Below are 57671 nucleotides of genomic sequence, written 5' to 3'. Positions count from 1 at the left end.
CAGGCTCGAAAGTTTGAGTTGCCATACGTGGTGCAAGGATTTGAAAGGGCTTTGAGTCGGCAAACCCGCCAGCGAGTGCAGGTGCGAGTAGTGCGGTATCGACGCCTGCTTGATCGGCAAGGGCGACTGCTTCTGCGATCAGGGTGCTATTGGCAGCAACAATCAGCTGATTACAAATTTTAGTCGCTTGCCCAGTACCCGATGTTCCCATACGCGTGACACGCTGCGAGAGCACATTGTAAATAGGCGTGAGCTGTTCGATCGTGTCAGCATCACCTCCTGCGAAAATCACCAGTGTACCTTGCTCTGCACCCATGGTGCCGCCTGATACAGGGGAGTCAATCCAAGTGACCTGCTGCTGTTGGGCAGATTGAGCCAGTTGTTGTGTTGCAGAGACGGACAAGCTAGAGAAATCAACAATGATTTGCTGTGTTTGTAAATATGGTTGAATCTGGGCAAAAACATTTTGCACCGCCTGATCATCCGCCAAACACGTCAAAATAACAGGATAGCTTCCGATGTCTTGTAGCTCTAAATGTATCGCACCTTGTTGCTGCAGAGGTTCACATGCAAGTGGACTACGGTTCCAGACTGCGACAGGATAACCTGCTTGTAAGAGTCGGCTGGCCATACGCGTGCCCATTAAACCCATACCCAAAAAAGCGATTGGTGTTTTTTGATTCGCATGCATGTGAATGTACTCCAGTTAGGATTATTTGTATTGGCGCGGCAGGAATTGAACCTCTGGGTTTTTGTCCTTTTTACGAGCCAAGCTACTGTTTTTACCCAAGAGTAGCTTGAGTTGCCAAAGTTTTTCTAAACGCAATGCTTTTTCGGGTTGGTGTTCCATCGCATCTAAAACACGTTTCGCTGCCATGATGGCATCTGGTGAACGTTGTAAAATTTCTTCAGCAATGCTGTTGGCTTTGCGAAGTGGATCAGCATCCAAGTGGGTGACTAAGCCAATTTCTTTGGCATATTCGGCATCAAAGATACGTGCAGTGAGTGTCAGTTCTTTGGCAAGGTCAACCCCAATCAGCCCTTTAAGTGAACGGGTCAGCCCCATATCAGGCACCAGACCCCAACGACTTTCCATAATCGACATTTGGGTAGTTGGTGTTGCAATGCGAATGTCCGCAGCAAGCGCCAGTTGCATCCCAGCACCAAAGCAATAGCCTTCGATTGCTGCAATCACAGGGATTGGTAAATTTTGCCAAATCAGGAAGGCCTTCTGGAATAGACTTTGTCCGGGTTTAATCAGTTCCCACGCCGCAAAAGCGGTATTTTTAGGATTGTTTAAATCAGAAAGGTCGATGCCTGCACTAAAGACTTGTGCTTCACCAGTCAGGATGACACAGCGGATTGAACGATCTTTTTCAATTTTTTTGGCAGTTGCCACCAGTTCTTTGAGTAAGGCAAAGCTCATTGCATTACGTTTATCTGGACGGTTTAAGGAAACGGTTGCGATTCCATTGTTCTTTTCAACGCGTAAAAGTGCCATCTGCCTTACTCTTATTGTGTTTGATTCGGCAGCATAACATGAGTCCCCGCATCGAAACATGACAGGGCAGTCACGTTAATTATCGTAGCTATGCAAGATTAAATTAGCCGCCTGTCGAACCTGTTCAATGGCTGTGCTGAGCTCATTGAAACGATGGTTGGTCTCACGAATAAACACATCATCAGCCTTGCGCCGTTCTTTACGTAGGGTCGAGACAAATTGTTCAAATTCACCAGAGACTTGCTGCAAGTTGGGTGTGCCGACATAACGGGTTGCCCCATACAGGCGATGCAGGACGTGTTCCAGTTGTGGAAAATCTTCCATTTCAATCAATTGCTGCATTTCTGCCAGCTCAGTATCAAAGCTATCCACCAGCATATTCAATAAATCTTGCGCCAAATCTTCTTTATTGGCTGCAAGCTGCACGCTTTGCTGCCAGTTTAAGATTTGTGGATCAATGGATTCGGTTGGGCGCTTCGGCTCAGTCGTCGCAGGCTGAGTACTGAAGTTGTTTTTGGTCCAATGGGTCAGGATTTGAATAATCTGCTCCATCTGAATCGGCTTGGTCACATAATCATTCATACCGACTTTGAGCAGCTTTTGCTTTTCATCGGCCAGCGCATGGGCGGTAAGTGCAATGATCGGCAATTGCATACCGTTGTCCAAGGTTGACTCGAGAGAGCGAATCGCACGTGTGGTATCAATCCCGGACATGACTGGCATTTGAATGTCCATGAACACGAGATCAAATGGCGGTGATTTTTGTTCGATGCGTTCCTGAATGATATCGATGGCCTTTTGTCCACTCAAAGCTTTGGTGGTGGTGACATTGAGCTCACCGAGCAGGGCTTCAAGCACAATCAAGTTCGGCAAGTGATCATCCACCGCCAAGACATGCAAGCCTTGACCGTTAAAGTCTTCGGATTCTTGTTCAAAAATGGGCTGATTACCCAGTAACTGTACCAATTCACGACGACTCAGCGGTTGATATAATGGCCGTGCACGATATTCATTCAGCATGTTTGGTTCCAGACTCATCTGATAGCCATAAACCGCTAAGTTGCCATGATAGCGTTGACGAATTTCTTTGAGTAAGGCCTCTGTATCACCACTATGATCGACAATCAGCCAAGTATTTTCTTGTTGATTGAGATGATTCAAACGGCTGAATAAGTCCAGAATCGATTGTGTTTCAATATGAGAGACATGGTAGTTCTCTAAATATGAACGCAGTACACTGGCCGTTGCAGGATGGGCGAGATAAGACACCACTTGTAAATGGTCGAAACGAGGATGTTCAACAAACTCATCCTGCTCTTCAACTTTAAATGAAGCGGTGAACCAGAAGGTTGAGCCTTTTTCTGTTGGCGCACGTTCTTGGTTGTCTTCAAAGCCAATCTGACCATGCATCAAATGCACCAACTGTTTGGAAATGGCGAGGCCAAGTCCTGTGCCGCCAAATTGACGCGTCACCGATGCATCGCCCTGAGAGAACGATTCAAACAGCTTTTTACGATCAGTACCGCTCAGACCAATGCCGCTGTCTTGAACACTAAAATGCAGTAAACATTGCCCGATCTCATCATCTTCCATACGGACCCGCACGATGATTTCACCATCAGGCGTGAATTTAATCGCATTGGAAATCAGGTTGGTCAGGATTTGCTTAAAGCGTAGCGCATCACCGACCACATGTTTTGGAATGTTCTCTGCATAGTAAAACGCCATATTGATATGCTTTTGTGCCGCCAAAGGCGAGAGCATATCCATCACATCAAAAATAGCTTCTTCAAGGTCAAAAGGAGCCGTTTCGAGTTCGAGTTTACCGGCATCAATTTTCGAGAAATCCAGTACATCATTAATCAGCGCCAATAAGTGAGCAGAAGATTTGCGAATGGTTTGCAGGTAAAGGTTCTGCTCATTGCTGAGGTTTTGCTGGCGTAGTAATAAGTGAATAAAGCCATCAATACTGTTTAGCGGTGTTCTGAGTTCATGACTGATGTTAGCCAAGAACACCGATTTAGACTGGTTTGATGAAATTGCTTGGTCACGCGCCTGGCGATAGGTAATGTTCTGAACTTCTAAGGTATCCAGTGTTCGGCGTAAATCTTCTTCGGTTTGTTCGGTATGTTCTTTTAATTCTAAAAAACTGAAATGCAGACGTTTCACCACATTGGCAATATCACGCTGGAGTAAACGCAGTTCACCGGTACTGTTCACCACAATATGCTGATCTAGGGTGTCGGCATTGAGACGTTGCATCTGCATGCGGATTTCATAGAGCGGTGCGAGCCAGCGACGTGAGAAAACGTTTAAACAGAACAATAAAATGAGTAAGGTCATCAGTCCGGTCACGACCAGAGATAACAGAATTTTGTAGCGTGCTAATTCGAGTGGTTGGTTATCGAGTTCAATCATCAACCAGACTGAATCTGAATTGCTGCTGTCTAATTTTGAACCATAAATACTGTTGTGGTTATGCGGAATTGGGCCGAAAAAATTACGATTTTCTGGAAAACTGGGCCAAAAACGATTGTTTTGATACCCGACACTGAGATAGGTTTGGCCTTTATTATCAATCAAAACCGCACGTTGTAAGTTCTTCTCATCAAACATTTTTTGCATAATGCTTTGAGCGCGATCATATTGATCTGGTTGCTCTTGTACCAAACGTAATAAATCATTTGCGGTTTGGTGATAGCGTGCCAAAATCGCAGAAGCATCTGAGCGTTGTTGTTGTTTCGCTGAATTGGTTGTTTCTACTAAAACCCAAAGAATCCCTACACTGGTCAAAATTGCAATTGGCACAAGAATCAGTGCAATCAACTGTCCATAAGCATGATTGAGGCGTAAACGTTTCGATATGGTCTTATTGAAATTTGACATAGTGCGGTCAGATTTATCATTCTGCGCAACATCTTAGCACGCTTTGTGAAAATCAAGGACATCTGCTTGCCAATAAAAAGCAGAGTGAAATGGTGCAGTATTGCCGTTTTTTTCATACAATAGTCGCCACCTTAATATCGGTGTCGATCATGACGAATACGCAAACTGATTTTTTAGCAGATGAATTTTTACTGGATGATTATGTCGGTAAAACCCCTTTGGTGCGTTTGCAGCGTTTAGCGTGTCATACCCAAGCCACGGTATTAGCAAAATTAGAAGGTAATAATCCCGCAGGATCGGTGAAAGATCGTCCGGCCTATAACATGATTGTTCAAGCGGAAAAACGGGGCCAGATTCAGCCTGGGGATACCTTGATCGAAGCGACCAGTGGCAACACCGGGATCGCGTTGGCCATGGTTGCAGCTATGCGTGGCTATAAAATGAAGTTGATCATGCCGAACAATATGAGCCAAGAGCGTAAAGATGCGATGCTGGCTTATGGGGCTGAGTTGATTGAAGTCACGCAACAGCAAGGCATGGAAGGAGCACGTGATCTTGCACTGCAAATGCAGGCAGAAGGTCAAGGCTTTGTGCTGAACCAGTTCGGTAACCCTGACAATGTCGAGGCGCATTACCTCACCACAGGTCCTGAAATCTGGAAGCAAACTGCGGGGAAAATTACTCACTTTGTCAGCTCAATGGGGACAACGGGAACCATCATGGGCGTTTCCAAATACCTCAAGCAACAAAATCCTGATATTCAAATTGTGGGCTTACAGCCTTCGGATGGTTCCAGCATTGCGGGGATTCGACGTTGGCCAGAAGAATATTTGCCGACCATTTTTGACCGCAGCCGTGTCGATCGCATTATCGACATTCCGCAGATTGAAGCAGAAAAAACCATGCGTAAGCTGGCACGTACTGAAGGTATCAGTGCGGGGACGTCTTCTGGCGGCGCAGTGTGGGCATCAATTAAAATTGCTGAAGAACAGCCAGATGCGGTGATTGTCTGCATTATCTGTGACCGTGGTGATCGTTATTTATCAACGGGGTTATTCTCAGTACAAGATTAGAATCTCCCCCTTAACCCCCTCTTTTAAAAAGAGGGGGCTCCTCCCTTTATAAAGGGAGGTTGGGAGGGATTTAAGGCGTTTCTAAAATGAATTTACGTTTTCCAATTTTAGTTTTTGATATTGAGACCCTGACCGATTTAAAGGCCGGTGCGCATCTTTATCATCTTGATTTACCAGAAGCTGATGTAGAGCAGGCGCTCACCAAAATTCGTCGCCAAGAGTCGGGGATGGACTTTCAGCGTTTGCCTTTGCATGAAATCGTCTGTATTTCCGGATTATGGATTGATGAAAAAGGCTACCGTCTGTTTTCATTTAGTCAGGAACAGCATAGCGAAGCTGAAATGCTGGCAAAATTCTTATCAATTTTTGACAAGAAGCAGCCCACCTTAGTCAGTTGGAATGGCTCGCAATTTGATTTGCCCGTAATTCTGTTTCGTGCCATGTATCATGGGCTTTCTGCACCGAGCTTGTTTGATCAAGGCGAAATTGATCAGCAAAAGCGTTTTAACAACTATCAGAACCGTTACCACCATCGTCATGTTGACTTGATGGATGTGATGGCGATGTTTAATGGTCGTAACTTCCAGAAACTGGATGATATTGCCTGTTTGCTCGGTTTTCCCGGCAAACGTGGTGAGACGGGCTATCATGTGCCAGAATATGTACGTAACAAACAATGGTTAGAATTGTGCAGTTACTGTGAGGGTGATGTACTGAATACCTGGTTGGTTTATATCCGTTGGCTGTTGTTAAAAGGCCAATTAAATCAGCAGGATCATCAGCATTTAGTTCAATCCACTATTGCTTATTTACAAACGCAAACGCAACAAACAGATTTTTTACAGGTATGGCAGCAAACATCGCAATATACTGTATTCACCGCAGATACTTTTGCGCCAAAAAATTAGGTTCATCTTTTGAAACACAAAGCGAAACAACGTCCAGCACAATATCCAAGCTATACCTTTCAAGTCGAGGCTTTTTCTCATGAGGGGCGTGGCATTGCGCATTATGGAACGCATCCAGATCATCCTAAAGAAAAGCACGGCAAGAAAGTTTTTATTCGTTATGCCCTTGTTGGGGAAACGGTGCAGGCCAAGATTACTAATCAGACTTCACGCTTAGAAGAAGCGGACATGATCAAGCTGGAGAGTGATGCAGCTGGGGGGAGAGTTGATCCCATTTGTCCGCATTTCGGCGTGTGTGGCGGCTGTAGTTTGCAGCACATTCATCCTGATGAGCAAATTTTGTTAAAACAGAATGTTTTAAAATCTCATCTAGAACATTTTGCTGGATTGCAGCCTGAACAATGGCTCGATCCTATTCGTTCAGTCAAAGCCGATTACCGTCGCCGTGCCCGCATCGGGGTGCGTTATATTGCCAAGCAAGACCGTTTGGTGATGGGGTTTCGTGAGCATCACAGTAATCATTTAACCGCGATTCAGCAGTGTAAAGTGCTTGATCAAACCTTATCGGAAAGTTTACCAGAACTAAAAAAACTACTCGAAAGTCTTACAGGCAAAGCCCATATTGGTCATATAGAATTGGCAATGGGAGACAGTGAAGTTGCATTATTAATTCGTCATTTGGATGAATTAAATGTGTCGGATGTCAACCAATTACGTCAATTTTCGTTACTCAAAGGATGGCAGTTGTATTTGCAGCCTAAAGGGGGAGATAGCTTACATCGCGTGGATGATTCACAAGCTGCAATGCGTTTGCATTACAGTTTGGATGATTTTGCCGTCAAATTCGCGTTTTCACCCTTAGACTTTACTCAAGTGAACAGTGGTGTAAATGCGCAGATGATTCACTTGGCATGTGAATTGCTTCAGTTACAGAAAGGGGAAAGAGTACTGGACCTCTTCTGTGGGTTAGGTAATTTTTCTCTCCCGATTGCACGTTGTGTGGGTGAGACAGGTCAAGTGGTCGGCGTTGAGGCGAGTGATGAGATGGTCAAAAGGGCAACTGAAAATGCACAAGCAAATCATTTGTCTCAGGCGATATTCTTTTCACAAGATTTAACAAAAGACTTTTCGCATCATTCTTGGGCGAAACAGGGATTTGATGCATTATTAATTGATCCTCCACGATCAGGTGCGTTTGAAGTCATGCAATATGTACCTAATTTTGGAGCGAAAAGAATCGTTTATGTTTCATGTAACCCATCAACACTGGCAAGGGATGCAGGTGTACTGGCACAATATGGCTATCAATTAAAGAAAGCTGCGGTAATGGATATGTTCACGCATACTGAACATGTGGAATCGATTGCCCTGTTTGAAAAAGTTGAACGGCTTGAAAAAATCGAAGAGATAAACGATTAAAAAATGAGTTACATATCCAGAGGAGAATGGTATGGTCACAGTACGTGAGCAGTTACCTGGACGACTCCAAGAGTTGTCTGAGGAAGCGACTGGAGAACATGCCGCTGAAGCGCAAAGTAGTCTAGTGTCTTGGCTAGACCGAGTGCGTGATATTTTGGATGGGGCAGAGCTGAAACAACTTCAACAAGTTGCGGAGCTGACCTTAGCAAAAGAATTGCAAGCGACGGACAATCATCGTATCAATACCTTTAGTACCGGGATTGGTATGGCGGATATTCTGGCGCATCTGCATGTTGATGAAGACACGCTTTCAGCGGCAGTGTTATATCGTAGCGTGCGTGAAGGACTGATTACTCTAGAAGATATCCAGCAACAGTTTGGCGAGCAAGTTTTGGCTTTGGTTCAAGGCACGCTTGCAATGGGTAAACTGTCTGAGTTAATTGAAAAAAATAAACGCTTAGAAGATCATTTTAATAATAACCAGCGGGAACATTTAAACGGCATTTATAAAATGCTGATTTCAGTGACGGAAGACGTGCGGGTTGTATTAATTAAACTGGCAGAGCGGACCTATGCTTTACGTGAGTTGGCAACCGCAAGCAAAGAGCGTCAGGAACGTGTTGCACGTGAAATTCTTACGATTTATTCACCACTGGCCCATCGCTTGGGGATTGCCCAGCTGAAGTGGGAGCTGGAAGATCTTGCCTTCCGCTATTTGGCGCCTGAACGTTATAAAGAAATTGCCTCTCTACTCAATGAAAAGCGTTTAGAGCGTGAGCAATATATTCAGTTTGTGATTGATAAATTGAAAACGGAATTGGCCAGCTATGATATTCAGGCTGAAATCACGGGGCGGGTGAAGCACATTTATTCGATTTATCGAAAAATGAAAAGCAAAAACCTGAGCTTCGATCAGTTATATGATATTCGTGCTGTGCGTGTGTTGGTCAAGAGTGTTCCAGATTGTTATCACGCCTTAGGCATTGTACATCAGTTATGGCGTCACATTCCGAACCAGTTTGATGACTATGTCACTAATCCGAAAGCCAATGGTTATCGCTCATTACATACCGCAGTGATTGCTGAGAATAAGTCTTTAGAAGTACAAATTCGTACCTTTGAGATGCATAACGAAGCAGAGTTGGGGGTGTGTTCGCACTTTAACTATAAAGAAGGTGCCAAGAATACCGATCATTCCTTCAATGATCGTTTGCATTCCCTCCGTGCAGTGCTTGAGCACTATCAAGAGCGGACGGAAACCACCCCGCATGCTGAAGATGAAGAGTCGAATGGCATTGATCAGATTCAGGATTTTGAGAATTTTGAAAAGATCTATGTGTTTAGCCGTGACGGGGATATTAAAGAATTACCGCGTGGTTCAACCGTTTTAGACTTTGCTTATCATGTACACACCGAAGTGGGGAACAAGTGTTATGCAGCACGTGTGAACCAGCGTTATGTGCCTTTGACCTATATGTTAAAGACGGGTGAGCAGGTTGAGATTTTAACCAAGAAAGATCGTGAACCGAACCGTGACTGGTTGGTGAACTCGCTGGGTTATATCAAGACCGCGCGTGCGCGTGACAAGCTACGTCATTGGTTTAGACAACAAGATCGCAGTAAGAATGTTGAAGTTGGGCGTGAGTTACTCAACAAAGAGTTGGCACGTTTAGCGATTCACCCGAAAAGTATTGATCTAAAAGACTATTCATCGCATTTCAACCTGAAATCTGGTGATGATATTTTAGTGGCTTTGGTCAGTGGTGATATCAGTCTGCATGCGTTGATGAATCAAGTGAATCGTCAGATGCACTTGGATCAGGATGAGCCTGAACTGGTATTAAAACCCGCTTTAAATCCACGTGCCAGCCATACTTTATCGGCACATGGGATTTTGATTGATGGCTTGGATAATGTTGAGTTGCATATTGCACAATGTTGTCAGCCAGTCCATGGCGAATCGATTGGTGGATATATCACCTTGAATCGTGGGGTCAGCATTCATAAGGTCGCGTGTCCAGATTACTTGCGTATGACCACGCAAGAGCCTGAACGTGCAGTTGAAGCTGATTGGGAAATGCAACCGACGCGTGGCCAGAGTGTACAGATCGTGGTGGAAGCCTATGATCGTCGTGGTTTACTCAAAGATCTGACACAGGTGATTTTCTCAGACCAAATCAATATTCGTCAGGTCAATACCATTTCTGAGGCAGATGGTATTGCCAATATGAAGTTATTGATTGAAGTTAAAGGTTTGGCACAACTGTCTCGTTTGCTGGCTCGTTTAGAGCAACAGCCAGGGATTATCAGTGCCAGACGGTTGGTTCAAGGAAGCTAGATCATAAAAATAAAAAAGCTGCATTTCGATGCAGCTTTTTTATTTTTAGCGTTTAGCTAAAAAGAGATTGGTGAGTCGGTTTAAAAACTGTGGGCTCATACTCGATAATTGATACATCAGCTTGGTTTTTATCCCGACAGGGGTATGGGTTGGAAGCAAGGCATGGTCTTTGTGTTGCACCAAATGCAGTACCTGTTTTGCCACATCGGCAGGGGTGAGATCCACACCAATATGTTGAATGCTGCCAGCATCCATATCTTTGACCATATTGGTTTGTACGAAGAGTGGCATCACATCCAAGACGCGAATATTGTATTTTTGCCATTCTACATCTAAGGCTTCAGTTAAACCGCGCACAGCAAATTTGCTAGCAGAATAAGAGGCCAAGTCAGCTTGGCCATAAATCGCAGAGGCTGAAGAAAGGTTAATGATACGAGCAAAGCTAGCTTGTTGCAGATGTGTCAGGGCAGCATGGCAGCCGTTCGCAACGCCTTTCACATTAATATCAAAGGTACGGTGATGCGATTGGATTGGTGTATTTTCAAATGCGCCTGAATACAGAATGCCTGCATTATTGACTAAAACATTGAGTTCACCCGCCCAACTTTTAAATTCTTGCAAGGCAGTTTGCCATTGGTCGTAATGACTGACATCGAGATGACCTGCTTTGGCATGTGCTCCAAGTTCTACAGCTAAAGCCTGTGCCTGTTCTTCATTGATGTCATAGATTCCTACTTTAAAGCCTTTTTGATGAAAAAGACGGGCAATTTCAGCGCCAATTCCTTGTGCGGCGCCACTAATAAAAACACTATATGGCATGACTTTCCCTTGCTTTATATTGATAATTTTTGCGTGCGTGTATATTACGCATATGCAGCTTGGTGCTGCAACAATTTGCTTGTTTGGGTTTGGAGATGATCGTGGAAAAATTATTGGCAATCATGCAGGAATTAAGACAAAAATGCCCGTGGGATCAACAACAAACACCAGAAAGTTTGACACGATATGCCATTGAAGAGGCATATGAGGTTGAGGCTGCAATTCGCTCGGGCGAAGTGGATGAAATCCGCAATGAACTTGGCGACTTACTGTTGCAAGTGGTGTTCCAGTCCCAAATGTTTGATGAAAAAGGATTATTCAACTTTCAGGATGTGGTAGAAGCCATTAGTGAAAAATTAATTCGTCGTCATCCGCATGTATTTCAGGCGGAAAAATATCAAAATTTGGATTCCGAGCAGGTCGGTGAATTATGGAAACAAATCAAACAACAAGAAAAACAGGGTAAGATACGATCAAGGTTAGATGAGATTAAACATGCACCTGCATTGGTACAATCACATGAAATTCAGCACAAAGCAGCTCAGCTCGGTTTTGATTTTGAAACGGTTGAAGATGCTTATGCTAAATTGGATGAAGAATTAGAAGAGTTACAACAGGCGATAAAAAGCCAAAATGCTGATCATATTCAAGAAGAGTTCGGTGATTGTTTATTTTCTTTAATTAATGTGGGGCGAAAGCTGGGCGTGTCAAGTGAGACCGCGCTGCTGGCAACCATCCATAAATTTAGAAGCCGTTTTGCTTTTATTGAGCAGCAGGCACAACGACAACAGAAAGACTTGCAAGACATGAGCTTGGCCGAGATGGATGAGCTTTGGGAGCAGGCAAAACGACAATTAAAAGCTCAGGAGAGCAGTCATGAGATTGCCGCAATCACGCAGCAAACATAAGTTTTTTTTATTGATGATCTTGTGCTTGGGGTGTATATCACATCTCAAGGCACAGCAGTTTGACCAATCTTATCAACAGTGGAAGGCACAGCAGCAAGCACGTGATCAGCAATTGGCAAGACAAGCCGATAATAATTACTATTTATCTCGTCCAACTCAGCAGCTTCCGAAGCAGGCTTCATCATCGGGCAATATTCAGGGTGATAAAATTAGCTTAAATCAAGCCAACTTACAGCAACTACAAATGTTAAATGGGGTGGGCGAGAAAAAAGCACAAGCCATTGTAGAGTATCGTCAAAAAAATGGCGGCTTTAAAAATGTGGATGAGTTGATGAATATCAAAGGCATTGGGCCAAAATTACTTGAGAAAAACAAGTCAAAGCTGATGCTATAAGTTTGAAACGGTAAAAAGGTGATTGATTAGGCAGACTGAACTGTTGAAACTTCCAACAGAATAAATTGCCCTTTGTGTGTGTTAGAGCTATGATTAGCGACAAATTGTTATTTACGTCCTGACGTAGGAGACAGTGTCTTTTGCAAACTTTGCGTGCGTCAAAATGTGGTTTGTCCACAGCTCAACTTCCTTCCTCAATTTTAGATGTCATTGATAGTCTGACTAAAGCAGGCTATGAGGCATATATTGTGGGTGGGGGTGTTCGAGACATGATGTTAGGTCTTAATCCAAAGGATTTTGACGCGGTTACCAATGCTACACCAGCCCAAGTAAAAGAGGTTTTTGGTCGACGTTGCCGAATTATTGGACGACGTTTTGAGTTAGCACATGTATACTCGGGTCGCGAACTGATTGAAGTTGCGACATTCCGTGCCCCACCGAAAAAAGCAGTCACCAGTGCATCTGGAATGATTCTTCGTGATAATAACTGGGGAACGATCGAGCAAGACTTTGCTCGTCGAGATTTTTCGATCAATACTTTGTATTATCAACCACGTAAAGCGGTAGTGCTTGATTTCTGCCATGCAGTGGATGATATCAATAGCCGTACTTTACGTTTCCTCGGGGAACCTGCTCAGCGTTTTGAAGAAGATCCAGTGCGGATGTTGCGTGCTTTACGCTTTGCTGCAAAGCTCAACTTCCAGATTGATCAATCGATTCTTGATGTGTTTGATGCCGAGATGACGCAATTATTGCGTGATGTCTCCCCCCATCGTTTATATGATGAGTCGCAAAAGCTATTCACCATGGGACACCTGACCCGTGTATTACCCATGTTGATTGAGTTTGGTGTCTGGAAACAGTTGTTTGCTGAAATTCCACCGAATTTGACCGCTTTTATTGAGCGTGCGGCGCGCAATACCGATCAACGGATCCAAATTGGTAAAACCATCAATCCTGCATTTTTCTATGCGGTGTTGTTATGGAAACCTTTCTTGGAGCGTTGTGACTTCTATTTAAACAAAGGGGTTGTGCCTGCGGAAGCACGTGCGCAAGCCGGTTTGGATGTGTTGAAGCGTCAAGCGACGCGTACCATTATTCCACGTTTTGCCGAAACTTTTATTCGTGAAGTGTGGGAAATGCAGACTCGTTTGCTTAATCCAAAACCACAGCAGATTGAAGCGTTAGCGGGTCATGCACGTTTTCGTGCAGGCTTTGACTTCTTGTTGTTACGTGAGAAATCAGGTGATAGCAGTACTGAAGGCATGGGCGTTTGGTGGGAAGCCTACCAGGAAATGAGCACGGATCAAAAAGAAGCCGTGATTCGTCAATACAATCGCCAACGCAGTAAAACGCGTCGTAAGGCGGTTGAGGTTGATGAGCCGAAGTCGACTGAGATCGAACCTTTGGTCAATGTGCCTGAGCCAAGAAGCCGCCGTGGCAAGAAAGAGCGTGTCAGAGCTGATGAGTCAAGCAGTCGTTTTATTGAAAAAGCGACAGCGGGTTCTGGTCAAGTCAATGCTGATCACCCAATTCTCAAACGTAAGCGCGTTCAACGTGATCTCAGTCAAGTGGTTTTCGGGCCGACCCAATGAGTATTCGCAGCTATATTGGTTTGGGCAGTAACTTAGGCGATTCGCAACAAATTCTGAGAGAAGCTGTTGCGAAGCTCGCGGCTTTGGGGACTGTACAGGTATCACGGCTTTATCAAACTCCGCCGATGGGGCCACAAGACCAACCCAACTTTTTAAATGCCGTTGTTCAACTGGATACGACACTTGAACCACTTGCCTTGTTAGATCAATTACAACAATTTGAGCAAGAAGCGGGTCGTATTCGTTTGCGACGTTGGGGAGAGCGTACCCTTGATCTGGATTTACTGATCTATGGTCAAGAGCAGATCCAAAATGAACGTTTAACCGTGCCGCATATCGGTATTTTACAACGTGATTTTGTACTGCTTCCCTTATTGGATTTAGATGCTCATTTGCAATTAAATGGTCATTCATTAAAAGATTTAGAACTGGTGCAGCAAGCAAACTTGACTGTAATAGCAGACCAGTCTTGGGCAACCGCTTAAGACTGTTTCGTTCTGGAAACGCCTGTAGAGGACATCATCATGATTAGTCTAAGTGACTTAAGAAAGTTTAAAGCCGAAGGACGCAAGTTCTCATGCCTGACTTGTTACGATGCAAGTATGGCGAAAGCTATGGAATTGGCTGAAATTGATACGATTTTAATCGGTGATTCTCTAGGAATGGCAATTCAGGGAAGAGACTCTACACTTCCTGTCACCGTTGAAGATATGGCTTACCATACCGCAGCTGTACGCCGTGGTAATGCGCATGCCTTAATCATGACTGATTTGCCATTCATGAGCTATGCCACACTTGAAGATGGCTTGAAAAATGCCAAGACGGTGATGCAAGTCGGCGCACAAATGGTCAAAATTGAAGGCGGCGCTTGGCTCAGTGAACTGGTGACCGTGTTAACCCGTAATGGTATTCCAGTCTGTGTTCATTTGGGTTTAACCCCTCAATCTGTGCATGTGTTTGGTGGTTATAAGCTACAAGCAAGAACACGTGAGGCAGCAGATCAATTGATTGCTGATTGCCAAGCGGTGGTCGATGCAGGTGCTGCTGTTTTATTACTTGAATGTGTACCTGCTCAATTGGGCAAAGAAATTGCTGAATTATTTCCGAACACCCCAGTGATTGGGATTGGTGCGGGCAATGAAACCGATGGTCAGGTTCTTGTGGTACAAGACATGCTTGGTTTGACTTTTGGTCGTGTGGCGCGCTTTGTTCGCAACTTTATGAAAGAGCAAGCGGGTGAAACAGCCATTGTGGATGCGTTTAAATCGTACCATGCCGCAGTGCAAGATCAGTCTTTCCCAGCCAAGGAACATACGTTCCAAGTTGAGCTTTAAGTCATGAAAACTGAAACAACAATACAAGGCTTAACCGCATCATTGGCACCAGGGCGTAGCTCAAAAAAACTGATTGGTTTTGTACCGACCATGGGGAATTTGCATGAAGGTCATTTGACTTTGGTGCGTGAAGCAAAAAAACTGTGTGATGTGGTGGTGGTGAGTATTTTCGTCAATCCTATTCAATTTGGTGCAGGCGAAGATTTTGAGAGTTATCCACGTACTTTAGAGCAGGACAGTCGTCTATTGGCGGATGTGGGGTGTGATATTATTTTCGCACCTACTGTTGAGCAAATGTATGGTACTCAACCACGTTTGACCAATATCAGTGTCGGTCAAATTACCGATGATCTTTGTGGTCAGTCACGCCCAGGTCATTTTGATGGTGTTGCGGTTGTTGTGACCAAGTTATTCAATATTGTACAGCCAGATTTTGCCTTCTTTGGTCAAAAAGACTATCAGCAATTGGCGGTGATTCGCCAGTTGGTGCAAGACTTGAATATGCCACTGGAAGTGATTGGTGTGCCGATAGTCCGTGCTGAAGATGGGCTTGCTTTAAGCTCGCGTAATGGTTATCTGACTGAACAGCAACGTGCTGTTGCACCAACGATTTACCAATTGCTTAAACAGGCTGAACAGCAACTGCATGAAGGGCAAGCTTTGTCACAAGTGTTAGAAAATATCTCTACTCAATTGACACAAGCTGGTTTTGTTGTGGATTATGTGGAAGCTCGCCAAACCAACTTGCAACCCATTCAACAGTTTGACCGGAATTTGGTGTTATTTGTTGCAGCCAAACTCGGTTCAACACGTTTGATTGATAACTTACAAATCGACTTTAAAACATAAAAAATGAAGGGCAAAACGCCATGAAGCGTATTCTTATCGTTACAGGTCAATCCGGTTCAGGAAAATCCTCGGCTTTACAAGTGCTTGAAGACTTGGGCTATTATTGTATAGATAACTTACCTTTGGCGTTATTGCCTGAAATTGTAGCCAAACTTGATCATGAAAATAATCTGGAGCAGCTGGCACTTGGGGTGGATATTCGAAGCACTCGTGCCGATATGCAAGAGTTTGATCATGTTTTTCAGCAATTACAACGACATGGTACAGTCGATATTATTTATCTGACTACACAGGATCAGGATTTGATTGCACGTTTTAGTGCATCTCGTCGACCTCATCCTCTGGCAAGTCGCTTCAATAGTCTGTTGCAATGTATTCAGGAAGAGAAGCAGCTTTTAATTCCGATACAATTCCGCTCCACAGTACATATTGATACCACCGATAAAAGTGTTCATGATTTAAAACATATTTTATTGTCCAAGCTTGGACAATCCGATAATTTGATCGTCATTTTGCAGTCCTTTGGTTATAAGCATGGGATTCCACTGGATGCAGATTATGTTTTTGACGTACGACATTTACCAAATCCACATTGGGATTTAGAATTACGCCGTTTTTCAGGTTTAGATGAACCTGTGCGCCGCTTTTTGGAAGGCAGTCAACAAACCAACGAGATGTTTGAAGACATTTATGCTTTTCTAGAGAAGTGGTTACCTGCTTTTGCAGAAGGGCATCGCCATTACATGACCATTTCAGTGGGATGTACCGGTGGACAGCATCGTTCAGTTTATATCGTGGATAGACTCAAACAAGCCCTTGAGGCAAAATGGGCTGTCCAAATCTTACATAGAGAAATGAAGCACTGGTCATGATAGACACAACAATTGATGTAATTAACAAACTCGGCTTACACGCACGTGCATCTGGTAAACTGATTGAAGTGACGACCAAGTTCCGTTCTTCGATTCAAATTGGCAAGGGCGATAAGTTGGTTGATGCAAAAAATATTATGTCATTGTTGATGTTGGGTGCGGGTAAGGGCACTACATTGAGACTGGTGATTGATGGTGCCGATGAAGAGAAGGCACTGGAAGAAATTCAAACGCTGTTCGCAGCAAAATTTTATGAGGCAGAGTAATAGTGGCACGTGGTACCCAACGTTATACCGATGAAGATTTTGAATCATTAGACGGGCGTGCGAGTCGAACTGAGCAAAAAAAGGCAGTCCAGCGCATGGCCGCTTTGGGTGAGCAATTGGCTCAACTGAATCCAAAGCAGATTCAAAAACTTCCAGTCGATGAACGTTTAATTGATGCATTGCTTGAAGTGCAAAAGATCAGTTCATTTGAAGCACGTCGTCGCCAGTTCCAACGTGTTGGTAAGTTGTTGCGCAATGAAGATGAAACTACAATTTTGTCTTATCTCACGCCACAGCAAGGCGCGAAAAAACAAATGCAATTGATGCGTTGGGTGGATCGTATGATTGATCAAGGTGATCCAATCATTAATGAATTTAGCAAAGTCTTTAATGCATCTGAACGTCATACCTTGCGTCAGCATGTCTTGCGTATCCATCGTGATATCAAACAACAAGTCAGTGAAGAAGAGTTAGAGGCTTCAAAACGCAAATTTGTGAACTATGTACAACAGGTCGCATTGTTATCTGAACAGTAATTAGAACGTTAAAAAAGAAGTTTCCTAGGAAACTTCTTTTTTATGGGAGAACTTAATTTCTAAACTCACTTGCCGCCCGTTTCTTTGCCCATTCCCTTAAAATAAATTTCTGCAACTTTCCTGTCGAAGTCTTGGGAATCTCAGTAATCACCACATCTTTGGGAACTTTAAAGCGGGCCAGCTCTTGCTGACAATGCGCAATGATTTCTTCGGCAGAAACAGAAGCTCCTTGCTTCAATTCAATGAAAGCACAAGGTACTTCTTGCCAGTGTGCATCCGGTTTAGCAACGACTGCCGCAGTGAGTACTGCTGGGTGTCGGTAAAGCACGTCTTCGACTTCGAGCGATGAAATATTTTCGCCACCTGAAATAATAATATCCTTGGAGCGGTCGGTAATTTTGGCATAACCATCGGGATGGCTGACCGCCAAGTCTCCTGTATGGAACCAGCCGTCTTTAAATGCTTCCTGAGTCGCTTCGGGATTTTTTAAATACCCTTTCATGACAATGTTGCCGCGGAACATGATTTCGCCCATGGTCTGTCCATCATTGGGGACGGGCTGCATGGTTTCTGGATCAAGTACTCGCATACTATCCTGTAGCGGATAAGGTACCCCTTGGCGAGAGTGGAGCTGAGCTTGCTCCTGAATGGATAAATCACTCCAGCCTGCTTGAGAAGCACATAGTGCGGAAGGGCCATAAGTCTCGGTTAAGCCATAGACATGATTGACGTTAATGCCAATATTGCGCATGCCCTCAATGATCGCTACAGGTGGTGCAGCACCAGCCACCATGACTTCGACGTGATGCTCAAAAGCAGTTCTTTGTTCGTTTGGCGTGTTGATCAGCATGGACAGCACAATCGGCGCCCCACAGAAATAATCGACTTTATGCGCTGCAATATATTCAAAGATCAGTACTGGATCGACGCGACGCAAACATATATTGGTACCACCACTGGCGGCAATTGACCAGGCAAAGCACCAACCATTGCAATGAAACAGTGGTAAGGTCCAAAGGTATGTAGCACGAGGTTTCATGCCACAAGCCAAGATATTGCTGGCTGCATTCAGATAAGCGCCACGATGATGATAGACCACACCTTTAGGATTGCCTGTGGTACCAGAGGTATAGTTGAGACTAATCGCATCCCATTCATCTTGCGGCAGTAGCCATTCAAATTCAGGGTCGCCTTGAGCGAGCCATGACTCATATTCATACTGTCCAAGCGCAGTCTGTTCCCCGTCAAACTCAGTATCAAAGACATCAATCACGATGATGTCTTGTGGGACCAGCATGAGTGCTTCTGCTGCAACTTGGCGAAACTCGGGATCAACCAGCAGGACTTTGGCTTCTGCATGTTCGAGCATAAAAGCAATGGTTTTTGCATCGAGTCGGGTATTCAAGGTGTTGAGTACTGCGCCAGCCATGGGCACAGCAAAATGTGCTTCAATCATGGCAGGGATGTTGGGTAAGAGCACTGAAACAGTATCGTTCTTTTGAATGCCCAAATCTCTTAATTGGTGTGCAAATTGACGACAACGCTGATACGTCTGTTGCCAAGTAATGTGACGATCAGCATGAATAATCGCCGCTTGCTGCGGATAAATATAGGCCGCACGTTCTAGATAACGTAGCGGAGACAAGGCCACAAAATTGGCTGGGGTTTTCGGTAATTCATCATATGCACTGACCATGTGTCTTGCTTCCTTTCTGTTCTTTTCATTAATTACGATTAAGCTAGTCTGTCATTGAGTCTAAAGCATTTAGGCTTTAGTCGGAGATGAATCGCGACTGATCTTGGGTTTTTCTGGTTCAGAGGTTTCATCCACAGCTAAACCCGTGTAAAATCTTGGGTACTTTTTTATCCGCCGTTTTTTATCTTTTGAGGCTACGCCTCAATACATAATCTCGCGGTGATATGCTCCTTCGTATAGGGCATCACTCCTTAAGGATTTTATTATGCCAATCATTACTTTACCAAATGGTGATCAGAAACAGTTTGATCATCCGATTTCCGTGATGGAACTTGCTCAAAGCATTGGTCCGGGTCTTGCAAAAAATACAGTTGCTGGCCGTATCAATGATCGCTTGGTGGATGCTTGTGATTTAATCACAGAAGATGCAACAGTTCAGATTATTACCCCTAAAGATGAAGAAGGTTTAGAAATCATTCGTCACTCTTGTGCGCACTTGGTTGGACATGCGGTTAAGCAATTGTTCCCAGAAGCGAAAATGGTGATTGGTCCGGTGATCGAAGAAGGTTTCTACTACGACATCTGGATGCCACGTCCATTTACTCTGGATGATATGGCTGCAATCGAAGAGCGCATGAAAAAGCTCATCGACCAAGATTATGACGTCATCAAAAAGATGACTCCACGTGATGAAGTGATTGCAGAATTCACAGCACGTGGCGAAGAATACAAATTACGCTTGATTGCAGACATGCCGAACGAAACACAAATGGGCTTGTACTACCATCAAGATTATTTGGATATGTGCCGTGGTCCGCACGTACCAAACACTAAATTCTTAAAATCATTCAAACTCACTAAAATCTCTGGTGCTTACTGGCGTGGTGATGCGAAGAATGAACAGCTACAGCGTATTTATGGTACTGCTTGGGCGGACAAAAAGCAGTTAGCTGCTTATATCAAACGTATTGAAGAAGCTGAAAAGCGTGACCACCGTAAAATTGGTAAAGCTTTAGACCTGTTCCATATGCAAGAAGAAGCACCGGGTATGGTGTTCTGGCATCCGAATGGCTGGACCATTTACCAAGTGCTTGAACAATATATGCGTAAAGTTCAGCAAGACAATGGTTATCAAGAAATCCGTACACCACAAATCGTTGATTTGGTGCTATGGGAGAAATCAGGGCATGCGGCTAACTATGCAGAGAATATGTTTACAACTCATTCAGAGAATAGACATTATGCTGTAAAACCAATGAATTGCCCATGTCATGTGCAAGTGTTTAACCAAGGTTTAAAATCTTATCGTGAGCTACCACTTCGCCTAGCAGAGTTTGGTTCTTGTCATCGTAATGAACCGTCGGGTTCTTTACATGGCATTATGCGTGTTCGTGGTTTTACTCAAGATGATGCGCATATCTTCTGTACCAAAGACCAAATTGCACAAGAAGTTTCTGATTTTATCAAGTTAACACTTGCTGTTTACAAAGATTTTGGTTTTGAAGAAATTCAAATGAAATTATCTACTCGTCCTGAAAAACGTGTAGGTAGTGAGGAAATGTGGGATACCGCTGAAAAAGCATTGGCAGATGCATTAGATGCCGCTGGTTTACCTTGGGAATTACAACCAGGTGAAGGCGCATTCTATGGTCCAAAAATTGAATTCTCATTGAAAGACTGCTTAGGCCGTGTATGGCAGTGCGGTACTATTCAGTGTGATCCAAATATGCCAGAGCGTTTGGATGCTACTTTTGTGACAGAAGACAATGATCGTGATCACCCAGTCATGTTGCATCGTGCAATTCTTGGCAGTTTCGAGCGTTTTATTGGTATACTAATTGAACACTATGCGGGTTTCATGCCACCTTGGCTTGCACCAATCCAAGCTTGTGTGATGAATATTACCGATTCACAAGCGGAAGCAAGTGAACAAGTGGTCGCAAAACTCAAAGAAAATGGTCTTCGTGCCATTTCTGACTTGAGAAATGAAAAGATCGGATTTAAGATTCGTGAGCGTACCCTAGAGCGTATTCCTTACCTTCTGGTTCTCGGTGATCGAGAAGTTGAAGAAGGTACAGTTAATGTGCGTACTCGCTCAGGAAAAAATTTAGGTACTATGTCAGTAGATGCATTTATTGACTTAGTGAAATCTGCCGTTGCCGAACGTGGCCGGTACATCGTGGAGTAATAAAGATTAAACAGCCTGACCGTAACCAACAACAAGGTGCTAAAAGTAACCGTCCTGCAATTAACGATGAGATCCGTGCGAAAGAAGTACGCCTCGTCGCTGCAGATGGGGAACAAAAAGGTGTTGTTTCATTAAATGAAGCATTGCGTGCTGCAGAAGAAGCTAATCTTGACCTTGTTGAGATTGTGGCGAATGCAGAACCTCCTGTTTGTAAGATCATGGACTACAACAAGCACTTATTTGACTTGAAACAGAAGCAAAAAGATGCGAAGAAAAAACAGCATCAAGTGCAAGTGAAAGAAATCAAGTTACGTCCAGCGACGGACGTAGGTGATTACCAAGTAAAATTGCGTGCAATTTTACGTTTCCTTGAAGAAGGAAATAAGGTGAAAATCACTTTGCGTTTCCGTGGTCGTGAGATGGCACACCAACAGCTTGGTTTAGCTCAATTACAAAAAATTGAAGCTGACGTTGCTGAGTTTGGTGTTGTTGAACAAGCTCCGAAGATGGAAGGCCGTCAGATGGGCATGTTGCTTGGTCCGAAAAAGAAAAAGTAATTTTTTCTTAGAAAAAGCACCGCAATAGGCGGTGCTTTTTTATGTCTAAAATCATAGGTTGTTTTATTAAAAAAACGTTAAGCATCATTCGGTATAATGAAAACAGACAAGGCTTGCTTGCCGGATAATTACACTATTCCAAAATAGGAAAAAATACATGTCTATAATCATAGGTACAGAACAACTCTCTGAAATTAATCAAAAAGTAGTACAAGACGGTGAGGTTCTGCCTCAGGTTAAACTCAAAGATGGCAGTCGTGTCCAAACAGGAACAGTTGCCACCATGTTGCACAATATTAATCTCTATAATGCAGGCGTTCGTGGCACTGTAGAAGACGAGTTAACTTTGGCTGTACCCACCTTATTCAAAGTCGGTATGTTTGATTTATTTTCTGTTGATGAATGGATCAATGGCAGCAATGCAGGTCGTAAATTTGTCGGTGAAAAGGCCAGAGAATTCTTGCAAAGCCAAGTTTAAGTTTCCAAACATTGTCTTTGAAAACACGGCTTTATTGTTTCTTTTCGTGCTTATTTGCTGATCAGTAAGTAGAAAGTGTGCTATAACGCAAAAAACAGTCAAGATAATGATGAACAGGACAATATAAATGATTGACTTATATTATTGGGGGACACCCAATGGGCATAAAATAACAATTGCCTTAGAGGAAATGGGACTCGACTATCAGATTTTCCCAATTAATATTTTAGAAAACGATCAGTTTCAACCTGATTTTCTAAGAATTTCTCCCAATAATAAAATTCCAGCAATTGTTGATCAAAATGGCCCACGAGGTGAACCGATTTCAGTGTTTGAGTCAGGTGCGATCTTGCAATATTTAGGTCGAAAAACTGGACTGTTTTATCCAACAGATGAACAAGAGCGTGTTGAGGTGGAACAGTGGTTGATGTGGCAAATGGGCGGTTTTGGTCCAATGCTGGGACAAAATCATCATTTCAATAAATTTGCACCCGAACGAATTCCTTATGCCATTGAACGTTATATCAATGAAACCAAAAGACTTTATACTGTTTTAAATAAGCAATTGATTGGGCAAAAGTTTGTGGCAGGTGAATACTCGATTGCCGATATGGCAATCTTGCCTTGGGCATTACGTTACGAGTGGCAAGGTATTCAACTTGAGGACTATCCTTATGTGAAAGACTACATTGAACGTCTTACAGCTCGTCCTGCGATACAAAAAGCCTTATCGATCAAAGTGGGATGAGCCCGAATCAAAAGGCTGGATGGCGTTGCTATTTCAAACATTGGGTGATTGCGATGGGATTGTTGTTGATAACGGCAATTTCATGCAGCCTCATGCAGTATTTTCTTGGAATTGATATTTTCTGGTTTATTGTTTTCGCCTTTATCGGAAGTCTCAGTTTAATTTTTTCATCTTTATTTGCTTGGTTGCAGCTTGAAACAGGAAATTCATATTTCAGTACAGTGGTGTTTGTTGGATTTTTAAATGTATATCTAGTGTTATACATTTATCTTGATCTTACCGTGCCTATTGACTGGGCAGCAGTCTCTGCGGGTGAAATACAGCTGACCTGGTACCAAAAAATGGTCAGGTCTGATCTGACCTTTTGGATCGGATTTCTTTTTCCATTCATTTTTTCAGTCGTACATTTTTCTGTCCGATCAAGAACAGCCAAAAGCAAAAACTAATTTCTGGTAAAACCATACTTTTATTTCTCTTAGCATGGTTGTTTTATAATTGTGTAATTTTTCATCTGGTCTGCGCATGTTCAAGCTACGATGCTTTAAGTTCAAAAAAGATAACGTATCATGCAAACTCAAATATCCGCCCTTTATTTAAAAAAGCTTGGTTTTGAAGGCGAATTTTTACCGACCTTGGATCATCTTAAGACCTTACTAAACCTGCATGTGCAAACCATTCCTTTTGGCAATTTTTCTTCTTTTCTTGGAGAGGAGGTCTCTTTAGAACCCTATCAACTTGCTCAGAAATTATTGTTTGATGGACGCGAAGGCTATTGCCTTGAGCAGAGTACCTTGACCAGAATTGCACTGACTGAATTGGGCTATGAAGCCTATAACGTGTTGGGTCGGGTCTATTATCAGAGTACGCCGATCACTACACCTGTGCGTACACATTTGGTCACAGTGGTTCGTATCAATCAGCAATTGTTCTTATATGATCCAGGATTTGGCGGGATGACACCAACTACGACCTTGTCTCTTGATCAAATTGGTGAAACACAGCAAACACCATTAGAACCCTTTAGATGGGTAGATGTCGAGCAGAGTGGTTTGGATCATTCGGTATTAACCGAGATGAAATATATGCTGCAAGTTTACCTTCAGGATCAGTGGGTGAATGTCTATGCGATTAACCCCCAACAGCATATTGCAGATGCGGATGCCTTGGTTGCCAATTGGTATATTTCGACCTCGCCTGAATCCTTGTTTACCCAGCATTTAATGTTGTTTACAGCCAACACCATTGCACGTACGACGCTCAAAGATGGTGTACTTCGAATTCATGGCAAAGGACAATCTGATAAAAAAGAGTTATCCACTTTTGAAGCGTTTGAGGATGTGATTAAAACCGTATTTCGAATGAATATTTCGCAACAGCAGCTTAAAGCAGCTTGGGCAAAATTAGCCTTGAATCCATAGTGTTCACGTTATAAGGTCTGCTCTTGATGATGTGCTGATCCTAGTTTGAGTGAATCCTGTTTTGATGTCCTATTTTTTATTATTTCTCTCAGCCTTTGGCGCTGCGACCTTATTACCGTTACAGTCTGAAGCGGTATTAATGACATTATTGGTACAAGGACTTTCAAATCCTTTTTATCTAATTTTAGTTGCGACCATTGGTAATGTCTTGGGTTCCTGTGTGAATTGGTGGCTTGGACTGAAAATTGAACATTTTAAAGATAAGAAATGGTTTCCTGTTTCAGAGCAACGGTTGCTACAAGCACAACAGATTTATCATAAATATGGTTTTTATTCATTGCTACTGAGTTGGACGCCCGTGATTGGTGATCCCATTACCTTGATTGCTGGGTTGATGAAAGAAAACTTTTGGCGATTCTTGTTGATTGTCACAATCGCCAAAGGTGGGCGATATCTCACCTTATACGCACTCTATTTAGGAATCTTTTAAAAAAGGGAAAGATATGATGCTTTCCCTTTCAGTTTATTGATTATTGCCTTTAGTGATATCAACTTTGAATAAGTCACTGGTTTTAAACCAGCAGTAACTCACCACCGCCAGTGTCATACAACCGCCAAGAATGGTTGCGGTGATGGTGCCAAGATATTTAGCTGCGAGACCTGATTCAAAAGCACCTAGTTCATTGCTTGAAGATACAAACATGCCGTTTACTGCTGCGACACGGCCTCGCATATTTTCGGGTGGGAAAATTTGCAATACAGTTTGACGAACTACAACGGAAACACTGTCACAAGCCCCTGTCATGGCTAGGGCAAATAGGGACAACCACATATTGTTTGAGAAGGCGAACAAAATGGTAAAAATACCAAAGCCCGCGACGGCCAACAGCATATTACGCCACGCATGATGCATAGGAGGGAACTTGGTTAGTACAATCATGGTGATTAGTGCACCAATCGATGGCGCAGCACGTAAATAGCCAAGACCTTCAGGCCCCACCTTTAAAATTTCTTCAGCAAAAATCGGCAAAAGGGCAATCACGCCACCAAATAGAACGGAAACGAGATCCAGTGAAATAGCCCACAGAACAATCTTGGTTTTCCAGATAAAGCGGAAACCATCGGTCAGGCTTTGCAGGACATTCTCAGTTTCCATTTTTGGGAAAGTACGGTTCTGTAAGCAATTAATCAAAATAAAACAGACCGCCAATAAGATCGATACGGCAAAGAGACTGTTTTCTCGGCCAAGAAAGGCCAGCATAAAACCACCCAGCATTGGCCCAATGATCACACCACTTTGCCAGCCAATAGTGGTCCAAGTGGCACCATTGGCATACAGTTCACGTGGAATCAAAAAAGGTTTCAGTGAGGTCGCAGATGGATTGTAAAAACCCCGAATGGTGCCTAAGGCAAAGATGACGGCATAGATACCCCAAGACAGCGTGCTAATGCCAATTTTTTCTAAGCCATGTAAATGGAATAAGCTCCAAAGCACCAAAGGCAAAGGAATGGAAAAGAATAAACAGACTTTCATAATACTTTGCTTATTCAGCTTATCCGCAAAATATCCCCCCCATAAGGACAGGGTGATGAAGGGAATCGCTTCGGCCAGACCAATGAAACCCAGCGTAAGTGGGTCACGTGTGATTTGATAGAGTGAATACGCCACGATAATTTCCTGAATCAAGATCGCCAGCGTTAAGCAAAATTGATTGAGGGTGACGATAGAGAAATCCCGATAGCGCAAGGCGGCGAAAGCGTCATTCTGTATATTCATATGGATAGAGATTTAAGAATTTGTATTTATTATATGCGCTGATTTTGTGCATGTTTCTCATCGTTTGAGAATTAATTATGGGAAATAACGTTTGCTGAAAACAGCGCTATTTCTGTCAAAAAATGAGCATTCTGCTTTTGTTTTGGGTAGAGATACTATATGATACTGCCTTCCTTACCTGCAGGTTGATTTGCAATAGTGCAAACGTGCCGAACAGGTGCCCAAAAGAGGTTACTATGGCTAAGTTAAAAACTCGCCGTGGTGCAGCTAAACGCTTTAAAGCGACTGCAAACGGTTTCAAGCGCAAACAAGCATTCAAGCGCCACATTTTGACCAAAAAATCTGCTAAGCGTATCCGTCAATTGCGCGGTTGTGTAATGGTTCACGTAAGTGACGTTGCATCAGTTCGTGCTATGTGCCCATACATCTAAGGAGATTATAAATGGCTCGTGTAAAACGTGGTGTAGTGGCTCATCGCCGTCACAAAAAAATTCTTGCTCGCGCTAAAGGTTACTATGGTGCTCGTTCACGCGTTTATCGCGTAGCGTTCCAAGCGGTAATCAAAGCTGGTCAATACGCTTACCGTGACCGCCGTCAAAAGAAACGTCAATTCCGTGCTTTATGGATTGCGCGTATCAATGCTGGTGCTCGTCAAAACGGTTTGTCATACAGCCGTATGATCGATGGCTTGAAAAAAGCTCAAGTGATCATCGACCGTCGCGTATTAGCTGACATCGCTATGCATGATGCAATCGCATTTGCTGCTTTAGCTGAAAAAGCTAAAGGCGCATTAGCTGCATAAGCTTAGAGATTCAAAGAAGGCCGCTTTTTAGCGGTCTTTTTTATTTTTAGGGTATTGGATTTTCAACAATAGATAATAATCAGAGATAGATGATGCAAGACGAACAATTTTTAAATGATTTAATTCAACAAGTCCAACAAGGGCGTCAATTTAAATATTTATATTTCTGGGGACATACCCCAAAGCAAAACAATCATGTGGATAAAAGTTGTTTTAGCCAGTGGTTTCCATCGCCATTTAAACAGGATGGCGTTGAATATCTCACGGCTGAACATTATATGATGGCACAAAAAGCCAAACTCTTTAATGATGATGAGGTATTTGATCAGATTTTGAAGGTCACACATCCAAATGAAGCAAAACAGCTCGGTCGTAAAGTACAGCACTATGATGAACAGCTCTGGCAGCAAAAACGTTTTGAAATCGTGGTACAGGCAAATTTGGCCAAATTCTCACAATATCCAGAATTAAGCGATTTCTTACTTGCCACACATGATCGTATTTTGGTTGAAGCATCGCCTGTTGATAAGGTTTGGGGAATTGGTCTGGCACAAGATCACCAGCAGATCCAAGATCCGAGCCAATGGCAGGGGCTAAACTTACTTGGTTTTGCACTCATGCAGGTTCGTATCCAGCTTTCAACTTTGTAGTATTTAGCTGATCTAGGAGTAATTATGCGCAGACAATATCACTTTAGAGCAGTGGGTAAGGATACTTATATCTGGGATGTACATCATTTGCTTAAGTTAACCCAAAACTTGATGCCTAAGAAGGTTTTATTGGCTGATATTCAAGAGTTAAACGAAGCCTATTGGTTTCCAGATCAATATCCAACAACCCAACAAATCATTGAGCACTTTCAATTGATTCAAGACGCTGATCTAAGTTATCCAATTATCTTGTGTGCGCAAGGGAGAGTCATGGATGGAATGCATCGTGTCGCTAAAGCCAGTTTACTTCAACAAAAAGATATTCTCGCCGTACAATTTGAACAAACGCCTGAACCAGACTTTATCAATGTGGATGAAGATGACTTGGATTATGAGGATTAAATCAATCTCTTGATTGACTTGAAGATTACATAACCCAAACAGGTTCGATTAGACTTTTGCACTGGAATCTTTTTACAGTAGAGAAAACAACATCAGGGTAAAAACATGTTAGTGAGTGTAGAAGGGTTACAGCAAGGCGCATTTGAAACTGAACTGAGTATCGTGCCAAGAAAGGGTGAAACCATCCGAATTTTTTATGGGCCAGATGCTGAAGTTGAGGGTGAAATTGCAAATGTGCATCACATTGTCAATCAGCATGATGGTGGGCATAAAGTCATTATAACAATTCGACCGACATTCTAATTCGATAAAAGAAAAAACCTAGAGGATGTGATCTAGGTTTTTTTATTTGCAGGGTGATTACAGGCCAAAATAATAAGCAAGCAGACAGATAATCACAGTCAAGATAATCAGTTTAATCACACCTGATGCACCCACTTTATGATGCTGGGCTTTATCAGGTTGATGCGGGATTTCCATGGTTCGATCAATGATTTCAGGTTCTTCCGCTGTCAATTGAGCCGTCTGGTAATGATTTGCTGTTTTCACAATCAGCTTGGCAAATAAATCATCGGTCTTCTGTGAAAAATTACGTAAATTGATTTGTTCTTCAGGGCTAAGCAATTGGCCTGTCGTTGTATAGGGATGTTGTCTTTGTTGTTGCAAATAATCAGCCAAAGCTTGAGTCCGATGTAAGAGACGATGTGCAACATCTGCAGGATAATCGGTTGGAATTAAGGCGAGTTGCGGGTTTGGTGGACTGATCGGGTCGAGTTCATAGCCATAGAAAGGCAAATCTTGTTGTTCTGGTTCTGAGAAATGTTCTGCGTATTTGCTGTCAAACAGTTCTTTCTCCAAGAAAATGGCCGCCTGATTCCAATTGACCTTCTGTAAGTCGGTATCAATTTTTTTAGCGAATTTATCATTCAACTCATAACGCCACAATACTTCTTGGCGGAGGGTGATTTGTTGTGATGAAGGAGCATCAAAGGCTTGATCACTGTTATCCCATTCAGCCAGTTCTTGCCCACAAATCCACGCGGTTTTTTTATTGCCTTGGTGGCTCACAATAAAATGTGCAAAGGGAAGTAGCTCGACATTGGCATTGGGGTTTTGCTCATCATTCAGTACGCTGGATAAATGTAGGCTGAGTTTTTTAACCCCTTGTTTTTTCAAGCCTTCAAGCCAAATCTGGAAGTGTTGTGCCAACAGGTGCTGGGAGAGTAAATCTCTAAAGACCAGTCGATTTTGATTGAGAATCGGATGTTCAATCCAGCGGCTAAAATTGAGTTCACCTGCAAGAAACTCATTGCCATAAGTCACAAGTGTAAGCTGTTGTTTCCAGATTTGATCAAGCGCCATCGTTATTCTTTCTCATTGACGGATATCGTTATCTTATACATTTTATTCAATTATTGAGCATTTTTTTACGAAAATTTAAAGGATTAATTGGGTGATCTGGCGATTTTATCTTCAGATTTATGATCGAAAAAGGATGCTATTTAAACAGTGGTTTATCTTCATAAAATAGGTAAAAAGCTGATAAACTATAGCGTTTTATTATATTTCTATATTTTGTTGCTTTGAGAGTTACTATGTCACTGGAAGCCCTGACCACTGAAGCGCTTGCTGCCATTGCAGCGGCTCAAGACCTTGCTGCACTCGATCAAGTTCGTGTGCAATTTACAGGGAAGAAAAGCCAGCTTGCAGAGCAGTCGAAAGCGCTTGGCAAAATGGATCCTGAAGAGCGAAAAGTACAAGGTGCTGCGATTCATGCTGTGCGTGAAGCAATCAATACAGCTTTGACTGAGCGTCAACAGACATTACAACAAGCTGAACTTGCAAAAAAACTGGCAAGTGAAACCATTGATATTACTTTACCAGGTCGCGGTCAGCGCATGGGGAGTATTCATCCTGTTACTCAGGTACAAGAGCGTATTTGCCAATTCTTTACCAAAGCAGGTTTCCAAGTAGCACACGGTCCAGAAGTTGAAGATGACTATCACAACTTTGAAGCCCTAAATATTCCTGGGCATCACCCAGCCCGTGCCATGCACGACACCTTTTACTTTGACGCAACTCATCTGCTACGTACCCATACTTCGGGTGTGCAAATCCGAACCATGGAAACCAGCCAGCCGCCGATCCGTATCGTGTGTCCGGGGCGTGTTTATCGTTGTGACTCGGATCAAACCCATTCGCCAATGTTCCATCAGATCGAAGGGTTGTACGTTGCTGAAAATACCAGTTTTGCTGAGTTAAAGGGTTTGTTGATTAACTTGCTCAATGAATTCTTTGAAAAAGATTTAAAAGTACGTTTCCGTCCATCTTACTTCCCATTCACTGAGCCAAGCGCTGAAGTGGATATCATGGATGAACGTGGTCGTTGGTTAGAAGTTTTAGGCTGTGGCATGGTACATCCAAATGTACTGCGTGCTGCAGGAATTGATCCTGATAAATACAAGGGCTTTGCCTTTGGTCTAGGGGTAGAGCGTTTTGCAATGTTGCGTTATGGCATCAATGATTTACGTATGTTCTACCAAAATGATGTGCGTTTCTTACGCCAGTTTGCCTAAACAGTTTTTCAGGATTAAAGAAGGTTTATACACATGAAAATTAGTGAAAATTGGTTGCGCAGCTGGGTAAACCCAGCCATTGATAGCGATACATTGTCTGATCAATTGACCATGTTGGGTTTGGAAGTTGATGAGTTAGCACCTGTTGCAAAACCATTTACGGGTGTAGTTGTCGGTGAAGTGCTCACAGTTGAACAACACCCAGATGCAGATCGTTTACGTGTGACTACGATTAATATCGGTTCAGGTGAACCCTTACAGATCGTATGTGGTGCGCCAAATGTTCGCGTGGGCATGAAAGCCCCTGTTGCGACGATTGGTGCAGTACTGCCAGGTGATTTTAAAATTAAAAAAGGCAAGTTACGTGGTGTTGAGTCTCAAGGCATGCTTTGCGGTGCTTCTGAAATTGATTTAGAAGACAAAATTGATGGTTTGTTAGAATTGCCTGCTGATGCGCCAGTGGGAATGAATATTCGTGAATATTTAAAACTTGATGACAATGTGATTGACATCAGTATTACGCCAAACCGTGGTGATTGTTTCAGTATTCGTGGTATTGCCCGTGAAATCGCAGTCATTAACCAGCTTGAACTGAATGAACCGAAGATTCAAGCCATTCCAGCGACCATCGCGGATGAGAAAACGGTTAACATCAGCACAGAGGGTACGCCTCGTTATTTAGGTCGTATCGTTAAGAATGTGAATGTGAAAGCGCCGACACCTGAATGGATGGAACAAGCATTGTCACGTTCAGGCATTCGCACGCATAGTATTTTGGTCGATATTACCAACTATGTATTGCTTGAACTTGGTCAACCGATGCATGCCTTTGACTTGGCCAAAATCGACGGTTCAATTCAAGTGCGCCAAGCACAACCTCAAGAAAAATTGACCTTGCTTAATGATCAAGAAGTTGAATTGCAAGATGACATGATGGTCATTGCAGATGACCAGAAGTTATTGGCGATTGCAGGGATCATGGGTGGGCTGGATTCATCGGTAATCGATGAGACTCAAGATATCTTCCTTGAAAGCGCATTCTTTGCACCTTTAGCCATTGCAGGTCGTGCACGTCGTTTCGGTTTGCATACTGATTCATCTCAGCGCTATGAGCGTGGTGTGGACTTTGAGTTGCCAATGATCGCAATGCATCGTGCTTCTGAGTTGATTCAAGCCTTTGCAGGCGGTGAGTTTGGTCCAATTACAGTTGCTGAGCAAGTTGCTTTATTGCCAAAGCGTGAAGCGATTGCATTAAAACAAGCACAAGTAGACCAGTTGTTGGGTTATCAAGTGGCGGGCGATTTTATTGCTGATGCGTTAACACGTTTGGGCTGTGTGGTTGAAAGTAAAGCACAAGGTGAATGGAGCGTCGTTCCGCCATCACATCGTTATGATATGGCAATTTATCAAGATCTGATTGAAGAAGTGGCGCGTATTCACGGCTATGACAATATTCAAATCAGTTTGCCAAAAATTGATGTGAAACTGGAAAAGTATCAAGACCGTTTTGAAATTGCACAATTGCGTCAAACTGCGGTGACATTAGGTTACCAAGAAGCCATTAGCTTTAGTTTTGCTGATGCCAAGCTTGAAAAGCAATTGAATCCAAATGTACATCCGTTAATGCTGGCTAATCCAATTTCAAGTGATTTGGCCGCAATGCGCAGTACCTTGTTATCAAGTCTGATCCCATGTGTACAGTACAATTTAAACCGTCAGCAACAGCGTGTACGTTTCTTTGAGCTTGGTCTGCGTTTTGATTATCAAAATGCACAAAGCATCCATGACCTAAAACAGATTCCAACCTTGGCATTAATCGCTGTTGGCTCACGTACCCCAGAGTCTTGGCATGCGAAGCCGCAGGCAATGGATTTCTTTGATTTCAAAGGTGAGGTTGAAGAGATTTTGGCTGCGGGGCGTATCGGTGCTGAGTTTGTTCGTACGGAACGTGCTTGGTTACATCCGGGTCAGTCAGCTGAGATTTTGGTGAATGGACAGTCGATTGGTTATCTCGGTCGCTTACATCCATCGTTGGAAAGTGAACTGGATTTGGGTACAACTTGGGTTGCTGAGCTGGATCAACAGGCTGTTTTGCAATCTTATGTATCTAATTTTACAGAATTATCACGTTTTCCATCGGTTAGACGTGATATTGCGCTTTTAATCTCTGATAATATTGAGGTAAGAGATATTCAGCGGTTAATTGAGCAAACTGGTGGCGAGTTACTTGACTCAACATGGTTGTTCGATGTGTATACGGGCCAAGGGGTTGAACAAGGCAAACGCTCTCTAGCTTTTGCAGTGCTCTGGCAACATCCAACTCGTACGCTTGAAGATGCTGAAATTAAATCTGGTATGGATAACATTATTCAAGTGTTGGAAGACACTTACCAAGCGACATTGAGGGCCTCATGACAGCATTAACAAAAGCAGATATGGCGGACCATTTAAGTGAGCTTACTAGCTTAAATCGCCGCGAAGCAAAACAAATGGTCGAGCTATTCTTTGACGAAATCAGTCAGGCATTAATTGCTGGCGAACAAGTCAAACTTTCTGGCTTCGGTAATTTCGAATTACGTGACAAACGTGAACGTCCAGGACGTAATCCAAAGACGGGTGAGGAGATTCCGATCTCTGCCCGTCGTGTGGTCACCTTCCGAGCGGGTCAGAAATTTAGACAGCGTGTTGGAAATGAGCAGATCGATTGATCTGCTTTTTTATACTTATATTTTAAGTTTTATTTTTGGACCAAAAAATTAGACATAAAAAAGAGAACCGTTAGGTTCTCTTTTTTATAATCTAAAATTAGATTATTGAGCAGCAGAAGCTTCAGCAGGAGCAGCTTCAGCAGCAACGTCAGAAGCAGCAGCTTCAGTAGTTGCAGCAACGTCAGAAGCAGCAGCAGCAACGTCAGAAGCAGCAGCGTCAACAGCTTCTACAGCGTCAGAAGCAGCAGCTACAGCTTCAGAAGCAGCAGCAGTAGCGTCAGTAGCTGGAGCTTCTTCTTTCTTAGAGCAACCAACGAAAGCTAAAGTAGTAGCAATAGCAGCAACAACAGCGAATTTTTTGAATAACATGGCATCACTCTCATAAATTTGTGAGATTAAAAAAAACCTGAGTTAGTCTGTTTGTGCTTTTATTATTCCTAAACGCTTTAGGTAACAACGCAGGGAGCAGTCTAACTGGTCTGTCGCTATCCTATCAAAGCCATTCATGAATTACTACTGTTCTGTCCAACAAAACGACAAAAATGGGCAGAATTTGGCTATTTTTTGATAGAAAATAACTATGGATAATAAAATTTAAATCGGTAAATTATGTGTTCTAGATAAGGTTTTTAAAATATTTTTAATTAAATCAATTTGATATAAAAATTGAAGAATTTTCATTATTCATGTAAAAATTCTGTAAGCGTGTCAACCAAATAAAAAAAGCTACCATTAAGGTAGCTTTTTTAGACTGAAACTTAAGTCGATGCTTTCCGTTTCATTTGATCAAAGAAGTCATCATTGGTTTTGGTTTCTTTCATTCGATCTAACAGGAATTCCATCGCAGCAAGTTCATCCATTGGATGCAGTAATTTACGTAAAATCCAAACTTTACGTAGATTTTCTTCACCCATTAAGCGTTCTTCGCGACGAGTACCTGATTTCTTGATGTTCATTGCAGGGAACACGCGTTTCTCAGCAATACGACGGTCAAGGGTAATCTCTTGGTTACCTGTACCTTTAAACTCTTCGTAGATGACATCATCCATCTTACTGCCCGTTTCAATCAACGCAGTCGAGATAATAGTCAGTGAACCGCCTTCTTCGATATTACGTGCAGCACCAAAGAAACGTTTTGGACGTTCGAGGGCGTGTGCATCGACACCACCCGTCAATACCTTACCTGATGAAGGAATCACGGTATTGTAAGCACGGGCAAGACGGGTAATCGAATCCAGTAAGATGACAACATCTTTTTTGTGTTCAACCAGACGTTTCGCTTTCTCAATCACCATTTCGGCAACTTGAACGTGGCGGGCAGGCGCTTCATCAAATGTTGATGCGACGACTTCACCACGGACGGTACGTTCCATTTCCGTGACTTCTTCAGGGCGTTCGTCAATTAAAAGCACAATTAAGAATACTTCAGGGTTATTACGAACAATGGATTGCGCAATAGTTTGCAATAACATTGTTTTACCCGCTTTCGGTGGCGCAACAATAATCGAGCGTTGACCTTTACCGATCGGGGCAATCAAATCGACAACACGAGAAGTCAAGTCTTCAGTTGTACCATTACCGAGTTCCATGACCAATTGTTCAGTTGGAAATAGCGGTGTAAGGTTTTCAAATAAAATCTTATTACGTGAATTTTCAGGTGTATCGTAGTTAATTTGGTTTACTTTCAATAAAGCAAAATAACGCTCACCTTCTTTAGGTGGACGAATCGTACCCGTAATGGTATCACCTGTACGCAGGTTAAAACGGCGAATCTGTGATGGGCTGACGTAAATGTCATCTGGTCCCGCTAAATATGAACCAGCCGCAGAGCGTAAAAAGCCAAAACCATCAGAAAGAATTTCGAGAACACCATCACCAAAGATTTCTTCGCCATTCATGGCATGGCGTTTTAGAATGGCAAAAATAATATCTTGTTTACGGTTACGTGCCATGCCTTCAAGGCCCATAAACTCCGCAATTTTGATGAGTTCGCCAATGGGTTTTTTCTTGAGTTCAGTTAAGTTCATAAGTGGTCAGACAGAATGGAATAAGTGGAGGACTACGTTAGGGAAAGAATAAAAAATCGACCGCATACATACATGCTGAGGTAATTGTATTTACACAACCACGATTCAGTAGTCTGGTTCATTGTTTCAGAGAGAAATGTGAAAACAATTGTTATTGCCGAGCGGCGATCTTATGTTTTGTGTCTTGTAAGAAGCGCAATGAAGTAGATTCCATTCAAAGCTTCTTGATCCAGAAATATAGAGGAAATCAAGCAAATTGTCAATTTTTACGAAGAAATACGCCATTTAAAAAAATAGCGTATTTCATCTATTGACCATGTAACAATCGAATTAGATGTTTTGGTCAATGAAAGCTGCAAGCTTTGAACGTGGTGCTGCGCCAACTTGTTGAGCAACAACTTCACCATTTTTAAACATCAATAATGCTGGAATATTACGGATATTGTATTTTACAGCAGTATCTTCACATGCAGTCACGTCAACTTTAACGATTTTTACTTTACCTGCATATTCATTGGATAAATCTTCAAGTACAGGTGCAATGGCTTTACATGGCGCACACCAGCCAGCCCAGAAATCAACAAGTACAGGAGTTTCAGCATCTAAAACATCTGCTTGGAAGTTTGCATCAGTTGTATTAACAATAGTCGCAGACATGAGGTTGCTCCAAATTTAAGGAATAAAGTGCGAATTTGATCATCATCACGATGAATATTACATTGCTACTTTACTGAATGTAAGGGTTTGTTCCGATTATTCAAGTTTGAAAATGAAAAGTCTAATGGATGCTCACGATGTTGATCATCGACTTCTACAATCATTTATGCACGAAAAGCGAAAATACGTGGCTTTTATTGCTTAAAATGACTTTAAAATTGTAAGCATGTGAATTACTCTAATGCGTGAATTGAGCATGGGTTTATATGAATAATGTCTGATTTTCTGATTGATGAAGAATTACTTGCTGCGATTGATATGGGATCGAACAGTTTCCATCTGGCAATTGCTCGTGTTGATCACGGTGAAGTTAAGAAAGTTGCTTCAATGTCAGAAAAAGTACAGTTGGCTGCTGGGCTTGATGAAAATAAGAATTTAACAGAAGCTGCACAGCAACGAGGACTGGCCTGTTTAGCACGTTTTGTTGGGCGTTTGAGTTCAGTACAACCCAACCGTTTACGTATCGTGGCAACCAATGCATTAAGACAAGCAAAAAATGGGCACGAATTTATTCAGAAAGCGGCTGAAATTTTACCTAAACCAATAGAAATTATTGCAGGACGGGAAGAAGCACGTCTGATCTATCTTGGCGTTTCTCACACCATGGCCAATGGCGGGCGTCGCTTGGTGGTGGATATTGGGGGGGGCTCAACCGAGTTTATCATTGGTGAAGAATTTGAGCCGTTACATACCGAATCATTACAGATGGGCTGTGTTGCTTATAGCAAAACCTATTTCCCTGACGGTGAAATTTCACTGAAAGCCTTTGATAAGGCAGTGGTTGCTGCTCGTAAAGAAATGTCTGCTATTGCCAATACCTATAAATCTGTGGGTTGGGATACCGTCGTAGGTTCGAGTGGAACGATTAAGGCCTGCCGTCAGATTGCCGTAAATCTTGGCTTAAGTGATGAGCAGGAAAATCTGACCCGTGACGGTTTATATAAATTAAAAGACCGATTGCTTAAATTTAAACATATTACTGAAATTGATTTTGAAGGTCTGCGAGAAGACCGCCGAGCAGTTTTGCCAGCTGGACTTGCAATTTTGTTTGCCATTTTCGAAGTTCTCGATATTGATAAATTGGCATATTCGGATGGTGCATTACGTGAAGGCGTGATGTATGACCTGTTGGGCCGTTTCAAGCATGAAGATATTCGTGATCGTAGTGTGCAAGCGTTAATGGGGCGCTACAATGCCGATCCAAAACAAGCAGAACGCGTAGTCAATACGGCACAGGAATTATTTGATGGTGTGGCAGATTCTTTAAAATTAACGACTGAAGACAGTGACTTACTGCGTCGCGCTGCCTATTTGCATGAAATTGGATTGGCGATCAGTCATGGTGGCTATCATCGCCATGGCGCCTATTTATTGCAACATTCCGATATTCCAGGTTTCTCACAAATTGATCAAAATCACCTTTCACACTTGGTTTCTCATCACCGTCGTAAGCTACGTGCAGATGTAAAAAATGATGTTTTAAAGGTAGGTGGCAGCCATTTACTTTATCTTTGTTTATTACTTCGTTTGGCCGTTTTGCTGAACCATAGTCGCAGTGATCAGATGCTTCCTGCCATTGAATTGAGTGTTGTAAATGATCAACAATGGCAACTCAGTGTTTCTGGTGATGCTAAACAATGGCCTTTATTGGTTGCAGACTTGCATGATGAGCAGGTGCAATTTAAACATTGGGACATTGAGCTAAATATCCAGTCAGACAAATTTGTTGATTAACAATACATCCTCGTTAGGGATTATCTACGACTTATGAAAAATAAAGCGACTCAGTCCAAGGCTTGGGCTACGGTTCAAATTGCGCGACATCCTGAACGCCCGCAATTTCTAGATTATGTCAGTGAAATCTTTACTGAATTTGATGCACTGCACGGTGACCGCCTATTTGGTGATGATGGTGCCATGATTGGTGGATTGGCACGTTTTGATGGACAGTCGGTGATGGTGGTTGGTCAGCATCGTGGCCGTAGTACTCGTGAGAAGTTACAACATAACTTTGGCATGTGTAATCCGGAAGGCTATCGTAAATCACAACGTTTGCTTGATATGGCTGAGCGTTTTAATTTACCTGTATTTACGTTTGTCGATACCATGGGTGCATATCCTGGTGTAGGTGCAGAAGAACGTGGTCAGGCTGAAGCGATTGCCACCAGTTTGGCGCAACTTTCAAGCTTGAAAGTGCCAGTGATTGCCACGGTTCTTGGTGAAGGCGGTTCTGGTGGTGCGTTGGGTATTGGTATTGCCGATCGTGTGATTATGCTGTCACATAGTATTTACTCGGTAATCTCACCTGAAGGCTGTGCATCTATTTTATGGAAAACAGCAGATAAAGCAGCTCAAGCGAGTGAGGCATTGGCCTTAACAGCAGACAAGCTGAAAACTTTGGGTATTGTTGAATATGTTGTGGATGAAGGTGAAGGCGCACATTTGCAGCCTGAAAAAGTCATGCATGATTTAAAAGATGTGCTTAAACAAGCCTTAGATGAATTGCAACCGATGGATGCTCAAGAACGATGCGACGCACGTTATCAACGTTTAATGAAGTTTGGCAGCAGCAATTTAGGCATCGCGTCTTAGCACAAACTCAGCATTTTTCTGAACAACCTCAATTCCTGATTGGGTGTAGCGGCGGCATGGATTCCATGCTGTTGCTGTATCTGATGTCTGAACTTTTCCCGACCCAAAGCCGTGTCATTTATATTGATCATCAGCTGCAAAGCAGGAGTGCTGAGTGGGGTACGCTTGTACAGCAACATGCTGAAGCACTGAATATTCCTTTTATTCTTGAAAAAGTTTCTGTTGCAGCGGGTAATTTAGAACAACAAGCACGCAATGCGCGTTATCAAGCTTATCAACAGCATTTAAAATCCGATGAGATTTTAGTTTTGGCACATCATCAGCAGGATCAGGCTGAAACATTGTTATTGCGTTTATTTTCTGGTGCAGGTGTACATGGTTTGGCGGCGATGCAGCAGCTTGATGTACGTTCAGATCTGACCATTTGGCGCCCGTTTCTTCAACTCAGTCGTCAACAAATTGCGCAATGGTCAGCACAACTCGGTTTTGATTATGTGACTGATCCAAGCAATCACGATACGCATTATGATCGGGCATGGTGCCGGGAAGTGCTGTGGCCAGTTTTACAACAACGTTTTCCCAAAATGCAGGCGGCTGTCACGCGCAGTAGTGATTTAATGCAGGATGCGGCTGAAATACTGGATCAAGTGTTGCAAGCAGATTGGCAACATTGTGCAACAGATCGTGAACTTGATCTGATTAAACTGAGTCAACTTTCAACGGCACGACAACGACAGTTATTGTCTGCTTGGGTGAAAGGAAATGATCAATATCGGCCAAGCTTCGATATGGTGCAACGGTTACAGCAAGAAGTGATTCTGGCAAAACCTGATGCGCAGGCAAGCTTACATATCAATCAGCATTATTTTGTACGTTATCAGAAAAAAATATATCGCTTAACACAGGCTGAGCGTGATGCAGAAAAAACTTCTTCATTTCCAGATGTTTTATTGCAGCATTATGAGATCGGAAAAACGATCGATGTCGCAGCGGGACAATTTACGATTCGCCCTCATGAAATCGGACTTTCAGCCCAACTGTTAGGACGTGAGCTCAGCTTGATACAACGACAAGGCGGTGAAAAGATTCATCTCTATGGACGGGTTGGAAGTTGGCCGTTGAAAAAAGCCATTCAAGAGGCACAGATTTTGCCTTGGTTACGTCATACAATTCAAATATTAGTCGTAGATAATGTTATGCTTGGGGTTTTTAGCCCAAAGGGTTTTTGGTTGGCGCAATCTGAGTATTTAGAACAGGGTGGCTGGCAACCAAGTTTAATTTCTGACTGTAATGACTTTTTTCATCAGTCTATTTCATATGACGAGTAGGACATGGCGACAGCATTGAATAAAAATATTTGTTTTATTGGCGGCGGTAACATGGCGCAAGCCTTAATCGGTGGATTACTTTCGCGCGGATTACCGACCACACGGATTACAGTTTCTGATCCTGTAGAGCAAATTCGCCACGTATTAGAAGAAAAGGGAATTCAGACCACCACAGACAATGTGGAAGCGATTAAAAATGCGGATGTGGTGGTGTTGGCTGTCAAACCACAAGTCTTGGCAACGGTATTACAACCATTAACAGGCCTGTTGTCAGATAAACTAGTCATTTCAATTATTGCGGGCGCTGAAATTCAAACAATTTCAGATTTAATTGGTGGTAGTCAACGCGTTGTTCGTGTCATGCCAAACACTCCCGCATTGGTACAAACAGGTGCACATGGTATTTATGCATCTGACGCTGTGGGTACGCAAGATCGTGAGTTAACCAGTCAAATTTTAGCGGCGACAGGTTTAACCATTTGGGTGGACAGTGAAGCACAAATTGATGCGGTTACCGCCGTATCGGGTTCAGGTCCTGCGTATTTCTTTTATTTGATGGAAAGTATGATTCGTGCAGGTAAGAACTTGGGCCTGGATGAGAAAGTCGCGACTGCTTTAACATTGCAAACGGCATTAGGTGCAGCGCAAATGGCGATTACCAGCTCAAACTCTCCTGCAGAATTACGTAAAAATGTGACATCTCCAAACGGCACAACCCAAGCAGCTTTAGAAGTGTTTGATCGTGCGCAGATTTCACAAAATATTCAAGCAGCGCTTGCAGCAGCTCAGAAGCGTAGCCAAGAGCTTGCACAAGAGTTGAGTGACAAGTCTAAATCGGTTTAAGTAGGATAAGACAATTATGGGTGCAAGTTCTGCGCTAATTTTTGGTGTTTTGATCAATGTTGCGATTTTATTGGTCTTTTTCCGTTTTTTAATGCAATTGGCGGCAGTCAGTCCCTACAATCCTGTGGTGCTTTCTACAGCGAAAGCGACCAGAATTGTAGATGTTTTTAGCCGTATTTTCCCAACAGTCGGCAAAGGGCGAGTGAATTTAGCAGCAGTTGCCTTATTGGTGGTGCTTTATTTGCTGAAAATGTTTGGTCTGATGTATTTGTCTGGACAGATGCCGCATAGCGCTGTGTATTTGGTTATCACGACTTTTGTGACCATGATTCAGGACTTGATCCGTTTCTGTCGTTACTTGATTTTTGCAACCATCATTCTCAGTTGGGTGGTGATGTTTACCCAGTCTCGCTCGCCTTATATCGAAGTGATTCAGGAGCTAGCTGAGCCATTGCTTGCACCATTCCGTCGTATCTTACCGAATATGGGGATGATTGACTTATCTCCAATTCTGGCATTCTTGGCACTCTACGTGGCTGAGATCTTGATGAATGAAGCGGCTAAAGTTCTGTTAACCGGTCTTTAAGCGGTATGGATTCAATAAAAAATGGGCATCTTGTCCATTTTTTATTTCTTGATCCAGCGTTGTCGGATCGCTCGATTGAGTGGGTTGGAAAAGTAGCGTGCAATCAAGCCACCAAGTCCAATCGCAAGTAAAAAATAGATGAATAATAACAGTAGTTTGATATTGCCTTCAGTCAGGGCAGGTGTATAAAACAGTTTAAAAGTACCTAAAATAATGAGATGGAATAAATAAATTTCATAACTATTCTTGCCAATTTCCTGTAACCACTTAAAACGCGGCTTATGAGTTGTGATCTGTTCATTGGCGATATTTGCCAGAATCAGAATGGCGGTTGCAAGTGCAAATAGACTAATGCCCCAAACACAGTTTTGTTTAATCGGTGCTGAAAAGTAAATGAATAGCATTGCAGTAATGGCAATGATTTTTAGCCATCGCCAAGTTTTGGCTTGCAGTTTCAGTTGCGGTGCAACTAGTGCTGCGATACAGCCAAAGGCAATCCCATCAAAACTGGAGAAGTAATGATAGAGGTAGGCGCCACTTTCCTCACCGTAATGTAAATATCTAAAATACGGTGCAAATAGAATCACGGCAATACAGACAAATAGAAAGTAGGGTTTTTTCTTAAATAGCAGTGCTGTCAGCGGAAAAAGCAGATAAAACACTTCTTCAACCGATAACGACCAGAGCACCCCAAGTGCATAGTTGACCCAACCATTTTCAATGATCAGGATATTCATCCAGAAGGTCAGTGCTGCCAAATTGACCGTTGACTGAGCCACCACAATGCCATTTGGAGCTTGGGTCATAAAGGGTTTAAGCTCAAATGCCCCTAACAAATTCACCAGACAGATCAGCAAAATCAAGGTTGGCATGATGCGAGCAAATCGTGAAATATAAAAGTCCCGAGTATTGATTTGATGGAGTGCACCCCAACGCTTGATGGTATGTGAGGTGATTAAATAACCTGAGATCACGAAGAACATGGTGACCCCATAGTTGCCGTTTCGGGCTAAAAGCGTGGTAATGCTTTCGCCAAAAAACTGAAAGCCGATTGAGGTGTCGAACAGCTTATAGGGGATATTAAAGTGATGCAGTAACACCAAGCAGATTGAAATAAAACGCAGTGAATCAATGGAGTGATAACGGTTAAATTGAACTTGATTAAAGGACATGTTGCATTCCTATCTCCTTTGCGGATTAATTTTTATCGGCTATTATTTATTATTTGTGTTCTTGTAGCGCAGGGGAGTTTTAATCCCCTGTCTGCAAGAAACTTTTATTGAGCGGTTGTCGGCGCTTAGTGGGCAGCGTCCCAGTTTGGACCTTGTCCAACTTCCACCACAAATGGCACTGAAATTTCCAATACCGATTGCATCACGTCAGCAATTTGCTTTGACAGTTCATCTGCGATTGCAGCATCGGCTTCGAATACCAATTCATCGTGTACCTGTAGTAACAGCTTGGCTTGGTCTTTTGGTAGCATCTTATCGACGGCGATCATCGCCAGTTTAATGATATCCGCTGCACTGCCTTGTAACGGTGCATTGATGGCCGCGCGTTCAGCTGCCTGTTTAATCATTTTATTGCTGGCCATAATGTCTGGTGTATATAGACGACGACCTAAAATGGTTTCCACAAAACCTTGCTCACGCGCAATTTGACGTGTGCGCTCCATATAATCCAAAACACCTGGATAACGCTGGAAGTAACGTGCGATATAGCTACGCGATTCTTCACGGCTAAAACCGAGCTGACGGGTGAGACCGAATTCAGACATGCCATAGAGCAGACCAAAGTTGACGGCCTTGGCTTGACGACGTTGGTCATTCGTCACATCTTCAATGGCAATACCAAGCACTTCAGCGGCGGTACGACGGTGCACGTCCTGGCCTTGTTGAAAGGCATGAACGAGCGCATCATCTTGTGAGAAATGTGCCATCAAACGCAATTCGATTTGTGAATAATCGGCTGCCAATAAGACACGACCTTCAGGCGCAATAAAGGCTTTACGAATTTGACGACCAATCGGGGTACGGATGGGAATGTTTTGCAAGTTTGGATCGGTTGAAGATAAACGGCCTGTTGCTGTTAAGGCCTGATGGTAGCTGGTATGTACACGATGTGTCGTGTCATGCGATTGTTCAATCAAACGATCGGTATAAGTATTTTTCAGTTTTGCCAGACCACGGTGTTCCAAAATCACTTCGGCTAAAGGATGCTCGATTTTCTCCAGAATACTTTCACTGGTGCTGTATTGACCTGTCGCAGTTTTCTTACCGCCTTTGAGTCCAAGCTTTTCAAATAGAACTTCACCGACTTGTTTGGGCGAGGCAACATTGAAAGCTTCGCCTGCCAGTTCAGCTGCTTGAGCTTCCAGCGTTTGAATAGTTTTAGAAAATTCAACACTCAACTGATCAAGGAAAGCGTGATCTAGTTTAATGCCATCCTCTTCCATGCCCGTGAGGACACGCGCGACAGGCATTTCGATGTTATGCAGGATGTTGACCAATTCAGGATGGCTTTTTAGTTTTGCTGCTAACACTTCGTATAAGCGATAGGTGACATGCGCATCTTCGGCAGCATAATGTGCCGCAACTTCAAGCTCAATCTGGTTAAAGGTTTTCTGTTTGGCACCTTTACCTGCGATTTGTTCAAAAGTCGTGGTCAAATGGCTGAGATAAAGTCGAGCGACATCATCCATACCATGTCGAGTTGCTGCGGCATTCAATACGTATGAAGCCAGCATGGTATCGAAATACCAACCTTGAATGGTGATGCCATGATTGGCAAAGATATGTGCATCATATTTGAGATGATGGCCAATTTTCTTCACGTGTTCATTTTCAAGAATCGGTTTGATCTGAGCAAGAACCTGCTCGCGATTGAGCTGTTCAGGTGCACCTTCATAATCATGTGCAACTGGAACGTAATAGGCATCCTGGGCATCAAACGCCACCGAGAAACCGACCAGTTCGGCAAAACGATAATCCAGATTGGTGGTTTCCGTATCAATTGCAAAATGATCGGCCTGCTGCATGCGCTGCAATAAGGCATCCCAATCGTGTTGATTCAGTACCGTATGATAAGTGGCATTCCCAAGTTGATCATCTTGGCTAGACAGATTGGCATGGTCTTCGGCAACCACAGGTTCTACTTTTTGTTCCGCTTTGGCAATGCTTTGTGCCGTTTGCTGATAGGTTGAACTGTTTGGATTGTTTGGATGGTCTAAAGACTGTAACTGATTACGGAATTCTAATTCAGTGTATAGGTCACGAAGCTGTTCAACATTTGGATTAGACAGTTTCAGGTCATGCCAATCCAAAGCAAGATCGAGATCACAGACAATACTGGCCAGTTGGTGGTCAACTTTGATGTTGTCTACATTATCTTTAATATTCTGGCTGAGTTTACCTTTGAGCTGATCAGCACTGGCAATGATATTGCTGAGTGTGCCGTACTCATTCAATAGTTTCGCTGCTGTTTTTGCACCGACACCAGGTACACCCATAATACCGTCAGATGCATCGCCCATGAGGGTCAGATAATCAATGATTTGATTTGGATGTACGCCAAATTTTTCAAACACGCCAGCTTCGTCTAAAACACGTTCTTTAAAACTGTCTTCCAGTTTGACGTGTTCATTGACCAACTGCGCCATGTCTTTGTCACCTGTCGAGATGAGGACATGATGACCTTCAGCTAAAGCGCGTTTGGTTAGCGTCCCAATAATGTCATCCGCTTCCGCACCCGCGAGAAAATACAAAGGAATCCCTTGGGCTTTGATCAACGCATGTAGATAAGGAATCTGTTGAGATAATTCCTCAGGCATGCTTGGGCGATCACCTTTATAGATGGGTGATAGTTTATGACGGAAGGTTGGCTCTGGCGTATCAAAAATCACAGCCATATGCGTCGGTTGAGTGCGGCGCATCAATTTCTGAATGGCTGAAATTGCACCCCGTATTGCATTGGTATGTAAGCCAGTCGACGTCGTTAATGGCGGTAGAGCGTGAAAAGCACGAAATAAAAAATAAGACCCGTCAACCAAGACAAAAGGTGGCATTGCGCAAATCCTAATTATAAATTAGTCGCTATTTTACGTGAAAAAGTGGTGGCTGTCTTATTTGAACAGGAATGAGTGCGGCTGCTTGTGTCGTTTAAGATTTGCAGTATTTTGTATGTAACAATACCTGCTGATCTGGTGATCAAGTAAGATAGCCGCAATGAAGCTGTCATAATTGATATAAGTCTATGTATAAAAAAGATAAACAGGGACTCATCGTCGTTTTAATTGCCTTGACTGTATTGCTTGCTGCCGCAATTGCATTGAAGTGGCAGGGTACTGTTGCTGCTGCCAGCATTGGCTTGACCGTTGTTATTGTGCACATTCTGTCTGAAATTCATCAGCGTTTAACTCGGCTTGAGCAAGCCGCGCCGAACCATTTCACACAACTGACGGACATCGGCGTACAAAAAATTGTAATTTATGCGACCGCATTACTTGCACTGTTTGCCTATGCCAATACGTGGATGTGGCTTGCGGGTGGGGCGTTATTGGTATTGTTGCTGTGCTTGATTCAAACCATCAGTGCTTTTCAAAACCGATTGCTGCATTTAGAGCAGATCGCAACACAATCGATAAAGCAAGAGACTGCAATTCAGTCGCAGCCTTTTTCTCATGATCAGGGGATTGATCTCACTCAATCGGCAGCTTCGGCTACTGCAATTGTAGAGCAACCACAAACTGCTTGGATGCAAGCCAGTCCTGAATCAGTCCAGACAGCGACACAACAAAATTCAATTTCTCCAAGGTCTAAACCTAAACAGCCTGCTTGGTGGCAACCTGCACTGGACTGGATGATGCATGGCAATCCAATTCTCCGTGTCGCTGTCGCCATACTCATGGTCGGTGTAGTGTTATTATTACGTTTTGCCAGTGAACATTGGCAACTCAGCCTCGGTGTTAAACTGGGTTTTATTGCCAGTGCAGGTGTGATCACCACCCTTGCAGGTTATTGGTTGCAAAAGAAAAATCAATTATTTGCAGTTGCTTTACAAGGCGTCGGTCTGGCGGTTGTATTCCTGACTCTGATTTTCTCACACCATTTTGCGGTCATTGCCAGTTTAAGCACGGCCAGTATTTTATTTGTGATTTTATTATTGGTGACGGTCTATCTAAGTTTAAAGCAACAAGCCCTGTATTTAGCGATGTTGGCTTTAACCATGGCTTATCTTGCGCCATTGCTAATTCCACAAAACCATCCTGATGTGATTTTCTTATTCGGCTACTACTTTGTCATTAACTTGGCTGTGGCAGCATTGAATTTTATTCAGCCATGGAAAATTCTGCATCAAATTGCCTTCTTTGCCACCATGTTTATTGGTGGATCAACAATTGGAATTTACGCAAAAACATCGCAGTTTAATACCTTGGATATGATTCTGTGGCTACATATGGCGCTGTTTATCTGGCTCAGTATTCGTTATAGCCAATTGATGGTGCGGGCGCAAAATCAGCGTTTAGAGTCAGATCAGGAAATGGGGCTGAAAACACAGCGTTTACAACCGATTTTAGATGTCGGCTTGATTTTTAGTGTTCCTGTATTGGGCTTTTCATTACATGCCTATCTAATGCAGAACTCGACAGCAGCGCTCACTTGGGGAGCGATTGCACTCGCGCTTGTTTATATCAGTCTCAATATCTGGATTAAGCGTCAGTATCCACAACTTTCAATTTTAGCCAAAAGCTTTTTCATCCTTGCAGTGGTATTTGTCGCGTTGATTTTTCCATTGGCCAAAGGAGCACATTGGACATCAACGGGTTGGGTGATTCAGGGAACCGCACTGATTGTCTGGGGAGTGACCGAGCGTTATCGATTAAGTCGTTATGTGGGCGTGGCGTTGGTGCTGTTAAGTTCGATGGCATTGCTGTTCCAAGTCTGGTCAAATGATCATTTCCCGATTCTAAGTACTGCAATTTTTGCATTGGCTCAATTTATATCGGCGTTTTACCTACTGCATTACCAAGAAGTGGAGAAGTATTTCAGCGCACGGATGTTGAGTGGTGTATTTCTGGCACTTGGGCTGTATTCGGGCGCGATTGCTGGCGTTGAGTTGATGCAATGGCAACAGGATGGACTGAGCCCTTATCTTGCGATTGCAGCCACGTTGTTGCTGTTATTTAGTGTGGCTGTGTATCTTAAATCACGCTTGCAATGGGGCAATCTACAACTGATTTTGGCGGCGGTGTTATTGTTGCTGCTTTATGTGGAAAGTTTTGCTGTACAGATCTATTCGGTTGGGCATTGGCCAAGTGGTTTAAGTCAGCTGAGCTTTGCCATCGCTGCAACCTTATTATCATTACTCCTAATCAGCTTGAATTTGAACAAGCCGAAAGGAGATGCCAAGATTTGGGCCACTTTACTCTGGCTGGGTTTAGCTTTGATTGGCCTCGCTATTTTTCCAATCATGCCGATTGCAGCACTTGGGTTAATTCCTGTGAGCTATAGTGTCTGGTTGTTGCTATCCAATAGAACCTCGCTATTGCATCAGTTCCCTATATGGTGTCTAACCCTCTTTTGGTTAGTGTTGATGAGTTTAGATCCAGATTCGGTGCAACAGTACTATTTCCTACCGCTTCTAAACGTCACTGATCTTTTGTCTTTATTGGTGTTTGCGGGACTGATTTGGACGATTTATCAACATGACTTTAGTGTGGAAGGTTCGATTGAGTGGGGTTTTAAAGTCTCAACTATTTTGATTGGCTTATTGGTGTTGAGTAGCGTGGTGGTACGTGCCATGCATCATTATTTGGGCACACCATTTTGGGGAATCGCGATTTGGCAAAATGGTGATGTGCAACTCAGTCTGACGTTGTTATGGGTAATTTTGGCCTTTATTCTGATGACCTTTTCCAGCCGTCGCCACATCCGGCAAATTTGGTTTGTCGGCGCTGCATTATTAGCGATTGTCGTGGCGAAACTGTTGTTATTGGATCTATCGCAAAGCGGCACATTGACCCGTGTAATTTCATTTATTGGCGCAGGAGTCGTGATGTTGGTGATTGCCTATCTGGCACCTTTGCCGCCTGCAATAGAACAGACTCAGAAAGAGCGCTGATTATTGCTCTTTCTGTTCTTTTTTGAGTTCTTTCTGATTGGCATATTGATCGACTTCGTCATTTTCTAAGGGAAGAGGTCGATCAATCAGACCCATTTTCGGTACCGGAATCTCGATCTGATTTTGTAGAAAGCCATTACGGATACGTTCCTGCATTTCATCGCGGACTTTGAGTGAGTTTTCCTGACGACACCATACTGCAAATAATAGTTCGATTGAAGACTCCCTGAAAGCAGTCACGGTAACCGTGGCTTTAGGGTCATCCATCACCAGAGGGTATTTGGCGGCAACGTCTAACAGCACATGTCGCACTTTAATAATGTCTTCATGGAAATTAATTGCCAAGGTGATTGGAATACGCCGTATTGGATATTTAGATAAGTTCATCACCGGTGTTCGGATCAGCTGTTCATTCGGCAAACGAATATAAACATTGTCGAGTGTGAGTAATTTCACTGAAAGTAAGTCAATTGAAATCACTTCACCTTCAATGGTTTGCCCCCGAATTAAAGTAATTTGAATCGTATCGCCGACTTCAAATGAACCTTCACCAATCAAGAAAAGACCACTGATCAAGTTGCTGGCCGAGGTTTGTGAAGCAAAACCCAAGGCAACGGTTAAGATCCCTGCCGCACCCAGAAAGACACTGAGTTTAAAGCCAGCTTCTCTTAAGCTAGTCATAATGAACAGCAAGAAGATGAAGTAAAAAATACCTCGACGCCAGAGCAGGCGCTGATGCGCATTAAATCGGCTGCTCACGGTACGGATAAAGGCATTGGAGACCAAACGGGCAATTAAAAAACCAATAAAACATAAAATAATCGCGACTACGATTTCACTGAGCCGCTCAAAGTTGATGTTGGTGAAAACATTGGTCAGGCTGCCAGCAACATCTTTGGGAATATTCGAATTTGGCATGGCAACCCCTTAAAAGAATGAATCAAACATATTAAATAAGGTACTGCCTGGAGCACGAGGTGGGTGTACATAAACCACTTCACCCGCAGGGCTCGGGGTTTTGTTTTCGATTCGAATACGTGCAGGGTGGTCAGTGCCCTCGTAATAAACTTTAATTTGTGAGGTCCATAACCGGCCAGTACTTTCACTATAAAATAAAGGCAGCGCAGGAACAGGCACATTCATACGGTCAAAGCGCAGTTGATGATGACTGGTATTGTGAAACTCGATGGGGGTTACTGCTCGGAACGCACGGGGTCTGAGTAGGTTTAAATCAATACGCCCATCGACAGAAGTGGCATAGCAAATCTCGCCATTCTGCGGATCTTTACCAAACCATGTGTCCTTGGGTTGAATCACTGGAATGTCGAATAAAGGCTCAGAGAGCCCATCCACCAAACCCGCAATCCATAAAGGAGTGCTGATATATAAGGTTCCGCGTTGACCTGCAGGAATATAAATTGGATCAACAGGTCGAATCACCACTGAGCGATCGGCCAAACGGGGCATTAGGTGGAAGCTGCTATTGGTTTTATGAAACATATAGCGTTCAATTTTTGCTGGGGGCGGCATGGCAAACTCAGTATCGTTCAGAATTTTCCATTGCTGTTCATAGTCGTGCTGAGACTGTGGACGATGATATTCCAAACGCCACTCTTTAATACCGCGTGTCAGACGAAACAGTAATGACCCGAATTGCCAAGCTTTGGTTTGCTGGATTTCAAATTGTTGTTCGCCCCACCATTTCAAACTATTGGAATGCGGCGCTTCATATTGATTATTTTGAGACAAGATGCAAAATTCCTGTGTGAGTATGCTAAACAGACTTCACGCTGTAATCTGCTTAGAGTACACTCACTGCTTTCTTTTATCATTATTTGTGTGATGCAAATACTTAAACAAATACAAATTCCTTATAGTTTCGCTAAACGACATGGCGTTTTGTTACGTTATGAAGGCGATCAAGTTTTTATTGTACGACGCAAGGACACTGCGCGTATTGCTTTGCAGGAAGCTCGCCGAATTTTGGGGAAATCAGCTCACGATCAGCTTTGTACCGATCAAGAGTTTCATGCCTTACTCAGCTCTAGCTATGCAGGGGATACAGGGGAGTCGCAGCAGGTTGCTGCAGGCTTGGAAGATCATCCCGATCTTTTGAGTCTGGCCGATCAGGTGCCTGAAGCCGAAGACTTGATGGATCAGGAAGATGATGCGCCGATCGTCCGTTTAATCAATGCATTACTGTCAGAAGCGATTCGGGTTAGTGCCTCGGATATTCACATTGAAGCCTTTGAGAAAAAACTCTCGGTACGTTTACGTGTTGATGGACAATTGCGTGAAATTGTACAGCCACGCCGTGAATTAGCGCCGTTGCTGGTATCACGTATCAAAGTTATGGCCAAACTGGATATTGCCGAGAAACGGGTTCCACAAGATGGTCGTATCTCATTGCGTCTTGCAGGACGTGAAGTGGATGTGCGTGTTTCGACTTTACCCTCTTCACATGGTGAGCGTGTGGTCATGCGTTTGCTGGATAAGCAGGCAGGGCGTTTAAACATGACCCATTTGGGCTTAATGCAGAATGACTATGAGCGTTTAACGCAATTGGTGCATCGTCCGCATGGCATCATTTTGGTCACAGGGCCTACGGGTTCGGGTAAAACCACCACGCTGTATGCGGCCTTATCTGATCTTAATGACAATACTCGTAATATTTTGACCGCCGAAGATCCGATCGAATATCAATTGGAAGGGATTGGCCAAACTCAGGTCAATACCAAAGTCGATATGACCTTTGCACGTGCGCTCAAGGCGATGTTACGTCAAGATCCTGATGTGGTAATGGTTGGTGAGATTCGTGATCTGGAAACTGCGGAAATTGCAGTTCAAGCCTCTTTAACAGGTCATTTGGTCTTGTCAACGCTACATACCAATACCGCGATTGGTGCGGTGACGCGTCTAAAAGATATGGGAATTGAACCCTTCTTGTTGGCGAGTTCATTGATCGGGGTGATTGCACAACGTTTGGTACGGACTTTATGTCCGCATTGTGTCACTTGGCGTAAGGCTGATGATTTTGAGCGACAAGTGTTCCAGCACCTTAAAGTAGATGAATATATGCAGCTACCAGAACCACATGGTTGTGAAAAATGTTCACATGTCGGCTTTAGCGGACGAACAGCGATCTATGAAATTGTGCCTGTGGATGAGTCGATGCGCCGTCTCATTCATGGCAATGCGGCTGAATTTGAACTGGAAAATCACGCACGTCGTTATGCAGCATCGATTCGTGATGATGGTTTATTGAAGGTTTTGGCTGGAAAAACTACATTGGAAGAAGTGTTACGTGTGACCAATGAGGCTGCGGAAGAATAAATAAACCTATAAATAAAAAACAGCATGATCATTCATGCTGTTTTTCTTTGTCGTATGTGAAATGCTTATTCAGCAGTCACGATATTAAAATTTACATCAATATTGCCACGGGTTGCATTTGAATACGGGCAAACAATATGTGCAGCTGCAACCAATTGTTCTGCTTCAGCCTGTTCCATACCAAGTAGATAAACATTTAAAGTCACTTCGATCCCAAAACCATTTGGAATCGGGCCAATCCCGACTTCACCTTCGACGTAAGCATCTTTGCTAATTTTGAATTTATCGCGATTGGCAACAAACTTCATTGCACCTAAGAAACAGGCTGAATAGCCAGCAGCAAATAGTTGCTCAGGGTTGGTCACGGCACCACCAGCGCCGCCCATTTCTTTGGGTACGCCTAACTGAACATCTAAAACACCGTCAGAAGAAGTTGCTCGTCCATCACGACCACCGGTTGCTTTTGCTTTCGCACGATAAACCACTTGTTCTAAAGACATGATTATTATTCCTGAATATTATTGAGTGCAATTAGATCGTACTGGATCTAAATTTAAAAACAAGTAAGCAAACGTTGTATGTTCTGACATTTAAAGTGCGAATGTTTGTAGGTTTTGATCTTCGCTTTTGTCGTAATTTCTGCTTTCATGGAAATGAATGTCAGTCATCTATTTTTAAAGTTCTATTTTAATAAGAAGGAGAGTTAAGTCTTGATCTGTTGAAAGAGAGGGAGTTGTCTAGCTGAGACATGATGAATTGATTTTTTAATAGAGAGATCGAGCTGTTAAAACAAAAAAGCACAAGTGATCATCCTTATGCTTATAAAAAAGAGTAATTTTTAAAACTATATTTACCAAAGTTCAGCAATCTTTTTCATCAGTCGAGCCCGGTAAAGTGCTGTTGGGCTGCTCAGGTTGTTTTGTGCCTCAAGTTCAAAGTGCTGTTGCCAAGCTTTGATCATATCTAAGGTGGCGCCTTTTTGCTTAATTACCACAACATCCTCACGTCGAATATTGCTTAATCGTTGCCTTGCACCTTCAGCACCTGTGCCCCAACCAATGACCCATTGCCCAAAAGCATTCAATGATAAATTTTGCGGTGTAGATAAAACCCGAGAAGATTGCGTGGACTCGTCCCCATCGAGATCAAGCGATGAAGCATGAAGTTGTGCAGTTGTCCCCAAAAAGAATAAAATCAGAATTAATCTAAACATGAATAAAACTTAATAAGAATTAATTGACGATGTTACATCATTCGTAGTCCAAATCACTTGAATCTGCTTAACGATGATCAATAATTTGTATTAAATCATGATTCTATATATCAGACATTTATAAAAGTTGATCCTTTCAGTCAGATTGCTGCTGTCTGTATTAATTTTATACAGTTCAGTGTTTAGAGAAAGAGAATAGCGAGAACGAGATCAATAATGAATGATTGTACGATGTTGCATGAGCGGCATTGCTTGGCGAATCTGATTTTGTTCTGCAAGGTCAAAGTTGCTACTAATCAGACCATGACCTTCGCGGTCAATGCTTTGCAACAGTTGACCACGGCTATCCGTAATAGCTGCATGGCCCCAAGTTTGACGTTGTTCGCCATGCCAGCCTTGTTGTGCAGCACCTAACACATAACACTGACTATCCATGGCACGTGCTTGTAGCAGCAATTGCCAATGCAGTTGGCCTGTAGTGTAGGTGAATGCAGCAGGGGCGGTTAAGATATTGGCACCTTGCTGACGTAAAGTTAAAGCAAGTTCTGGGAAGCGTAAGTCATAACAAACCATCAGGCCAATATTGCCAAAAGGTGTTTTGGCAACCACCACTTGATTGCCAGGTTCGAAAAACTTAGATTCTTGATAACCACCTACAGCATCACCCACTTGTACATCAAACAAGTGAATTTTGTCATAGCGGGCTTCAGTCCCTTCAGGACTAATACATAAGCTGACGGTTCGAACACGACCATCTTGAATAACAGAACCATCTGGACGGAATGGGCATGGGAGTGTACCTGCAACAATCCAGATTTGATGACGATGTGCCAATTGCTCTAAGCGTGCTTGAATGAGCTCGAATTGCGCAGCAGTTTCACGTTGCTTACCCGCTGCGAAGCAAACAAAATTTTCTGGAAAAACGATCAGCTCTGCCCCTTGAGCCTTACTTTGTTGAAGTAATGATTCAATGACATCGAAGTTTGCTTCAATGTCATTTTGAGAATTCATTTGTGCAACGGAAAGTAAGGTCATACAGGGGCCACAATACTGAGTTTAACGATCAAGCGTTTTGTTTTTGTACGTCGTGGTTTAAGCAATCTTGTTCTTTTTGCAATTGCTTCACTAGTGGTTCAAACATATTCTGGTTGTTTTCATTCAAACGCATCAGCGTTTTATGTGCATCGAGTACGGTGTTGAGCATGGCACTATGTGTGACATGTTCATCTGTGAGCTCTAGCGTGCATACATTTGGATCGCCGCAGTAATTTAAAATCACAAAGACTTGCCCGAGCCCCATACTGTTGGCCAAGGTGGTAATATCTGGATTTGTCGACAGCATAACTGCTTGTATGTGATGAGCTTGCTTAAGCTTTAAACCCAATTTTGCCAGTATGCCTAACACAGTACTGTCAATAAATGTGGTTTCAGTTAAATCAACGATTGCACCAACAACATTCTGCTGCTGTTCAATTCTGTTGAGTAGTTTGTCTAGACTTATACAAGAGTGAGCACGCACTTCGCCAATAAGCTTGAAAATATGCGTTCCGTTCAAACTTGCATATTCAACATGACCTGTTGACATATAAATGCCATTTTCAGAGAAAGGATATAAAATTATCCCATAGTGATATTGCAGACACAAGTGGTTGCGCAGCGTTATTTGACTAAATTACTGATTTAAAAGCTAATTCATTCGGCGGAGACTGAGGATTGCAATGTCATCTGCAACGTGATCAGGCGCTTTGAAGGAGTCTTTTTGCAGATGTTCGACCAATTGGTTGAACTGATCATTTAGGCCACCATCAAAGGGTTCTAAAGCACCATCTGAGCATAATATAAACCTTGCATGGCGGCTTAATTTACACTGATGCTCTTCAACTTCAAGCTCTTCGGTTAGGCCGAGGGGGAAGCTACTGGTGGTTAAAATTTGCGGTGGTTTATTTGGTTCAAAAATAATTGGGGGTGGATAATGCCCAGCACTAGACCAGCGCACTTCATGTGTTACAAGGTTCAATATGCCAGCAACCATGGTAATGTGTTTTTCAATATTTTCTTGTACTAACATGGCATTAAGTTTTTGAATCAACTGACCTGGGGTCTTTGAACGGCCATGAAAAGCGGCCATCCAGGAGGTTAATAAACTACTGGTAACACCATGCCCAGAAACATCGGCAAGATAGAATAAAACCTCTTCATCATTTAGGCGCCAATAATCGTACCAATCACCGGATAAATAAGCAGAAGGCTGAAAAAAGGATTCAAATTGATAATTGGGTAATTCAATTGGATTGGGTAACAGGCGCTTTTGTAATTCTGCGGCAGAGGGTAAATCTCGACTGTCTTGATTGCGTTTGTATTGCGCATCGATTTTAAATAAAGAGTGAACCGGATTTTTGGGCAAACTGTCCCAAATCCAACCCGCTAAAGCACCTAATTCCCATGCTTGGGCTAAAGCAGCACCTTCGTGTTCAAATGCAAGCACAACGGTGGGAAATTTCCATTGATATTTCAGAAAATCTTGCACATCTGCTATCGCAATGATGGTTTGATCATACAAATCCAAATCATCGATTTGAATAACCTGTAGACTCGGTAACTCAGTTAAAGCTTGATTTAAACAAGGTATAGAGCGGGAGGGTTGAATGAAATACATAGATGAGTAGTCAATCCTTTGTATGATCGTTTTTTAATTCATTTGTAGAAATGAACAAAATCTAGAACATAGTATTGCCAGAGTTTAAATTTTCTGACAATACATAAGTTTGTAAAACATTATTTTAAATGAATCATTTTGCTTCAGAAGAGGTGTCATCAGCATCATCTACATCACCAACAAAAGAGACGTCGTTTGAGTCACCACGTTTCTCTGCAATCTGGAATGATTTACGTTGTAAGTAAAAATCTCGGATCATTGAATATTTATCGCCTTTTAAGCTTTCTTCAATATCTAAAATTTGTGAACGTGCATCAACTGCCTGTAATAAGTTGGTTGACCAATAAATGCCTTGCTGATCATCTAGTAAATATTTTTGTGGACGGCCAAAACTGTCAGCGGCTAAACCAAAACCATCACGGAATGTACTTGGGCCAAAAAACGGTAACATCACATAAGGACCAGATGGAACACCATAATAACCTAGTGTTACACCAAAACTTTCTTCTTCAGTATTTAAACCTAAACGACGGGCAGGGTCGGCAAAGCCTAAAGTTGTTAACGTATTTAAGGTAAAACGCCCCAGTGTTTTTGCCGCACGTGTTGGACGACCTTGTACCAACTGGTTAACAGCATTCCACGGTTCACCTAAGTTTTTACGAAATTGACGATATGGGCTACGTACTGGTTCTGGTACTTTAGCAACATATTGAATGGCAACAGGCTTTAAGATATTACGATCCAACATATCATTAAAAGCATAAATCTGGCGGTTCAATGGTTGTAGAGGATCTTTCACTGAATCAGGTTGTGCTGCATTTGCATTCACCTTTAAATCATTCTTGGTGAGATGCTTTAAATCTTTTATGGCCTGTATAGTTGTAACTTTTTGCTCAGCATTAACCTGAGCGCCAGCTGAGGCAGGTTGAGCCGCTGATTCAGCTGATGCATCTTGAGCAAATACTGATGAACAAGCTCCAGCAGTTAACAACCCAAGCAAGATAAAATTAGAGTAATGCATATAAGTCCTTAATCGCTGTTAGAGCGAAATGATGCAGCTATTAAATGATCGCGCTATTAAACACAAAACATAAAGATGAGGCATATAGTTTAGTTGTTCTCTTATTATTAAAACAAATTCGATCGGAAAATATAAGAAAAATTGTGATTTTGGTTTAAAATTGTTCACTCGAATAAAAAAGATAAGAAAGGGGGTTGTATTGGGTTGTGAATGCTGTAGAATGCACATCCATCGGCGGTGATGCAGATAAAAACTTGTTGAGAAACAAGGATTTGGCTTAAAGTGGTTGAATTCTTGGGTTGATTGATAAGTTTGATAAATATCTAAATTACCTGTTGACTTTTAAGAAATTGAGAGTAATATAGCCGACCTAGCTTGATGATGACGAATCATCGAGAAGATCATTAAGAGAATAGAAGAACAACTTGTGTGGATTTTTACTGGTTGATCAATCGAAAATATTTCATTGATTGAAGAGTAGAAATTTCTCGAAGTTTATTTGAGCGAATTTTTAGTCAGAAAATTGATGAGCCAAGAT

Annotated in this window: 54 protein-coding genes and 1 pseudogene (1 of these 55 running past the window's edge); 35 read left to right on the top strand and 20 right to left on the bottom strand. The window is 42.8% G+C overall.

Translation table 11 applies throughout. The features are described 5' to 3' along the window. The 3 genes from F907_RS03300 to F907_RS03310 all read right to left on the bottom strand — a co-directional run. On the bottom strand, positions 1–691 hold the 5' portion of the coding sequence (locus F907_RS03300; RefSeq protein ID WP_005277065.1) for an NAD(P)-dependent oxidoreductase. Its footprint begins 176 nt before the window's first position; the window shows 691 of its 867 coding nt (coding positions 1–691); its start codon is at positions 689–691; its stop codon lies off the left edge, out of view. Positions 692–712: 21 nt separating this feature from the next. Continuing rightward, complete coding sequence (locus F907_RS03305) at positions 713–1501, bottom strand: crotonase/enoyl-CoA hydratase family protein (protein ID WP_016653039.1); 789 nt, start codon at positions 1499–1501, stop codon at positions 713–715. Between the two features lie 75 nt (positions 1502–1576). Continuing rightward, the gene (locus F907_RS03310; protein WP_016653038.1) at positions 1577–4387 is read right to left on the bottom strand and encodes a GacS-like sensor histidine kinase; all 2811 of its coding nucleotides are present in this window, start codon (positions 4385–4387) and stop codon (positions 1577–1579) included. Positions 4388–4536: 149 nt separating this feature from the next. On the opposite strand from F907_RS03310, the gene cysM reads away from it, so the two are divergent. The 4 genes from cysM to F907_RS03330 all read left to right on the top strand — a co-directional run bounded on the left by cysM (position 4537) and on the right by F907_RS03330 (position 10125). Next, entirely contained in the window at positions 4537–5460 is a 924-nt protein-coding gene (gene cysM / locus F907_RS03315) for a cysteine synthase CysM (RefSeq protein ID WP_016653037.1), read from the top strand. Positions 5461–5546: 86 nt separating this feature from the next. After that, entirely contained in the window at positions 5547–6368 is an 822-nt protein-coding gene (locus F907_RS03320; RefSeq protein WP_016653036.1) for a 3'-5' exonuclease, read from the top strand. A 9-nt stretch (positions 6369–6377) separates the two neighbouring features. Then, positions 6378–7787: a 23S rRNA (uracil(1939)-C(5))-methyltransferase RlmD gene (gene rlmD / locus F907_RS03325; protein WP_016653035.1), complete on the top strand. Its 1410-nt coding sequence runs from the start codon at positions 6378–6380 to the stop codon at positions 7785–7787. A gap of 31 nt (positions 7788–7818) precedes the next feature. After that, positions 7819–10125 (top strand): RelA/SpoT family protein, encoded by a 2307-nt coding sequence (locus F907_RS03330; protein ID WP_005277052.1) that lies wholly within the window; start codon positions 7819–7821, stop codon positions 10123–10125. Positions 10126–10170: 45 nt separating this feature from the next. On the opposite strand, the gene F907_RS03335 is transcribed toward F907_RS03330, so the two are convergent. After that, positions 10171–10944, bottom strand: coding sequence for an SDR family oxidoreductase (locus F907_RS03335; protein WP_016653034.1), 774 nt, complete (start codon positions 10942–10944; stop codon positions 10171–10173). A 101-nt stretch (positions 10945–11045) separates the two neighbouring features. Here F907_RS03335 and mazG point away from each other — a divergent pair, with 101 nt between their 5' ends. The 9 genes from mazG to yjgA all read left to right on the top strand — a co-directional run bounded on the left by mazG (position 11046) and on the right by yjgA (position 17698). Then, positions 11046–11852: a nucleoside triphosphate pyrophosphohydrolase gene (gene mazG / locus F907_RS03340; RefSeq protein ID WP_016653033.1), complete on the top strand. Its 807-nt coding sequence runs from the start codon at positions 11046–11048 to the stop codon at positions 11850–11852. Further along, entirely contained in the window at positions 11821–12246 is a 426-nt protein-coding gene (locus tag F907_RS03345; RefSeq protein ID WP_016653032.1) for a ComEA family DNA-binding protein, read from the top strand. Before mazG ends, F907_RS03345 begins: the two co-directional genes overlap by 32 nt. A 140-nt stretch (positions 12247–12386) precedes the next feature. Beyond that, complete coding sequence (pcnB, locus tag F907_RS03350) at positions 12387–13841, top strand: polynucleotide adenylyltransferase PcnB (RefSeq protein ID WP_016653031.1); 1455 nt, start codon at positions 12387–12389, stop codon at positions 13839–13841. Then, positions 13838–14326 carry a 2-amino-4-hydroxy-6-hydroxymethyldihydropteridine diphosphokinase gene (folK, locus tag F907_RS03355; protein WP_016653030.1) on the top strand — a complete coding sequence of 163 codons (489 nt, stop codon included), beginning with the start codon at positions 13838–13840 and terminating at the stop codon, positions 14324–14326. Before pcnB ends, folK begins: the two co-directional genes overlap by 4 nt. Positions 14327–14365: 39 nt before the next feature. After that, positions 14366–15175, top strand: coding sequence for a 3-methyl-2-oxobutanoate hydroxymethyltransferase (gene panB, locus F907_RS03360; RefSeq protein WP_004655682.1), 810 nt, complete (start codon positions 14366–14368; stop codon positions 15173–15175). 3 nt (positions 15176–15178) lie between these two features. Continuing rightward, positions 15179–16024 (top strand): pantoate--beta-alanine ligase, encoded by an 846-nt coding sequence (gene panC, locus F907_RS03365; protein WP_016653029.1) that lies wholly within the window; start codon positions 15179–15181, stop codon positions 16022–16024. Between the two features lie 20 nt (positions 16025–16044). Then, positions 16045–16896, top strand: a complete 852-nt coding sequence (rapZ, locus tag F907_RS03370) for an RNase adapter RapZ (protein ID WP_005277040.1) — start codon at positions 16045–16047, stop codon at positions 16894–16896. After that, positions 16893–17162, top strand: a complete 270-nt coding sequence (locus F907_RS03375) for an HPr family phosphocarrier protein (protein ID WP_004774692.1) — start codon at positions 16893–16895, stop codon at positions 17160–17162. The genes rapZ and F907_RS03375 overlap by 4 nt, the downstream gene beginning before the upstream one ends. Before the next feature lie 2 nt (positions 17163–17164). After that, entirely contained in the window at positions 17165–17698 is a 534-nt protein-coding gene (gene yjgA / locus F907_RS03380; RefSeq protein ID WP_005277037.1) for a ribosome biogenesis factor YjgA, read from the top strand. Between the two features lie 52 nt (positions 17699–17750). Here the strand turns inward: yjgA and F907_RS03385 are convergent, their stop codons facing one another. Continuing rightward, the gene (locus F907_RS03385; RefSeq protein ID WP_016653028.1) at positions 17751–19394 is read right to left on the bottom strand and encodes an acyl-CoA synthetase; all 1644 of its coding nucleotides are present in this window, start codon (positions 19392–19394) and stop codon (positions 17751–17753) included. A 265-nt stretch (positions 19395–19659) separates the two neighbouring features. Here F907_RS03385 and thrS point away from each other — a divergent pair, with 265 nt between their 5' ends. The 7 genes from thrS (at position 19660) to F907_RS03420 (ending at position 25273) form a co-directional block, all read left to right on the top strand. After that, a complete protein-coding gene (thrS, locus tag F907_RS03390; RefSeq protein WP_016653027.1) occupies positions 19660–21582 on the top strand; it encodes a threonine--tRNA ligase in 1923 nt (640 codons plus the stop codon). A gap of 5 nt (positions 21583–21587) precedes the next feature. Then, complete coding sequence (infC, locus tag F907_RS03395) at positions 21588–22139, top strand: translation initiation factor IF-3 (protein WP_079281829.1); 552 nt, start codon at positions 21588–21590, stop codon at positions 22137–22139. 157 nt (positions 22140–22296) lie between these two features. Next, positions 22297–22617, top strand: coding sequence for a DUF7709 family protein (locus tag F907_RS03400; RefSeq protein WP_016653026.1), 321 nt, complete (start codon positions 22297–22299; stop codon positions 22615–22617). A 127-nt stretch (positions 22618–22744) separates the two neighbouring features. Further along, positions 22745–23365: a glutathione S-transferase N-terminal domain-containing protein gene (locus F907_RS03405; RefSeq protein WP_005239641.1), complete on the top strand. Its 621-nt coding sequence runs from the start codon at positions 22745–22747 to the stop codon at positions 23363–23365. After that, a complete protein-coding gene (locus F907_RS03410) occupies positions 23362–23811 on the top strand; it encodes a hypothetical protein (RefSeq protein WP_016653025.1) in 450 nt (149 codons plus the stop codon). Before F907_RS03405 ends, F907_RS03410 begins: the two co-directional genes overlap by 4 nt. A gap of 120 nt (positions 23812–23931) precedes the next feature. Beyond that, complete coding sequence (locus F907_RS03415) at positions 23932–24783, top strand: arylamine N-acetyltransferase family protein (protein WP_016653024.1); 852 nt, start codon at positions 23932–23934, stop codon at positions 24781–24783. Positions 24784–24847: 64 nt separating this feature from the next. Continuing rightward, on the top strand, positions 24848–25273 hold the full coding sequence (locus tag F907_RS03420) for a YqaA family protein (RefSeq protein WP_016653023.1): 426 nt from the start codon (positions 24848–24850) through the stop codon (positions 25271–25273). 33 nt (positions 25274–25306) lie between these two features. Here F907_RS03420 and F907_RS03425 read toward each other — a convergent pair whose 3' ends face one another. Continuing rightward, on the bottom strand, positions 25307–26560 hold the full coding sequence (locus F907_RS03425; protein WP_016653022.1) for an MFS transporter: 1254 nt from the start codon (positions 26558–26560) through the stop codon (positions 25307–25309). A 236-nt stretch (positions 26561–26796) separates the two neighbouring features. On the opposite strand from F907_RS03425, the gene rpmI reads away from it, so the two are divergent. From rpmI to F907_RS03450, 5 genes are all read left to right on the top strand, one after another. Beyond that, a complete protein-coding gene (gene rpmI, locus F907_RS03430; RefSeq protein ID WP_004637967.1) occupies positions 26797–26991 on the top strand; it encodes a 50S ribosomal protein L35 in 195 nt (64 codons plus the stop codon). 11 nt (positions 26992–27002) lie between these two features. Next, a complete protein-coding gene (rplT, locus tag F907_RS03435; protein ID WP_004655655.1) occupies positions 27003–27362 on the top strand; it encodes a 50S ribosomal protein L20 in 360 nt (119 codons plus the stop codon). A 92-nt stretch (positions 27363–27454) separates the two neighbouring features. Further along, a complete protein-coding gene (locus F907_RS03440; protein ID WP_016653021.1) occupies positions 27455–28012 on the top strand; it encodes an NADAR family protein in 558 nt (185 codons plus the stop codon). A gap of 24 nt (positions 28013–28036) precedes the next feature. Beyond that, the gene (locus F907_RS03445; RefSeq protein ID WP_016653020.1) at positions 28037–28414 is read left to right on the top strand and encodes a hypothetical protein; all 378 of its coding nucleotides are present in this window, start codon (positions 28037–28039) and stop codon (positions 28412–28414) included. Between the two features lie 105 nt (positions 28415–28519). Continuing rightward, a complete protein-coding gene (locus F907_RS03450; RefSeq protein WP_005239609.1) occupies positions 28520–28717 on the top strand; it encodes a hypothetical protein in 198 nt (65 codons plus the stop codon). A gap of 57 nt (positions 28718–28774) precedes the next feature. On the opposite strand, the gene F907_RS03455 is transcribed toward F907_RS03450, so the two are convergent. Continuing rightward, positions 28775–29776, bottom strand: coding sequence for a hypothetical protein (locus F907_RS03455; RefSeq protein WP_016653019.1), 1002 nt, complete (start codon positions 29774–29776; stop codon positions 28775–28777). Between the two features lie 233 nt (positions 29777–30009). On the opposite strand from F907_RS03455, the gene pheS reads away from it, so the two are divergent. The 3 genes from pheS to F907_RS03470 are packed head-to-tail and all read left to right on the top strand — an operon-like array spanning position 30010 to position 33698. Further along, positions 30010–30990 carry a phenylalanine--tRNA ligase subunit alpha gene (gene pheS, locus F907_RS03460; RefSeq protein ID WP_005239606.1) on the top strand — a complete coding sequence of 327 codons (981 nt, stop codon included), beginning with the start codon at positions 30010–30012 and terminating at the stop codon, positions 30988–30990. 33 nt (positions 30991–31023) lie between these two features. Further along, a complete protein-coding gene (gene pheT / locus F907_RS03465; protein ID WP_016653018.1) occupies positions 31024–33405 on the top strand; it encodes a phenylalanine--tRNA ligase subunit beta in 2382 nt (793 codons plus the stop codon). Continuing rightward, on the top strand, positions 33402–33698 hold the full coding sequence (locus F907_RS03470) for an integration host factor subunit alpha (RefSeq protein WP_000126166.1): 297 nt from the start codon (positions 33402–33404) through the stop codon (positions 33696–33698). Before pheT ends, F907_RS03470 begins: the two co-directional genes overlap by 4 nt. 171 nt (positions 33699–33869) lie before the next feature. Here the strand turns inward: F907_RS03470 and F907_RS03475 are convergent. From F907_RS03475 to trxA, 3 genes and pseudogenes are all read right to left on the bottom strand, one after another. Further along, a pseudogene (locus tag F907_RS03475) lies at positions 33870–34067 on the bottom strand (hypothetical protein); the annotation flags it as partial. Between the two features lie 389 nt (positions 34068–34456). Beyond that, positions 34457–35725, bottom strand: coding sequence for a transcription termination factor Rho (gene rho / locus F907_RS03480; RefSeq protein WP_004881796.1), 1269 nt, complete (start codon positions 35723–35725; stop codon positions 34457–34459). Positions 35726–36055: 330 nt separating this feature from the next. After that, positions 36056–36382: a thioredoxin gene (gene trxA / locus F907_RS03485; RefSeq protein WP_005239599.1), complete on the bottom strand. Its 327-nt coding sequence runs from the start codon at positions 36380–36382 to the stop codon at positions 36056–36058. 273 nt (positions 36383–36655) lie between these two features. Between trxA and ppx the strand changes: the two genes are divergently transcribed. Genes ppx through F907_RS03510 form a run of 5 tightly spaced genes read left to right on the top strand, consistent with a single transcriptional unit; the run spans position 36656 to position 41791 of the window. Continuing rightward, positions 36656–38176, top strand: a complete 1521-nt coding sequence (gene ppx, locus F907_RS03490; RefSeq protein ID WP_005277011.1) for an exopolyphosphatase — start codon at positions 36656–36658, stop codon at positions 38174–38176. 33 nt (positions 38177–38209) lie between these two features. Next, the gene (locus F907_RS03495) at positions 38210–39034 is read left to right on the top strand and encodes an acetyl-CoA carboxylase carboxyltransferase subunit alpha (RefSeq protein ID WP_016653017.1); all 825 of its coding nucleotides are present in this window, start codon (positions 38210–38212) and stop codon (positions 39032–39034) included. Continuing rightward, positions 38971–40362, top strand: a complete 1392-nt coding sequence (tilS, locus tag F907_RS03500; RefSeq protein WP_081402452.1) for a tRNA lysidine(34) synthetase TilS — start codon at positions 38971–38973, stop codon at positions 40360–40362. Before F907_RS03495 ends, tilS begins: the two co-directional genes overlap by 64 nt. A 3-nt stretch (positions 40363–40365) precedes the next feature. Continuing rightward, a complete protein-coding gene (proC, locus tag F907_RS03505; RefSeq protein WP_005276999.1) occupies positions 40366–41205 on the top strand; it encodes a pyrroline-5-carboxylate reductase in 840 nt (279 codons plus the stop codon). Positions 41206–41221: 16 nt separating this feature from the next. Next, a complete protein-coding gene (locus F907_RS03510; protein WP_005239590.1) occupies positions 41222–41791 on the top strand; it encodes a YggT family protein in 570 nt (189 codons plus the stop codon). Positions 41792–41832: 41 nt separating this feature from the next. Here F907_RS03510 and F907_RS03515 read toward each other — a convergent pair whose 3' ends face one another. Beyond that, complete coding sequence (locus tag F907_RS03515; RefSeq protein WP_016653015.1) at positions 41833–42963, bottom strand: acyltransferase family protein; 1131 nt, start codon at positions 42961–42963, stop codon at positions 41833–41835. Positions 42964–43088: 125 nt separating this feature from the next. Next, positions 43089–45854 (bottom strand): DNA polymerase I, encoded by a 2766-nt coding sequence (gene polA, locus F907_RS03520; RefSeq protein WP_016653014.1) that lies wholly within the window; start codon positions 45852–45854, stop codon positions 43089–43091. 188 nt (positions 45855–46042) lie between these two features. Between polA and F907_RS03525 the strand changes: the two genes are divergently transcribed. Beyond that, entirely contained in the window at positions 46043–48910 is a 2868-nt protein-coding gene (locus tag F907_RS03525; protein ID WP_016653013.1) for a DUF2339 domain-containing protein, read from the top strand. Here F907_RS03525 and F907_RS03530 read toward each other — a convergent pair whose 3' ends face one another. Continuing rightward, positions 48911–49828, bottom strand: coding sequence for a mechanosensitive ion channel family protein (locus tag F907_RS03530; RefSeq protein ID WP_016653012.1), 918 nt, complete (start codon positions 49826–49828; stop codon positions 48911–48913). 9 nt (positions 49829–49837) lie between these two features. Continuing rightward, entirely contained in the window at positions 49838–50659 is an 822-nt protein-coding gene (locus F907_RS03535) for a hypothetical protein (protein ID WP_016653011.1), read from the bottom strand. A gap of 93 nt (positions 50660–50752) precedes the next feature. Between F907_RS03535 and gspE the strand changes: the two genes are divergently transcribed. Continuing rightward, on the top strand, positions 50753–52243 hold the full coding sequence (gene gspE / locus F907_RS03540; protein ID WP_005276988.1) for a type II secretion system ATPase GspE: 1491 nt from the start codon (positions 50753–50755) through the stop codon (positions 52241–52243). 65 nt (positions 52244–52308) lie between these two features. Here gspE and F907_RS03545 read toward each other — a convergent pair whose 3' ends face one another. From F907_RS03545 to F907_RS03570, 6 genes are all read right to left on the bottom strand, one after another. Next, the gene (locus F907_RS03545; protein WP_005239582.1) at positions 52309–52743 is read right to left on the bottom strand and encodes an organic hydroperoxide resistance protein; all 435 of its coding nucleotides are present in this window, start codon (positions 52741–52743) and stop codon (positions 52309–52311) included. A 350-nt stretch (positions 52744–53093) separates the two neighbouring features. Beyond that, positions 53094–53456, bottom strand: coding sequence for a DUF4951 domain-containing protein (locus F907_RS03550; RefSeq protein ID WP_016653010.1), 363 nt, complete (start codon positions 53454–53456; stop codon positions 53094–53096). A gap of 210 nt (positions 53457–53666) precedes the next feature. Then, positions 53667–54491, bottom strand: coding sequence for a carbon-nitrogen hydrolase family protein (locus tag F907_RS03555; protein WP_016653009.1), 825 nt, complete (start codon positions 54489–54491; stop codon positions 53667–53669). 28 nt (positions 54492–54519) lie between these two features. Further along, on the bottom strand, positions 54520–55041 hold the full coding sequence (gigB, locus tag F907_RS03560) for an anti-anti-sigma factor GigB (protein WP_005239579.1): 522 nt from the start codon (positions 55039–55041) through the stop codon (positions 54520–54522). A gap of 102 nt (positions 55042–55143) precedes the next feature. Beyond that, a complete protein-coding gene (gene gigA, locus F907_RS03565; protein ID WP_005276981.1) occupies positions 55144–56112 on the bottom strand; it encodes an RsbU family protein phosphatase GigA in 969 nt (322 codons plus the stop codon). Positions 56113–56245: 133 nt separating this feature from the next. After that, complete coding sequence (locus F907_RS03570) at positions 56246–57133, bottom strand: MlaA family lipoprotein (RefSeq protein WP_005276978.1); 888 nt, start codon at positions 57131–57133, stop codon at positions 56246–56248. Positions 57134–57671: the final 538 nt, after the last annotated feature.

The sequence above is a fragment of the Acinetobacter colistiniresistens genome (assembly GCF_000413935.1).
In the GTDB taxonomy this organism is placed as follows: domain Bacteria; phylum Pseudomonadota; class Gammaproteobacteria; order Pseudomonadales; family Moraxellaceae; genus Acinetobacter; species Acinetobacter colistiniresistens.
Note: the sequence above shows the minus strand (reverse complement) of the source record. Positions and strands in the feature narration are given on the sequence as shown.

Excerpts from the sequence above, each read along its gene's own strand:
- F907_RS03305 (WP_016653039.1), bottom strand. The coding sequence starts at position 1,501 with ATGGCACTTTTACGCGTTGAAAAGAACAATGGAATCGCAACCGTTTCC.
- F907_RS03310 (WP_016653038.1), bottom strand. The coding sequence starts at position 4,387 with ATGTCAAATTTCAATAAGACCATATCGAAACGTTTACGCCTCAATCAT.
- cysM (WP_016653037.1), top strand. The coding sequence starts at position 4,537 with ATGACGAATACGCAAACTGATTTTTTAGCAGATGAATTTTTACTGGAT.
- F907_RS03320 (WP_016653036.1), top strand. The coding sequence starts at position 5,547 with ATGAATTTACGTTTTCCAATTTTAGTTTTTGATATTGAGACCCTGACC.
- F907_RS03330 (WP_005277052.1), top strand. The coding sequence starts at position 7,819 with ATGGTCACAGTACGTGAGCAGTTACCTGGACGACTCCAAGAGTTGTCT.
- F907_RS03335 (WP_016653034.1), bottom strand. The coding sequence starts at position 10,944 with ATGCCATATAGTGTTTTTATTAGTGGCGCCGCACAAGGAATTGGCGCT.
- F907_RS03345 (WP_016653032.1), top strand. The coding sequence starts at position 11,821 with ATGAGATTGCCGCAATCACGCAGCAAACATAAGTTTTTTTTATTGATG.
- folK (WP_016653030.1), top strand. The coding sequence starts at position 13,838 with ATGAGTATTCGCAGCTATATTGGTTTGGGCAGTAACTTAGGCGATTCG.
- panB (WP_004655682.1), top strand. The coding sequence starts at position 14,366 with ATGATTAGTCTAAGTGACTTAAGAAAGTTTAAAGCCGAAGGACGCAAG.
- panC (WP_016653029.1), top strand. The coding sequence starts at position 15,179 with ATGAAAACTGAAACAACAATACAAGGCTTAACCGCATCATTGGCACCA.
- rapZ (WP_005277040.1), top strand. The coding sequence starts at position 16,045 with ATGAAGCGTATTCTTATCGTTACAGGTCAATCCGGTTCAGGAAAATCC.
- F907_RS03375 (WP_004774692.1), top strand. The coding sequence starts at position 16,893 with ATGATAGACACAACAATTGATGTAATTAACAAACTCGGCTTACACGCA.
- F907_RS03385 (WP_016653028.1), bottom strand. The coding sequence starts at position 19,394 with ATGGTCAGTGCATATGATGAATTACCGAAAACCCCAGCCAATTTTGTG.
- thrS (WP_016653027.1), top strand. The coding sequence starts at position 19,660 with ATGCCAATCATTACTTTACCAAATGGTGATCAGAAACAGTTTGATCAT.
- F907_RS03400 (WP_016653026.1), top strand. The coding sequence starts at position 22,297 with ATGTCTATAATCATAGGTACAGAACAACTCTCTGAAATTAATCAAAAA.
- F907_RS03405 (WP_005239641.1), top strand. The coding sequence starts at position 22,745 with ATGATTGACTTATATTATTGGGGGACACCCAATGGGCATAAAATAACA.
- F907_RS03410 (WP_016653025.1), top strand. The coding sequence starts at position 23,362 with ATGAGCCCGAATCAAAAGGCTGGATGGCGTTGCTATTTCAAACATTGG.
- F907_RS03415 (WP_016653024.1), top strand. The coding sequence starts at position 23,932 with ATGCAAACTCAAATATCCGCCCTTTATTTAAAAAAGCTTGGTTTTGAA.
- F907_RS03420 (WP_016653023.1), top strand. The coding sequence starts at position 24,848 with ATGTCCTATTTTTTATTATTTCTCTCAGCCTTTGGCGCTGCGACCTTA.
- F907_RS03425 (WP_016653022.1), bottom strand. The coding sequence starts at position 26,560 with ATGAATATACAGAATGACGCTTTCGCCGCCTTGCGCTATCGGGATTTC.
- rpmI (WP_004637967.1), top strand. The coding sequence starts at position 26,797 with ATGGCTAAGTTAAAAACTCGCCGTGGTGCAGCTAAACGCTTTAAAGCG.
- rplT (WP_004655655.1), top strand. The coding sequence starts at position 27,003 with ATGGCTCGTGTAAAACGTGGTGTAGTGGCTCATCGCCGTCACAAAAAA.
- F907_RS03440 (WP_016653021.1), top strand. The coding sequence starts at position 27,455 with ATGCAAGACGAACAATTTTTAAATGATTTAATTCAACAAGTCCAACAA.
- F907_RS03445 (WP_016653020.1), top strand. The coding sequence starts at position 28,037 with ATGCGCAGACAATATCACTTTAGAGCAGTGGGTAAGGATACTTATATC.
- F907_RS03450 (WP_005239609.1), top strand. The coding sequence starts at position 28,520 with ATGTTAGTGAGTGTAGAAGGGTTACAGCAAGGCGCATTTGAAACTGAA.
- F907_RS03455 (WP_016653019.1), bottom strand. The coding sequence starts at position 29,776 with ATGGCGCTTGATCAAATCTGGAAACAACAGCTTACACTTGTGACTTAT.
- pheS (WP_005239606.1), top strand. The coding sequence starts at position 30,010 with ATGTCACTGGAAGCCCTGACCACTGAAGCGCTTGCTGCCATTGCAGCG.
- pheT (WP_016653018.1), top strand. The coding sequence starts at position 31,024 with ATGAAAATTAGTGAAAATTGGTTGCGCAGCTGGGTAAACCCAGCCATT.
- F907_RS03470 (WP_000126166.1), top strand. The coding sequence starts at position 33,402 with ATGACAGCATTAACAAAAGCAGATATGGCGGACCATTTAAGTGAGCTT.
- rho (WP_004881796.1), bottom strand. The coding sequence starts at position 35,725 with ATGAACTTAACTGAACTCAAGAAAAAACCCATTGGCGAACTCATCAAA.
- trxA (WP_005239599.1), bottom strand. The coding sequence starts at position 36,382 with ATGTCTGCGACTATTGTTAATACAACTGATGCAAACTTCCAAGCAGAT.
- ppx (WP_005277011.1), top strand. The coding sequence starts at position 36,656 with ATGTCTGATTTTCTGATTGATGAAGAATTACTTGCTGCGATTGATATG.
- F907_RS03495 (WP_016653017.1), top strand. The coding sequence starts at position 38,210 with ATGAAAAATAAAGCGACTCAGTCCAAGGCTTGGGCTACGGTTCAAATT.
- tilS (WP_081402452.1), top strand. The coding sequence starts at position 38,971 with ATGCGACGCACGTTATCAACGTTTAATGAAGTTTGGCAGCAGCAATTT.
- proC (WP_005276999.1), top strand. The coding sequence starts at position 40,366 with ATGGCGACAGCATTGAATAAAAATATTTGTTTTATTGGCGGCGGTAAC.
- F907_RS03510 (WP_005239590.1), top strand. The coding sequence starts at position 41,222 with ATGGGTGCAAGTTCTGCGCTAATTTTTGGTGTTTTGATCAATGTTGCG.
- F907_RS03515 (WP_016653015.1), bottom strand. The coding sequence starts at position 42,963 with ATGTCCTTTAATCAAGTTCAATTTAACCGTTATCACTCCATTGATTCA.
- polA (WP_016653014.1), bottom strand. The coding sequence starts at position 45,854 with ATGCCACCTTTTGTCTTGGTTGACGGGTCTTATTTTTTATTTCGTGCT.
- F907_RS03525 (WP_016653013.1), top strand. The coding sequence starts at position 46,043 with ATGTATAAAAAAGATAAACAGGGACTCATCGTCGTTTTAATTGCCTTG.
- F907_RS03530 (WP_016653012.1), bottom strand. The coding sequence starts at position 49,828 with ATGCCAAATTCGAATATTCCCAAAGATGTTGCTGGCAGCCTGACCAAT.
- gspE (WP_005276988.1), top strand. The coding sequence starts at position 50,753 with ATGCAAATACTTAAACAAATACAAATTCCTTATAGTTTCGCTAAACGA.
- F907_RS03545 (WP_005239582.1), bottom strand. The coding sequence starts at position 52,743 with ATGTCTTTAGAACAAGTGGTTTATCGTGCGAAAGCAAAAGCAACCGGT.
- F907_RS03550 (WP_016653010.1), bottom strand. The coding sequence starts at position 53,456 with ATGTTTAGATTAATTCTGATTTTATTCTTTTTGGGGACAACTGCACAA.
- F907_RS03555 (WP_016653009.1), bottom strand. The coding sequence starts at position 54,491 with ATGACCTTACTTTCCGTTGCACAAATGAATTCTCAAAATGACATTGAA.
- gigB (WP_005239579.1), bottom strand. The coding sequence starts at position 55,041 with ATGTCAACAGGTCATGTTGAATATGCAAGTTTGAACGGAACGCATATT.
- gigA (WP_005276981.1), bottom strand. The coding sequence starts at position 56,112 with ATGTATTTCATTCAACCCTCCCGCTCTATACCTTGTTTAAATCAAGCT.
- F907_RS03570 (WP_005276978.1), bottom strand. The coding sequence starts at position 57,133 with ATGCATTACTCTAATTTTATCTTGCTTGGGTTGTTAACTGCTGGAGCT.